Here is a 57,671-nt window from a genome sequence, read left to right as displayed (position 1 = left end):
AGCCGAGGAGAGCATCATGCAGGACCATCACGACGAACCCCGTGCCCAGTTCAAGCACATGGAGCAAGGCACCGCGGAAGACTGGAAAATCATCGGCCAGGCGTTTGGCGGTTTCGCCAAGGGGCTGCCGGATCGGGTGATCGAGCACCTTCGCCTGCTGGAAGGCGACTGCGGCGGGTTCCCGGTGGATCGCCTGACCCATTGCCTGCAGACCGCCACCCTGGCGCACCGCGACGGCCGCGACGAAGAGTACGTGGTGTGCGCGCTGCTGCACGATATCGGTGACACCCTGGGGCCATACAACCACGCCGACGTGGGCGCCAGCCTGGTGGAACCGTTCGTCAGCGAAGAGAACCACTGGATGGTCAAGCACCACGCCATCTTCCAGGGCTACTACTTCTTCGAACACCTGGGGCTGGATAAGGACCTGCGCGAGCAGTACAAGGACCACCCCTGCTACCAGCAGACCGTGGAATTCTGCGCCAAGTACGACGCCGCCGCCTTTGATCCCGAGCAGGAAACCCTGCCGCTGTCGTTCTTCGAGCCGATGCTGCGCCGGGTGATGGCCAAGCCGAAGCGCTCTTTGTACAAGAAAAGCACCATCGTGGACGGCGCTGAAGAACAACGCCAAACCGCCTGAGTGCTTTGCACAGGGCCCGGCCGGGCCCTGTTGCGTTACACGCCCAACCGTTTCGCCAGGGTGTTCATCACCTTGAACCAGGCGTCGGTGCCTTCCGGGCCGACGCTTTGGAACGCTTCTTCCATCAGATCATGCTGAATGCCGGTCAGGCCGTTTTCCAGCTTCTGGCCTTCGTCGGTAAGCGACAGCCGTTTGATGCGCTTATCGGACGGGTCGCGGCGCACCGACACCAGCTCCCGTTCCACCAGGGTCTTGAGCGGCTTATGGATTGCCTGCTTGGTGAGCCGCATGGTTTCCACCAGCTCATTAACGCTCAGTTCGTCATAGGTGCTGATAAAAAACAGCAGCCGGTGGTGAATGCGGGAGAGCCCGTTATCGCGGAGTATGGTGTCCGGTTCAGCCACCAGACCGCGGAACGCGAAGTGCAAAGTTTCCAGACTCTTGTTCAGCCTCTCCGGAGCAACGTCTTCAACCATCTTGACTCACCACCCTGTTTCAATCTTATCTTAGGTCAGAATCATTGACCCTGTGAGAACGACATGCAAGCGACAAACCCGGACCCCGGGACATTCGCCCACGAATGGGTGGATGCCTGGAACAGGCATCACCTGGAGGACATCCTGTCCCATTATCGTGAGGATGTGGTGTTCCACTCCCCCATGATTATGCGCTTCACCGATAATGGTGAAGGTATTCTACGAGGCAAAGAAGCGCTGCGGGTCTATTGGGGCCGGGCCTTGGCAAGCCTGCCGGAACTGCATTTCGAGCTTATCGAAGTGCTGGCCGGCTGGCGGAGCCTGACCCTGTATTACCAGGGGCATGCCAGCCGTGTAACGGAAACCTTCCGCTTCGACCAGGACGGAAAAGTCAGCGAATCCACGGCCTGCTACGCCATCGCGCCCTAGCGACGGCAGTGAACGCCACGCTGACACAAAACGCCCCGTCCCGGCCGCGCCTCGGGTTTTGAGTACGCCCGTGCGGGATCGTTCCTGGGACAGGGTGAAGGGAAACATTTGGAAACGCTTTTCGGTTATGCCTGATACAGGATACAGGATACAGCGCGGGCGAGGCCGTGGTGTGATGGAAGCCGTGCCCGCGTTGTGGCGTTCTCTGCTGAACACGCAACACGCTCGATCAAAACCCCGGCCCGCCGCATGGGCGGGCACTGTTTAGGCGTGACGGCGTGCAAGCGTAGGTTTATTGCTCCTCGAACAGACTCTCCACTTCATACACCGCGGTGGTGCCGCTGACTTCATGGCCGACCAGCAGCAGCGCTTTGCCGTTGGGGGAGTCGCTGGCGGCGATGAAGGTCAGGCCTTCGGGGCCCAGGTCACCGGCACTGGCGAGCACGCTTTCGGTGTCTTCGGTGGCCCAGTCGTCGCGGCTGTTGAAGTAGTCTTCGAGGGCCGGGGCGGTGGGGTTGGTGATGTCGTAGACCAGCACGCCGCCCATGCGCTCAAGACCGAGGAACAGGAAGGTTTTGTCGCCGATCTGACCGATGGTCAGGCCTTCCGGTTCCGGGCCCTTGGCGTCGCTGCGGCTGTCGAAGGCGCTGCCCTCGTCGTGGCCGGAATTGAAGTATTCAGCGCAGGCGAAGGTGCGTTGGCTGCCGGCCATGCATTCATCGCTGGCGAGAAAGGTTTCGATGGCGTCGCCGGAATCCCACACCAATTCGCCGCCCTCGCTCCAGATCGAAAAGGAGCGGGCGCCGAACGAGTACAGATTATCGTACATCAGACGGTCACCGGCCGGGTCCTGCACGCCGTTGGCGTCGAACATCACCGGCGCGCCGCTGTCGTCGGTGCGGTAGCCCAGCGTCCAGGTCACGTTCAGGCGACCCAGCGTCTCGTCATCGCGGCATTCGCCCGGGTCGCCGGCGCTGGCGCCGCAGTAGCCGAACGTTTCCGGGTTGAGCAGGGCGCCGGCGGCCAGCTCGCGCAATTGCGCCGGCAGGTCGTCGCCGCAGCGGCGGTCGAAGCCGTCCTTGTGCACCAGGTGCTTAACGCGGAATTCCTCGACGAAGCCGAGGCGGGTGTCGCCCGCGCACCCGTCGCCTTCGCTGCCGAAGTAGGCGTCGTTGTCTTCGCCCCAGGCACGCGCGTCGCCTTCGTTGGCGGTGACCAGCCAGGTCTGGCCGTCGGCGCTGTAGGCGTGAATGGAGTCGGGCAGGTACAGGCCCAACACGCCCGGCCAGGTGCGGATATTGATCTCGCCGTCCTCGTCGGAGGCGTCCAGGCCGTTGCCGTCTTCGCCGTGATTTTTGCTGCCCAGGGGCAGAATATCAGTGACGGTGGCGTTGCCGATGTCCACTTTGGCGAGGGCGTTGTTCTCTTGCAGGGTGACCCAGGCGGTGCGGCTGTCCGCGGAGATCGCCACGTATTCCGGTTCCAGATCGCGGGCGGCATTGGCACCGGGGCCATAAATGCGCACGCCACTTTGCCGCAGCGACGCTTCCTGGCCGTTGTAGGCGCTGAAATCAGCGGTGCGCGGTTGCGGGTTGGTCGGGTCGGTGATGTCGATGACGCTGATCGAACCTTCCGGATCGACGCTGTAGTCGTCGTTCGGCTCGCCTTCGTTGGCGGTGAGCACGCTGTTGCCATCCGGGGTGAAGGTGACCATGTCCGGTTGCGCGCCCACTTGCACCATGCCGAGGCGTTCCAGGGTGGTGGCGTCGTAGATCGCCATGTAGCCCGGGTCGGTCTTTGCCGGTGCTTCGATCGCCAGTGCCACCAGGCCGCCCTGCACGGCCACGCTGTTGACCTCGGTGCCCACCGCGATGTCCGAGGTGGTCAGGGTCTGTTCCAGGGTCGGATTGGCCGGGTCGCTCATGTCGAGCACGTCCAGCGCGCCTTTCTCGGCGTTGACCACGAACGCGCGGCCGCTGACCGGATCGAAGGCGGTGATCTCCGCCGCGCTGCCGTCAAAGATGCCGGTGCCGTGGCGGCCCAGGAAACTCAGGCGGATGTGATCCGGAGTGCTGGTGTCCGGCGTCGGCGCCGGATCATTGTCGCTGTCACTGCCGCAACCGGCGAGCAGACCGGCGAGCAACGCGCCGGTGCCCAGAGCAAGCCAAGGTTTCATCGTTCTCTCCTGTCATTATTAAATCGCACCCGGGTGGTTTACCGGGTGACGATGACAGGGGGATGACGGTTTTAAGAACGCTGGGCGCCAGACGCCAGACGCCAGACGCCAGACGCCAGACGCCGGACGCCGGACGCCGGACGCTAAACCCGGTGCGGATATCGTTGCGGTGTTTCCTGCGAGGCATAGCAGAAAACACTCCGAGCCTTTCAGTGCCAGGGTTTAGCGTCAAGCGTCAAGCGTCCGGCGTCCGGCATGAAGCGTCAAGCGTCCTTCAACATCCTACGCAGCACTTTGCCGGCGCCGGTGGCGGGGAGGCTGTCGATAAAGGCCAGTTCGCGGGGGTATTTGTAGGCGGCCATGTGTTCCTTGGCCCAGTCGATCAGTTCCTGCTCGCTGACTTTGCCTTTGTATTCCGGCTTGAGCACCACGAACAGTTTCACCGATTCGCCGCGCTTGTCGTCGGGGATGCCGACGGCGGCGCTTTGCGCGATGGCGGGGTGGTCCTGCATCAGGGCTTCCACGTCTTCGGGGAACACGCTGTAGCCGGAAGATTTGATCATCTCCTTGATGCGGCCGGTGAAAAACAGGTAGCCGTCTTCATCGAAGTAACCCACGTCGCCAGTATGCACGGCGCCGTGGCGCAGGGTCTCGGCGGTGGCTTCATCGCGCTTCCAGTAACCCTTGAACACCGCCGGGTTGCTGACCACGATCTCGCCGCTTTCGTTGGCGCCGCACAATTTGCCGGTCTCGATATTGATGATGCGAATTTCATTCTGCGCCACCGGCACCCCACAACTGCCCCATTTGATGCGCGTCTTCGGCATGAAGGTGTCGGAGGTGTGGGTTTCGCTGAGGCCATAGGCGGCTTCGTGCATCTGGCAGCCGGTGAGTTTCTTCCATTCGCCGGCCAGCTTTTCGGTCACCGGCATGCCGAAGCTGGTGGTCGGATTGTGTTTCAGTGAACGCAGGTCGCGCTGGTCGACACCGGGAAAATCGAGAATCGCCCGGTTCATCGGCGCGATGCTGTACCACATGTCGACTTTGTATTTTTCGATCGCCTGGATCGCGGTTTCCGGATCAAAACGGGCCAGGATCACCGAGCAGCGGCGGGTATAAACCGGCATGTAGACGCCGTTGTTCATGCCCGCGATATGGCACAGCGGCGCGATCGCCAGGCTGACACCGTCGATGTCCAGGCGATTGGCTTGGAACGAGGCGGCCATCTTGAACAGGCTGCTGCCATAGCTGAGCAGCGCGCCCTTGGGGCGGCCGGTGGTGCCGGAAGTGAAGGTCATCAGGCCGATGCCGTTCCACAGGTCCACCGGTTCGAACTGCTCCAGCGGCGGCTGGTCGGCAAGAATACCGCTCAGCTCGAAACTGTCGCCGCCGGGCGATGCCGGGTCGTTGAGCAGTTCCTTGGGAATCGGCAGGGTCGGGGTATCCGGCAGGTAATCGCCGTAGGCGGTGGTCACCACCGTGCTCAGGGTCGGCACCTGATCGCGGACTTCCGCCACCAGCGGGTACAGATCCCGGGCCACCACCACCGCGTTTACTTCGGCGTTGCTGAGCTGGTAGGCGACCTCCGCCGCTTTGTATTGCGGGTTCACCGGCGTCACCATGGCGCCCAGGCTCTGCACCGCGTAATGGGCCATAACGTATTGCGGGCAGTTTTGCATGAACAGCGCCACTCGCGCGCCCTGGCCAACGCCCCGTTGTTGCAGGAAGCCGGCCAGGCGCCGCACGCCGTCGGCCATTTCCGCCCAACTGATCTCGGTGCCATAAAACACATAGGCGCGGTTGTCGGGCACGATACGGGCGTGATCGAACAGATACTCATGCAGCGGCTTCTCGCCACGCAGATAAGCGACTTTTTCGTCGGCCCAGGCGGAGCCCGGCACCGGCACCGGCGAAAAATTCGGTGCGGAATGGGTGGACATGAAGCTCTCCTCGAGTGAAAACGATCAAACGGATAAGCGCCGCGCCGCCATCGACGGCGCGATCGAAAAAAAGTCAGCCGTGGCCCTTCATGGTCGGGTCGAGAGCCGAGCGCAGGGATTCGCCGAGGGCGTTGAACGCCACCGCGGTGACCATGATGATCAGCCCCGGCGCGTACATCTGCTCGGGCACGATCGACATATACAGATAACCGCGGGCGATCATCGAGCCCCAGCTGACGTCCGGCGGTTGCACGCCCAGGCCGAGAAAACTCAGGCTGGCCTCGGCGAGCAGCGCCACCGCCAGCAGCAGGGTGCTCTGCACGATCACCGGCTGGATCGCGTTGGGCAGCACGTGGCGAATCAGCAAGCGCGCCTTGGAGGCGCCGAAGCAACGCGCCGCGTCCACGTACAGTTCCTGGCGCACCACCAGCGTGCGGGCGCGGATCAGCCGCGCGATCTGCGGCGCGAACACCAGCCCCACCGAGAACATGGCGTTGGTCAGACCAATGCCCATGGCGCCGGTCACCGCCACCGCCAGAATGATCGCCGGGAACGACAAAAAGGTGTCGATCACGCGGCTGATCACCTGGTCCACCCAGCCGCCGGCGAAACCGGCGATCAGGCCCAGCGGCATGCCGATCACCAGTGCCACGATCACCGCTAACAGTGCCGCGTACAGCGAGTTGGCGCCGCCGTACATAAGCCGACTGAACACATCCCGGCCGAGGTCGTCGGTACCGAGAAGATGGGCGGCGTCCGGTGGCGCCAGAATCAGATCCAGGTTCTGCTCGCTGGGGGAATGGGGCGCCAGCCACGGCGACAGCAGCGCGGCGCCGAGAATCAATACCAGTACCAACAGGCTGATGCTGGCGCGCGGGTCGCGTTTCAGCCACAGCAGAAAACGCATCGGCAGTGCCGGCTCATGCCATTGATCGGCGTCCGGCGTGCCGCTGGCACGGCTGGGGGAGAGAGTTTCGCTGCTCATAGTTCGTTGATCCTCGGGTCGAGAACGGTGCACAGCAGGTCGGTGGCCAGATTGACCACAATCACGGTGATCACCATGGCCAGCACCGCGCCTTGCACCACCGGGAAGTCCCCTTGTAGCACCGCGTTGACGATTGAGCTGCCAATGCCGGGAATCGCGAACACCGCTTCCACCACCACGGTGGCGGCGAGAATCTTGCTGAACAGCAGGCCGACCACGGTGAGCAGGTTAACGCTCACGTTTTTTAACCCGTGCAGCCAGAGAATGCGCGCCGGGCTCAGGCCCTTGGCGTGCAGTGTGCGCACATGCTGAGAGGATTGGATTTCCACCAGCGAGCTGCGCAATTGCCGGGCTACCTCGGCGATGCCGTTGGTGCACAGCGCCAGCGCCGGCAGGGTGGCGAACCAGATCGCTTGCGAGAAATCCTCGAACGGTGAAACGAAGCCGGTGGCGGGAAACCACTTCAGGGTCAGGCCCAGGTAGAGCACCAGGATCATGCCGAACCAGAAGTTTGGCACCGCCACGCCCAGCGACGCGGCGCCCATGATGCCGCTGTCCAGCGGTGAGCCGGAGCGGGTCGCGGAGATAATCCCCAGCGGCACGCCGATCAGCACTGACAGAATCACCGCGTACAACGCCACCATCAGAGTGTTGGGGAAGGTGCGCGCGATGGTGTCGCCGACCGGCTCGCCGGAGAGCAGCGACACGCCCAGATCACCGTGCGCGGCGTTCCACAACCACTGGCCATACTGCGCCAGGAACGGCTGGTTGAGCCCGTAGGCCTCGCGGATCTGCGCGATCCGTTCCACGGAAGCGTTCTCCCCGGCCAGCGTTACCGCCACATCGCCGGGGATCAGTTGCATCAGGCTGAACACGATAAAGGTGGCCAGCACCAGAATCGGTAACGCCTGCAGCAACCGGGTCGCCACCATGCGCTGTTTTACACGTGTCACCATGCTTGCTACTCCGGCCGGCTCAACCCTTCAGGCTGACCTCGTCGAACTTCGGTTTACCCAACAGGTTGTTCTGGTAGTTCTGCACCTTGGCGGAGGTGGCGACAATACTCTGGCGGAACGCCAGTGGCGCCGACAGGGCGTGCTCCATCACCAACTGCTGCACCTTGGCCAGGGCTTCACGGCGCTCGTCCAGATCGTCGCTGCTGCGTGATGCCAGCACCGCCTCTTCGAAGCCTTCCGGGGGCGCTGCATGACCGGCGTTGAAATAGGAGTCTTCGCTGAACAGCAGCGCATAGGTCAGGCTCGGATCGGGGCGGCCGGTCCAGGCCGAGAGCAGCATGTCACCGGTTTTTTCCTGGCCGAAGTAAGCCGCCGACATGTCGGCGATGGTGCCGGTGCGGAAGCGGCCACGGATGTTCGCCTTGCCGAATTGCGAGAGCAGCACTTCCTGCATCTGCACCGAGGACTGATCGTTATAACCGCGCAAATCCAGCTCAATGCCATCGGCGTAGCCGGCCTCTTTAAGCAGCGCCTTGGCTTTGTCCGGATCATGGGGATAGAGCTTGGCGGTCTCGGCGTCATAGGCCCAGTGCGATTTCGGCAGGAACATATAGGCGGCCTCGCCAGCGCCGGCCATGGTGGCGCGAATAAAGGATTCGCGGTCAATGGCGTGGTTGATGGCCTGGCGCACGCGCACGTCGGTGAGCGGTTTGCGCGACATATTCATGTACAGCTGATAACAGTAAACGGTGGAATCCACCGCGCTTTTCAAGGTGGGCACCCGTTCCACCAGCGGCTTCTGGCGGCCATCCAAATGGTAGGCGAAATCGGATTGGCCGCTCATTACCGCGCGCAGGCGGGTGGCGCTGTCGGTGATGATCTTGAAGGTGATGCCGGCGAGCATCGGATGGCCCTTGCGCCAGTAGTCGGGGAACGCGGTCATCGCCACTTCACTGCCGTCGTTCCATTTCTCGAAGCGCATAAAGCCGGCGCCCACCGGTGTGCGATCCACCCGGTTGTTGTTTTTCTTCAGTGCCGCCGGCGACACCATCATGCCGGCCCGGTCGGAGAGAATCAGGGGCAGGGCGGTATCTGGATTTTTCAGGTGCAGAGTGACGGTGCGGCTGTCGTTGACCTTCACTTCCGCCACCGATTCCAGGTCGGAGCGAATGTTGGAAAATTCCGCCGAGCGGCTGCGGTCCAGGTTGGTTTTGACCGCTTGCGCATCGAGCACCGTGCCGTCGTGGAATTTGACCCCTTCGCGCAGTGTCAGCACCAGGGTTTTCGGGTCGCTGAACGTCCAGCTTTCCGCCAGGCCCGGCTCCGCCTTGAGGCTGGTGTAGTCCCAGGTGATCAGAGTGTCGTAGAGCGGAAACAGGATTACATGGTCGGAGCCGGAGCCGCCGGTGGCGGGGTCCAGGCTGGAGGGGTTGGCCGGTGCGCTGACGCGCAGCAGGCCGCCCTTGCCGCCGGCCATCTGCGCCAGCGCGCCGACCGGGCTGACCAGGGTGCCGGCCGCCATGGCGCCCCCCAGAAGACCGATAAAAGCCCGGCGGCTAACGCGGGCGCCGTTGATGATCAGATCGTCATTGTCGTCGTGCATATCGTGCTCCCGAGTGTTCTTGTTGTGCGGAAAGTAGGTTTTGAACGGATAAACGAAGAATCAGCGAACCGGGCCGGGCGGCCCGTCCGCGTCGGCGAAGTGGCAAGCCACCCAGTGGCCGGGCCGTGCTTCGCGCCATTCCGGGATCTGCTCGGCGCAGCGCGTTTGCGCCGCCGGGCAACGGGTGCGGCACCGGCAGCCCGAGGGCGGCGCCAGTGGGCTGGGGATCTCGCCCTCCAGGCGGATGCGCCGGCGCTGGTCACGCTGATCGCCGGGCAGCGGCAGTGGCTCGGCGGACAGCAGCGCCTGGGTGTAAGGGTGCAGGGGCGCGTCGGTGACGGCGCCGGTGGGGCCCATTTCCATCAGACGGCCCAGATACAACACGCCGATCCGGTCACTGACGTGGGACACCACCGAAATGTCGTGGGTAATAAAGGCGTAGGTGATGCCGAACTCCTCTTGGAGCTCGGCGAACAGATTGAGCACCGCGCCGCGAATCGACACGTCCAGGGCCGCCACCACCTCGTCGCAAACGATGAACTTCGGCCGTACCGTCAGGGTGCGGGCAATATTGACCCGCTGTTTCTGTCCGCCGGAGAGTTCGTGGGGATAACGCCGGCCGATTTCCGGCGCCAGCCCGACCCGCTCGAGCGCTTCCCGGGCGGCGCGCTGACGACTGCTCTTATCGCCTTCCTTGAGAATCTCCAGGGGCTCCATCACCGATTGCAGAATCGTCATGCGCGGATTGAGCGCGGCGTGCGGGTCCTGAAAAATAATCTGATAGTCCCGGCGCAACCGCTGGCGTTCGGCGCGGGGCAGCTTGCCCAGGGTGTGCTCGCCGTAATGAATGTCGCCGCCGCTGGCCTTGAGTAGCCCGGCCAGGGCGCGCCCCAGGGTGGTCTTGCCGGAGCCGGATTCACCAATAATGCCAAAGGTTTCACCAGGCTCGATCTCAAAGCTGACCCCGTCCACCGCTTTTACGGTGCCGGCCTTGGTGGCGAAGTGGATGGTCAGATCCTCGGCGCGCACCCCGGCGTTGGCGCCGCGTGGACCCGTGGCGTTGTCGGTGGGGCTGTGGGAAGAAACGCGAGCATTCATTCGTTCACCGCTCCGGGAAGCTGCAGTTGGTCGGTGCGCCAGCAGCGCGCCAGCCGCGCGCCGTGAATTTCAAGCAGCGGCTGCGGCTGCTCGCAGCCGTCGATGGCGTGTGGGCAACGGGCCTGGAAGCGGCAGCCGGCGGGCATCCGGTCCGGCGCGGGCACGCGCCCGGGAATCGACGGCAGCCGTGAGCCCCGTTCGCTGAGCCCGGGCAGCGAGCGCAGCAGACCCGAGGAATAGGGGTGGCGCGGGCGGCGCAGCACGTCGTCCACCGGCGCGCTCTCCACCACCTGGCCGGCGTACATGGTCAACAGCCGCGAGCAGGTTTCCGCCACCACGCCCAGGTCGTGAGTGATAAACAGCAGCGCGGTGCCGGTGGTCTCACTGATCTCGCACAGCAGGTCGGTGATCTGCGCTTGCACGGTGACGTCCAATGCCGTGGTCGGCTCATCGGCGATCACCAGTTTCGGTCGGCAGATCAGCGCCATGGCGATCATCACCCGCTGGCGCATGCCGCCGGAAAACTGATAGGGGTATTCGTCGATGCGGGTGTGCGGCGAGGGGATGCCCACCTCTTCCAGTGCGGCGATGGCGCGCTGGCGCGCCTCCTTGCGGCTGATCTTTTCGTGCGCTCGCAGGGTTTCGGTGAGCTGCTCGCCGACCGTGAACACGGGATCAAGGGCGCTCATCGGCTCCTGGAAAATCATGCTGATTTCGCGGCCGCGCAGGCGGCGCATTTCCCGCGCCGGCAGGCTCGCCAGGTCGCGATCCTGAAAGCGGATCTGGCCGCGCACCCGGGCGGTACGTTTCGGCAACAGACCCATCAGGGCCAGCCCGGTGACGCTTTTCCCGCAGCCGCTCTCGCCGACCACGCCGACCCGCTCGCCGGGGGCCACGGTGAAGGACACATCCCGGGTAATCGCTGTTTCGCCACCGGGATGGGTGAACGAAATATTCAGATTTTCCACCGCCAGAAGCGGGGCGGGTTGACCGCCGTTGTGCTGCGCCATGGGCACCTCTCTGGCACATCCACGCTCGGCCACCACGGGCCGAGGGGAATGTTGTTTTTAGTGTGGGTGGCGGGCCGGCAAAACCCTGTTGCCGCCAGCCCGTCAGGCCGCCTGATCGGGCACCCCTTTGGGGCCTCTATCCGGCGATCCATCCGGCTCCGGAGCGCCGGTGCCGTAGGCGGCGGCGACGATGTCGCGCACCGCCCAATAATGATCGAGCAGTTTCTTCAGGCCACTGTGCTGGGTCAGCAGCGAGCCGAAGTACCACAGCGGCGTAATCAGCATCACCACGTGGCGCACCGGCGTATCCGGGCGCAGTTCGCCGTTGCCGATGGCCAGTTTCACCGCATGGGCGACGTAGTCTTCGAAATGCCGCGACATTTCCGAAATGCCTTCCTGGGTGCGCTCGGAGATCAGGTGTTTCTCGAAGCGCACCCGCGCTGACAAGCTCCAGGGGTTGCGGCCCCGGTCGGTGTCGTTGAACTCACGGAAGCGCCGTTCACAATCCCGGGCCACCAGAGCAATGCGCTCGGCCAGCGTCAGCCCCGGCCGCGCCCAGACTTCCTGGAACTGTGCTTCCAGGTCGTCGAAGGTTTCCTGGAACACCTCCTCGATCAGCGCCGACTTATTGCCGAAGTGGTAATGCAGATTGGCCCGAGTGGTGTTCACCACCTCGGCAATGTCGCCATAGCTGACATCGCTGATGCCACGCTGAATGAACAGATCGCGGGCCGCTTTCTTGATCTGCGCTTTCATGGGCGGCTGGCCGATCTGTGTCTTTTTCTCCGGTCTGGCCAAGGTTCGGCTCCAGTGAAAAGGGGTCCGGGGCCGACCCCGCGGTAACGGCCGGCCCGTGAATACTGACTAATCTGAAAGTAAATAAACAGCGTGTCAATACTAATTGACGTGTAAGTCAGTATTTCGCTATCTTGCCATCACGCCCAGGAGCATCGTGCCTCCGCCATTGGGCCCCAGACAGCCGGCCCGGGCCTTTCGGATCGCCCTCGGAGCGAACCGCCCGGCGCCCCAGGACAGGACGGACCAGGTTTCATGACTATCTCCAAACTGCTGATCGCCAACCGTGGCGAAATCGCCGTGCGCATCGCCCGCGCCGCCGCCGAACTGGACATCGCCACGCTGGCGGTCTACCCGGACGACGATGCCCTTGCCCTGCACACCCGGGGCGCCGATCAGGCGGTGGCTTTGACCGGGCGGGGCGTGGCCGCCTACCTGGATGGCGAGCAGTTGATTCGCGTTGCTCGCGAAAACGGGTGCGATGCGGTGCACCCCGGTTACGGTTTTCTCAGCGAAAGCCAGGCGTTCGCCGAGCAGTGCCAGGCCGCCGGTCTGGTGTTCGTGGGGCCTTCCGCGGAAGTGCTCGGGCTGCTGGGTGACAAGGCCCGCGCCCGGGAACTGGCGATCAGTTGCCAGGTGCCGGTGGTGCCCGGCACCAACGGCGCCACCAGCCTGGAACAGGCGCGGGCCTTTCGCGACAGCCTGGGCGCCGACGTCACCGTGATCGTCAAGGCGATCGCCGGTGGCGGTGGGCGCGGCATGCGCATCGTCGGCCCTGGCGATGATCTGGCCGAGGCGTTCAAACGCTGCCAGGCCGAGGCCGCCGCGGCGTTCGGCAACGATACTCTTTACGTAGAGCGCTTCATGGCCCGCGCCCGGCACATCGAAGTGCAGGTGCTGGGCGACGGCGGCGACCAGCCGATCCACCTGTGGGAGCGCGAATGCAGCCTGCAGCGGCGCAACCAGAAACTGGTGGAAGTAGCGCCCAGCCCGACGCTCTCTTCCGGCATGCGCCAGCAATTGCTGGACGCCGCGCTGAACCTGGCCGAGCGGGTGCAATACCGCAGCCTGGGCACCTTCGAATTCCTGGTTGACGCCGACGAAGCCCGTTTCGCCTTTATCGAAGCGAACCCCCGCCTTCAGGTCGAACACACCGTCACCGAGGAGATCACCGGCGTTGATCTGGTGCAGGCGCAGTTGAAGGTGGCCGGCGGCGCCCGCCTTGAGGACCTGGGCCTGAGCCGCAACGCCATTCCCGCGCCGCAGGGCTACGCCATGCAGTTGCGCGTCAACATGGAAACCATGGACGCCAGCGGCGAGGCGCGTCCCGCCGGCGGCACCCTGGCCACCTTCGAGCCGCCCACCGGCCCCGGCCTGCGGGTGGACACCTTCGGGTATCGCGGCTACCGCACCAGCCCCCATTACGACTCCCTGCTCGCCAAGCTGATCGTGCACGGCCGTGGCGACTACGCCGCCACCGTACGCCGTGGCTACCGCGCCCTGTGCCAGTTCCGCGTTGCCGGCGTGGACACCAACATCGGCTTTCTGCAAAACCTGTTGCGTCGCGACGAAGTGCGCGACAACGATATTTACACCCGCTTCGTCGACGATCACATGGCGCAATTGGTGGGCGTAGGCGAGCATCGGGCGCTGCACTTCGGTGACCAGGATGACGGCGCCGGGCAAGCGCAAAGCGCCACGCGCAAAGCGCCCGCCGGCACCGAGCCGGTGACCACGCCGATGCAGGGCGTGGTGGTGGAACTGCTGGTGGGTGAGGGCGACAGCGTGCGCGCCGGCCAGCCGGTGGCGTTCGTGGAAGCGATGAAAATGCAGCATCAGGTCAACGCCTCGGTGAGCGGCACCGTGCGTCAGGTGGTGTTCGCCCTGGGCGAGGCCATCGCCGGTGGCGACCCGCTGTTGTTTGTCGAACCGGGCGACGTTGCCGACGACGACAGCGACGAAGAGGAAGAGATCGATCTGGATTATATCCGCCCGGATCTGGCCAAAATGCGCGCCCGCGACGCGCTGCTGCGCGACGAAAACCGCCCCGAGGCGGTGGCCAAGCGCCGCAAGACCGCCCAGCGCACCGCCCGCGAGAACGTGGCGGCGGTGGTCGACGAAGACAGCTTTATCGAATACGGCGGCTTCACCATCGCCGCCCAGCGGGCCCGCCGCGAAGTCGACGATCTGATCAAAAACACACCCGCGGACGGCCTGATCGTCGGCATCGGCTCGGTCAATGGCGACCTGTTTGACGACAGCACAAGCCGCTGCGCCGTGCTCGCTTACGATTACACCGTGCTGGCCGGCACCCAGGGCACCATGAACCACAAGAAGACCGACCGCATTCTGGAAACCGCCGAACACCAGAAACTGCCGGTGATCTTCTTCGCCGAGGGCGGCGGTGGTCGCCCCGGCGACACCGACAACGCCACCAAGGTGGCCGGCCTGGACGGCCCCAGCTTTCTTCAATACGCCCGCCTCAGCGGCCTGGTGCCGCGCATCGCCGTGGTATCCGGCCGTTGTTTCGCCGGCAACGCGGTGTTCGCCGGCTGCAGCGATCTGATGATCGCCACCGAGAACGCCTGCATCGGCATGGCCGGCCCGGCGATGATCGAAGGCGGCGGACTGGGCGTGTTCAAGCCCGAACAGGTGGGCCCGGTGTCCGTGCAGCGTGCCAACGGCGTGATCGATTGCGTGGTCAAGGACGAGCAGGAAGGCGCCGCCCTGGCGCGCAAACTGATGGGTTATTTCCAGGGCACCGTCACCGATTGGCGCTGCGAGGATCAGCGCTGGTTGCGCCGCGCGGTGCCGGAAAACCGCCTGCACGCCTACGACATGCGCCATCTGATCAAGGTGTTCGCCGATCACGACTCGGTGGTGGAGCTGCGCCCGGATTTCGCGCCGGGCATGATCACCGCCTTTATCCGTGTCGAGGGTCGGCCCCTGGGGCTGATCGCCAACGACCCGAAAGTGCTGGGCGGCGCCATCGACGCCCCCGGCGCCGACAAAGCCTCGCGCTTCATGCAGCTCTGTGATGCTTTCAACGTGCCGATGGTGAGCTTCTGCGACACCCCCGGTTTCATGGTCGGTCCCAGCGAGGAAGAGACCGCCATGGTGCGCCACACCTGCCGCATGTTCGTCACCGCCGCCAGCCTCACCGTGCCGCTGTTTTCCCTGGTCACCCGCAAGGGCTACGGCCTCGGGGCCCAGGGCATGGCCGGCGGCTCCTTCCACGCGCCGTTCTTCTGCGCGTCCTGGCCGAGCGGTGAATTCGGCGGCATGGGCCTGGAAGGCGCGGTCAACCTGGCCTACCGCAAGGAGTTGGAGGCCCAGGAAACGCCGGAGCAAAAAGAGGCACTGTTCCAGCAACTGGTGGGCAAGCTCTACGAGCGCGGCGAGGCATTGAGCATGGCCGCCGCCCTGGAGATCGACGCGGTGATCGACCCGGCGGATTCCCGCGCTTGGGTAATGCGCGGCTTGCGCGCCGCGCCACAGGGCGGCAAGGAGCCCATCGGTGGCAAGCGACGGCCGATGATCGATACCTGGTAAAACGCGGCGTACCGCGAGCCGGCCAGACCGATGAACAACAAACACAACGGACAGGACGGAATCGATGCAGACAACAACAACGGCGAACGGCGCTAACGCGGCGCCGCCACCAGGGCCGCGCGTGCTGGTGGCCAACCGGGGCGAGATCGCCCTGCGGGTGATCCGCGCGGTGCATGAAACCGGCGGCCAGGCGGTGGCGGTGTACCCCGAGGACGACCGCGATTCCTTGCACGTGCGCCGCGCTGACCGGGCGCAAACCTTGCCCGGCGAAGGCGTGGCCGCCTACCTGGACGTGGCGGCGATCATCGACGCGGCCATCGTCTCTGGCTGCACGGCGGTGCATCCCGGCTATGGTTTTCTCAGTGAAAACGCGGAACTGGCGCGCGGCTGTGAGCGGGCCGGGCTGGTGTTCATCGGGCCGGCCCCGGAAACCCTGGAAATGCTGGGCGACAAAGCGCGCGCCCGCGCCTTCGCGGTGGCGCGGGGGGTGCCGGTGCTGCCCGGCACCGACGGCCCCACCACCCTGGCACAGGCGCGGACGTTCGCCGACGAACACGGCGCGGTGATGCTCACGGCCCTGGCCGGCGGCGGTGGGCGTGGCATGCGCGCGGTCACCGATCCGCACGATCTTGCCGAGGCGTTCGAGCGCTGTGGTTCGGAAGCGCGCGCGGCGTTCGGCAACGACGCCCTGTACGTGGAGCGGCTGGCGCGCCGGCCCCGCCACATCGAGATCCAGGTGGTCGGCGATGGCCACGCCGTGCAGCACCTGGGCGAACGGGACTGCAGCATTCAGCGCCGCCATCAGAAGCTGATTGAAGTGGCGCCCAGCCCGACCCTGGATGACGCCCTGCGCGCGCGCATTGTCGACGCCGCGATGCGGCTGGCGGCGGCGCTCGCCTACCGGGGCCTGGGCACCTTCGAATTCCTGGTCGATGGCGACGACTTCTTCTTTATGGAAGCCAACCCACGGCTGCAGGTGGAGCACACCGTCACCGAGCAGGTCACCGGCGTTGATCTGGTGGCCACCCAGTTGCGCATCGCCGCCGGCGCCAGCCTGGCGGGAGTGGGGCTGGCCGAGCCTCCGGTATTGCGCGGTTTCGCCATCCAGGCGCGCATCAATCTGGAATCGCTGGACGCCGACGGCGCGCCGCGCCCGAGCAGCGGCGTGATGGAATCGTTCGCCCCGCCCTCCGGGCCTGGCGTGCGCGTGGACACTTATGGCTACGCCGGTTACCGGGTCAGCCCTCGCTACGATTCGCTGATCGCCAAGGTGATCGGCCACGCCGGCGATTTCGTCAGCGCCGCGCGGCGTACCGCCTCGGCGCTGGCCGAGTTTGATGTCGGCGGCGTCGCCACCAACCTGGATCTTGCCCACGCCATCGTCACCGACACGGATTTTGTCGGCGGGCATTTTGATACCGACTTCATCAATGCGCATTTGCCAGATCTGCTCGCTCACCAACGGCCGGGCAACGGTACGGCGGCGCGGACCAACGACACCACCGATGAGCGCCATGAACAGACCATTCCGGAGGGCGCCAGCGCTGTATTGGTGGCGATGAGCGGTGTGGTGGTGCAGATCGAGGTCGCCCCCGGCGATGTCGTTGCCGCCGGCGCCACCATCGCCGTGGTGGAATCCATGAAGATGGAACACCCGGTGCGCGCCTCGCAATCAATGCGTGTTGATGCGGTGATCGCCGTGGTCGGCGACACCGTCGACGAAGGCGCCGTGTTTGCCTATGGCGTCCCCGCGCAGCACATTGAAACAGCCGATGGCGCAGTGAAGGCGCCAGACGACCAGGACTGGACAGCGGAAGTGGCGGAAATTGCCCGACGCCGCGAACGGGCGGCGGAGATGGGCGAGCCGGCGAAAGTCGAGCGGCAACGCGCGGCGGGAAAACTCACCGCCCGCGAGCGGGTGGAGGCCCTCTCGGACCCGGGCAGTTTCGGTGAAATCGGCGCGTTGACCGGCTTCGCCCGCTATGACGAAAGCGGCCAGGTGGTGGACATCTTGCCCGCCAATTTTATCGCGGGCACCGCGCGCATCGACGGGCGCCGGGTGGTGCTCGGCGTGGATGACTTTACCATTCGCGGCGGCTCCGGCGACGCCGCCATCCACAACAAACAGATCTTCGCCGAACGTTATGCCCGCGAGATGCGCTTGCCGATGGTGCGTTTGCTGGACGGCGCCAGCGGCGGCGGCAGCGTGAAAATGGTGCGCGAATCCGGCTTCACTTATGTGCCCGTCAACCCGGGCTGGGACGCGGTGGTCGACAACCTTTCCCTGGTGCCGGTGGTCGCGGCGGGGCTCGGGCCGACCGTGGGGCTCGGCGCGGCGCGGTTGGTCATGTCGCACTTCGCGGTGCTGGTGGAAGGCCTTGGCCAGCTGTTCACGGCGGGGCCTCCGGTGGTGCGCGGTGGCACTGGCGAAGACCTGAGCAAAGAGCAGCTCGGCGGCGCCGCCGTGCATCGTAACAATGGCTCCATAGAGCGGATCGTGCCCGACGAAAGAGCGGCGTTCGCCGCCATCCGCGGCTTCTTCAGCTACCTGCCCGGCAGCGTATTCGAGACCCCACCGGTGAGCGCCTGTGAAGACCCGGTGGATCGCCGGGAAGAAACGCTCTTGAACGCGGTGCCGCGAAATCAACGTCGACCTTACGCCATCGCCCCGATCCTGGAGGCGATCTTCGACACCGGTTCGGTGTTCCCCTACGCGGAGTACGGTGACAGCACCGTCACCGCGCTGGCCCGTCTTGATGGCCACCCGGTGGGCGTGATCACCACCGACCCCATGAAAGGCGCGGCCATGTCGGTGGAGGGCGCCCAGGCGGTAGGTCGCCTGGTGGATCTGTGCGAGACCTTTCATCTGCCGATCGTCAGTCTCACCGACCAGGCCGGGGTGAACATCGGCTCGGTGGCGGAAAGCCGGGCCACGATTCGCGCCGGCGCCAGGGCGATCGCCGCCGTCTACCAATCGCGCGTGCCGCAAGCCGAGATCATTCTGCGCCGGGTCTACGGCGTGGGCGGCGCCGGCATCATCAACCGGCACCGCGCCAGCCGCAGTTGGTCCTGGCCCTCCGGAGACTGGGGGTCGCTGCCCGCCCGGGGTGGCATTGAGGCCGCTTTCCGCGCCGAGATCGAGGCCAGCGACGATCCGCAGGCCAAGGTATCGCAGATCGCCGCCGAGCTTCAGGCGTTGTCGTCGCCGTTCCGCACCGCCGAGCATTTTGGCGTTCAGGATCTGATCGACCCGCGCGACAGCCGCGCCTTGCTGTGCGAATGGGTTCGCGACGCCTACCGGCGGCTGCCGGAACTGGTCGGTCCGCCGGCCTTTGGTGGCCGGCCATGAACGCCAGTGAGGAGGCAACACGGATGACTGAAGCGGAACTGACGCAGCGGCTGCGCGCCGAGGGCGAACTGGCCGTCGAGCGGCTCGATCACTGGGCGGCGCAAGCCGGCGAGCGGGTATTTTTCTATTACGGTGAAGACGACGTGGCGCTCACTTACGCCGACTTCGCCGCGCGCACCGATCACATCGCCGGCAATCTGGCCGCCCACGGCATTGGCCAGGGTGATCGGGTCAGCGTGTTCACCTTCAACCCGATGGTCAGCGCCCTGGCCATGTTCGCCATCTGGAAGGCCGGCGCGGTCTACTGCCCGATCAACTTCAGCTACCAGGGCCGGCTGCTCTCTTACCAGCTCAACGACACCGGGCCGAACCTGGTCATCACCGACCCGGCCCTGCTCGGCGCGCTCAACGCGGTGGCCGGCGATCTGCAACGGCTACCGGCGGTGTGCGTCTACCAGGCGCCCGAAGGGGCCCACGATCACACGCCGCGATGCGACCCGGTGGACCCGCGCTTCGCGGCCCTGGGCTGGGCCGCGCTTACCGCGCCGGCCCGGCGGCCGGCGGTGACGGTGGCCTACCACGACCCGGCCAACGTGATCTATACCTCGGGCACCACCGGCCCGGCCAAGGGCGTGGTGCAGCCGCACCGCTGGATGGCCCAATACACCTACAACCTGCGCCTGGCGCTGACCGGCGACGACGTGATCTACAACGACCTGCCCATGTACCACGTGGGCGGCGCCATCGCCAACGTGGTGCGCGCCGCCTGGGTGGGCTGCGAAGTGGCGGTGTGGAATCGCTTCAGCCCGTCGGCGTTCTGGGAGCGCATCGCCCGCCGTGGCGCCACCCGGGCGATCCTGCTGGACGTGATGATCCCCTGGCTGACCAAAGCTCCGGAAACCCCCGAGGACCGACACAACACCCTCAACAAGGTGCACATGCAGCCTTTGCCGGAGCACCACGCGGCGGTGGCCAAACGTTTCGGCTTCGACTTCGTCACCGCCGGTTTCGGGCAAACCGAATCCGGCGCGCCGCTGGCCATCGTCATCGAACAGACCCGGCAGGGAGAGGGCACGCCGCCGGAGCTGTACCGGGGCCGTTCCCACGCCGAGATCATCGCGCTGGCCCAGAATTCCGGCACGCCGGTGGTGAGCGGTGAACAGGCCAGCGTTAAGCGCTTGATGGGCCAGCCCTCGCCGTTCTTCGAAGTGGCCGTGCTCGACGAGCACGACAGCCGCTGCGCGGCCGGACAGCCCGGCCACCTGGCGGTGCGCCCCAAGCTGCCGGCGCTGATCATGCAGGAATATCTGGGCAAACCGGAGGCCACGGTCAAGGCCTGGAAGAACCTGTGGTTTCACACCGGCGACGCGGCGGTGCAGCACCAAGACGGCCAGTTCGCCTTCATCGACCGGCTCGGCGACCGCATCCGCGTGCGCGGCGAGAATCTGTCGTCGTTCCAGGTCGAGGACCTGCTGCACCAACACCCCTCGGTGGCGCTGGCGGCGGCCTTCGCGATCCCCGGCGAAGAGGGCGACGAGGACGACATCGTGGTCTGCGTGACCGCCGAAGAGGGCGCCAGCCTGAGCGAACAGGCCCTACACGATTACGCCGCGCAAACCATGCCCAAATACATGCGCCCACGCCACTTCCGCATCGTCGACGACATTCCCCGCACCCCCACCAACAAGATCGAAAAGTACAAACTGCGCGCGGCGATTGTTGCCGAGCTGGGGAAGTAAGAAGGGTGGAAAGTTAAAAGTTAAAAGTTAAAAGTTGAAAGTTGAAAGTTGAAAGTTGAAAGTTGAAAGTTGAAAGTTGAAAGCGGCTCCGCCGATAGGGCGAGTGCTTTCTGGTGGCAAGGAGTGTTTTGTCAGGGTCGCGGGCAGGGCCTTTTTCGTTCGGCGAATAGCCCTGACGCGCTTTTAACTTTTAACTTTTAACTTTCAACTTACACACTTTTAACCTTCAACTTCCTTTGCCCCCATAAACCAGATTCTGCAATTCCTCGCCGTTGGCGATGCGCCGCACCTGTTCGCGGAGAAAGCGCGCCAGGCGCGGTTTGAGGGCGTCGGAGCGGCCGCCCACGTGGGGGGTGATGAACACGCCCGGGGCGTCCCACAGCGGGTGGTCCTCGGGCAGGGGTTCCGGGTCGACCACGTCCAGGGCGGCGCGCAGGCGGCCGCTTTGCGTCTCGGCGAGCAGGGCGTCGGTGTCCACCACCGGGCCCCGGGCCACGTTGACGATCAGGGCGCCGTCCGGCAGCCGGGCGAGGAAATCCTGGTTGACCAGATGGTGGGTGCCGGCGTTGAGCGGCGTGATCAGCACCACGATGTCCGCGTTTGGCAGCAGCACCGGCAATTCGTCCACGCCGTGCACGTGGCCACGCTGGTCGTCGCGGGCGCGGCTGCCGACGCGGGTCAGTTCCACACCGAACGGCTGCAGCCGTTTGGCGATGGCTTCGCCGATGCCGCCGGCGCCGATCATCAGGACCTTGCGGTCCACCAGCCCGGGCGAGCCCAGCGGTTGCCAGCGGTGGGCGCTCTGGTCACGGGCGAAGCGGTCGAGTTGCCGTTGCGCGGTGAGCATCAGGCCCAGCGCCATTTCCGCGGTGCCGTCGGCGTGCAGCCCATAGGCGCTGGCCACCGCCGCGCCATGGCCGGCCTCGGCGAAACCGTCGTAACCGGTCGATTGGGTCTGGATCAGTTTCAGATTGGGCAGCGCCGCCAGCCGCTTGAGGCCGGCGCGGCCGGAGGGGTGATGGTAGACCACCGCGTCGATCTCTTGCGGACTCAGGCCCGCCGGCGCGTCCTTCAGATCCCAGACCGCCAGCTTCAGTGTGCCGGCCTGGTCCTTGACGGTATCCAGGTGCCATTGGGTTGGCAGCGTCAGGGTACGGATATTGAGGGTGGTCACGGGCAGCTCCGGGCATCGGGGTGAGGTTTCATTGTAGGGAGCGTCGGCACCGATGGAACAGGGAGGATCGCGTCGATGATTTGGCCACTCGCGCCGCCCCGGTGAGGTTTCAAGGCGGGCTGTTATACTCTATAACGGTGTTCCAAATTTCATACAGCGACCAATAAAAGCGGGAGAGTGTTTGTGTCTACCCTGGTGCCCGAAATCGATCCGGATGGCCTGCTGGAGTATTCCGTGGTGTTCACGGACCGCTCCCTGAACCATATGTCCCAGAGCTTCCAGCAGGTGATGCGGGATATTTCCACCACCTTGAAGCAGGCGTACAACGCCGCCGCCGTGGTGGTGGTGCCCGGCGGCGGCACCTACGGCATGGAAGCGGTGGCGCGCCAATTCGCCACCGGCAAACAGTGCCTGGTGATCCGCAACGGCTGGTTCAGCTACCGCTGGAGCCAGATTTTCGAAATGGGCTCGATCCCCGCTGCGGAAACCGTGCTCAAGGCGCGGCCGCTGTCCGATCAGCCGCAGTCGCCGTTCGCGCCGGCGCCGATTGAAGAGGTGGTCGCGGCGATTCACGAGCACAAGCCGGATCTGGTGTTCGCGCCCCATGTGGAAACCGCCTCCGGGCTGCTGCTGCCGGACGACTATCTGAACGCGGTGGCCGACGCCGTGCATGAGCATGGCGGTCTGTTCGTGCTCGACTGCATTGCCTCCGGTGCCCTGTGGGTGGATATGAAGGCGCGCGGCGTGGACATTCTGATCAGCGCCCCGCAGAAAGGCTGGAGCGCCTCGCCGTGCAGCGCTCTGGTGATGCTGGGCGAACAGGCCCTGGCGCGCATCGAGCAAACGCAGAGCACCAGCTTCGCCATCGACCTGCGCAAATGGCTGGGCATCATGCAGGCCTACGAGAACGGTGGCCACGCCTACCATGCCACCCTGCCCACCGACGCCCTGGCGCGCTTCCGCGACGCCATGGAAGAAACCCGCGCCGGCGGCTTCGAGGTGGCCCGCGCCAACCAGATCGAACTGGGTGGCCGGGTGCGCGCGCTGCTGGCCCGGCACGGCTACCCCAGTGTCGCCGCCGAAGGCTTCGAAGCGCCCGGCGTGGTGGTCAGCTACACCGCCGACGACGGCGTCCACAACGGCAGCAAGTTCGTTCAGCAGGGTCTGCAAACCGCCGCCGGCGTGCCGCTGATGTGCGACGAACCGGACGGTTTCAAGACCTTCCGTGTGGGCCTGTTCGGCCTCGACAAGCTTGGCAATATCGAGCGCACCGTGGCGGAACTGGAAGCGGCGTTGGGTAAGTTATAGGGCTGGACGCCGGACGCCGGACGCCGGACGCTAAGATCAAAACCCGCCGCTGAGGGCATTGCGGCTGCGCAAGTGTGCTTACAGTGCCCCGTGCCGTCGAGATACCGGGTTAAGCGTCTGGCGTCCAGCGTCCAGCGTCCGGCGTCTAGCGTCTAGCGTCTAGCGACAACCAGCCGCCATTTGTTTACCCTTTACCCTCTCGCAGATACGCAGTCACGAGAGGGAAAAACCATGATTCGACTTTTCACCGGCGCCGCCTTGCTGGCGCTGAGCCTGGGTGCCAGCGCGGCGGACGGCAACGACATCAACGGCGTCTGGCGGACCAAGGACGGCGGTTACGTGCAGATCTACCCGCAAGACGGCCACTGGGTCGGTACCGTGGTGGGGTCCCGCAGCGGCGAAGCCCGCTTTGACAAAAACAATCCGGATGAAAGTCTGCGCGGCCGCCGCCTGCTCGGCGTCACCGTGCTTACCGGCCTGGATTACGCCGGCGATGGCGAGTGGAGTAACGGCGAGATCTATTCGCCGGACAACGGTAAAACCTACAGCGCCAAAGCCACCCTGGACGGCGATGACCGCCTCGATGTGCGCGGCTACATCGGCATCAGCCTGATCGGCCGCAGCCAGAGCTGGCAGCGCGTTTCCGAGGACGCCCCGCACCTCGAAAAAAAGCTGCTGCACTGACCCGCCGGCGGTGCCCGGCCTTTCCTACGGCGGCGCTGTAGAAAGGTTTGTCTTTTGGTAGGAGAGGCCCGGCACCGACCTGACTGTTCCCTTCATCCTGCTCCCTGTTCCTTCCGCAATTCCCCTTCCACGAAATGCGCCACCATATCGCCCAGGCCTGAAACAAGGTCGTCGAAGCTGACGGTGGGGTTGGGGTCGGTGAGGTAGCGGATCACCGTGAATACGCCGCCGTTGATCATGATAAAACCCATCGCCGGTAAATTGCCCAGGCGCACCAGTTGCGGGTGGTGCATCACGTACTGCATGAGCAAATTCATCAGCAGACGGTTGATCGGTTCCATGTAATCCCGGGGCGCGAAATACGCCGCGTAGCTGAGATAGCGCAGATAACGGCCCTGGTCGCGTTCCAGCAACTCACGAAACCGCTGCAGCAGCTCGGCGATCATCGGCCGGATTTCCAAACGCACCAGTTGCGGTGTGAGCGGGCGCACCATATCGATCACTTCCGCCACCACATGCCGGTGCATGGCGTCGAACACCGCTTCCTTGTTGGCGAAATATTCGTACAGGGAGCCCACGCTGACGCCGGCCAGATCGGCGATGTGGCGGGTGGTGGTGCCCTCGATGCCGTTCTCCGCCAGGGAAATAAAACCCGCTTCGACGATTGCGCTGACCGTGGCTTTGGCGCGCGGTTGCTGCGGTTTACGGGGCATTGCCGTGGCTCTCCCGGGGCAACGGTGCGGCGCCAGGGCGCCGGGAATCCGAGTTGAATCCGAACAATCAGTCGGACTAACTTGCCATTAACGAATGTCACGGTCAACGGGTCATTGTCAGTCCCGTGCCGTGTTGGTGAGGTAGTGTCCTATGTCCAGCAGCAAGCTTTCCCAGGCCAGCCAGGCCGTGATCACCGGCGCCGGCAGCGGCATTGGCCGCGCCTTTGCCCTGGAGCTGGCGCGGCGTGGCGGCCGCGTGGTGTGCGCCGATCTCAACCCGGCCACCGCCGAGCAAACCGCCGCGCAAATTCGCGAACACGGCGCCGAGGCCCTGGCGGTGGCCTGCGATGTCTCGAAGTTGGAGCAGGTCGAGGCATTGGCCGAGGCCGCCGACGCGTTTTTCGGCGAGGCGCCGGATCTGGTTATCAACAACGCCGGCGTGGGTGCCGGCGGCAAGCGGGTCGGCGAAACGCCGATGGAAGACTGGCACTGGGTCATGGGCGTCAATATGTGGGGCGTGATCCACGGTTGCCACGTGTTCGCGCCGCGCCTGCAAGCCCGAGGCCGGGGCGGCATCATCAATGTCTGCTCCACCGCCAGCTTCGCGGCGGCGCCCAGCATGGGCCCCTACAACGCCAGCAAGGCGGCGGTATTGGCGCTCTCCGAAACCCTCGCCGCCGAATGCGCCGGCCGCGGCGTGACCGTCACCGCCCTGTGCCCAACGGTGGTCAAGACCAACATCTTTGCAAACGGCCGCATCGACGAGTCAGTCACGCCGCTGATGAACCGCTGGGTCGCCCTCACCGGCGTGTCCGCCGAGGGCGTCGCCAAAACCACCCTGAAAGCCCTGGATAAAGGTCAGCTCTATGTTCTGCCGCAGATCGACGCCCGTCTGATCTGGCGCGCCAAACGCTATCTGCCCGCCGCCTACGCGCGCGGAGCCGGCTTGCTGAGCCGGTTCACCGTAGCGTCCTGAATCACGCAAGGGAGAAACAACATGGCCTCCATCGATCTCGACAAAATGCTCGCCAAAATCAAGAGCAGCCAATGGGCGCTCGCCGACATTGACTGGGACGCCCCCGGCGCGGAGAAAATCACCGCCGAGCAATGGCCCAAACTGAAAGCCTTCATGGCCGATCTGATGTGGATCGAACACGTTGGCGCGCGCGGTTTCGCCGCCATGGCCAAAAAAGCCCCCAACGACACCCTCAAGCAGATCTACACCTACTTCCACGCCGAAGAGCAACGTCACGCCAACGCCGAAATGGCGCTGATGAAACGCTGGGGCATGCTCGACGGCGACCGGCTCCCCAAGCCCAATAAAAACCTGCGGCTGGTGATCGAATGGCTCGACCGCTACAGCGACGACATGCCCCTGGAAGTGCTCGGCTCAGTGATCCCGATGCTGGAGATCGCCCTGGACGGCGCCCTCTGTACCTTCCTTCTGGAAACCGTCGACGACCCGGTCTGCCACCAGGCGTTCGCCCGCATCAACGACGACGAATCCCGGCATCTCGGCGTCGGCTTCCACGTGCTCGAAATGCAAGGCCACGGCGACACCTACATCAAGGTCCTGAAAGCCATCGGCACCCTGATGGACCCGCGCCTGATTCTCGGCATCGCCTCCTACGTGCCGCTGCTCAACCGCATGCGCGACAACATCATCGACATGGGCCTCGGCGAAGAACGCCTGTACGCCGCGATGAAGAAATTCGAACGCATCGGCGGCCGCACCGCCGACGGTCGCCGCAATCCCTGGTACCAGATCATCAGCCGCCACGGCCGCCTGGTGGTCAACCGCGACCACCGTCTCTACCACGCGCCGGTGGACGCCATGGTCCGGCTTACCAATCGGATTCCTGACCGCGTGATGCCTTCGCGGGTGCCGACGTGGGTTAAGGGCATCACTTATAAGCCAGTGGTTTGACGGCGCCGTGGTGTCGGCGCCGTGGTGGGCCGCAATGCGGCGTTGCCGTGTTCGCTTGTGTAGTGGTACTACACGGCGCTCACGGCGCCTTGCCTTGCGACCCACCACGGCACCTTGTCGGGGCTCGCGGCTTTGCCGCTTTGCGGGGCGGCACCTCGGCGCTGGGGTGGGCTCGCGGCTTCGCCGCTTTGCGGGCGGATGTGATTTCGGGTTTGAGATGATGAATTGGATAGGACGTTGATGATGAGTGAGCAGGATAAGAGCCAGCTAACGGAGGAGGCGGTGGCTAACAAACCAACCGCTAAGAAGGCGACGGTGAAGAAGGCCGCGACGCGCCGCAAGACCGTGGCGAAGAAAGCCGTCGTTAAAAAGCCGGCGCGGAAAAAGTCCGTGGCGAGGCGCGTTGATAAGCCGGCGTCGGTGTTGATCGTGGGGGCCGGTTTCGCCGGGTTGGGCATGGCGATTCGGTTGAAGCAGGCGGGCATCGAGGATTTTGTGATTCTGGAGCGCGCCAATCAGGTGGGCGGCACCTGGCGGGACAATACCTACCCGGGGGCGGCGTGTGATATTCCGTCCAATTTGTATTCGTATTCTTTCGCGCCGAATCCGGGCTGGTCGCGCAGTTTTTCCGGCAGCGATGAAATTCTGGGTTACATCCACCATCTGGTCAGCGCCTTCGGTCTGAGCAGGCACATCCGCTTCAACCAGAATGTCAGCGCTCTGACCTTCGACGAACAGGCCGGCCTGTGGCTGGCGGCCGTGGAAGGGGGCAGGACGGTTCAGGCGCGCGCGGCGGTGATGGCTCAGGGGCCGTTGTCCAACGCCGCCTTTCCCGACATCGACGGCCTGGATACGTTTCAAGGTAAAAAGATTCACAGCGCTCGCTGGGATCACGACTACGATTTCAGCGGCCAGCGCGTGGCGGTGATTGGCACCGGCGCCAGCGCCGTGCAGATCGTGCCCGAGCTGGCCGGGCGGGTGAAATCCCTGAAGGTGTTCCAACGTACGCCCGCCTGGGTGATCCCACGTCCGGATTTTAAAACGCCGCGCTGGAATCAGCGCTTGTTCGCGAAGGTGCCGGCCAGCCAGAAGGCGGTGCGCAAGGCCCTGTTCTGGACTCATGAAACCATGGCTCTGGCGGTGATTTGGAATTCGCCGCTGACACGCCTGGCCGAGCGCCTGGCGCTGGGGCATTTGCGCAATCAGGTGAAAGATGACTGGATGCGCCGCCAACTGACGCCGGATTTCCGCATTGGCTGTAAGCGGGTGTTGGTGTCCAACGATTATTACCCGGCCCTGCAACGGGACAACGCGCAACTGATCACCTGGCCAATCGCGCGGCTGGCGCCCAATGGCATCCGCACCTCCGATGGCGTGGAGCATCAATGCGACTGCATTGTGTTCGCCACTGGTTTCGATGTTCCCAAGGCGGGCACGCCGTTTCCGATTCGCGGCTTGCAGGGCCGTGAGCTGGGTGAAGAATGGGCCACCGGCGCCCAGGCTTATAAGAGCATCAATGTGGCCGGCTACCCGAACCTGTTCTTCACTTTCGGCCCCAACTCCGGACCGGGCCACAATTCGGCGCTGGTGTATATGGAATCGCAGCTCGATTACGCGGTGCGCGCGATTGGCCGGATTCTCGGCGACAACCTGAAAATGCTCGACGTTAAAGAGGACGTACAGGCGCGCTACAACAGGCACATCCAGAAGCGGCTCGCCAAAACCAACTGGAACTCCGGGTGCAAAAGCTGGTACCTCACCGAAGACGGTTTCAACGCCACCATGTACCCGGGCTTCGCCAGCCAATACCAGCGGCAGATGGCGGACGTGAACTGGGCGGACTACCAGCAGATTCCGGCGTCGGGGTGATCGCCGGCGGTTCGTGCTCCGCGGCTGTCACTTACATGTCACGGTGATTGCGCTGGCGAACTTGCATAATCGGGCCCTGATTATTTGGCCGCCCGGAGATTTCCCCGATGAGCAAGAGCCCGGTTATCGAATCCCAGCGTTTGCCCCGTTTGCTGGACGCCGCCCGTGCCTGTAACGAGACCGCGCTGGCGCAACTGCGGGTGAGCGGACGGCTCAGTCCCGGTCAGGTTCACGACACCCGGGTGGCGAGCAAGAAACTGCGCGCCTTGTGGCGTTTGATGGCGACGTTGGGGCACGACAAGAACGCCGCCCGCCGTGATAAAGCGCTTAAGCGCGCGGCGGCGGCGCTGTCGCCATCCCGGGACGCGCAAGTGGCCGGCGACACCCTGGAGCGGCTGGCGGCGGCCAGCCATCGGCAGTTCGAACAGCAGGCATTGCGGCAAATAGCGCAACAGCTGCGCGAGAACGGCCCGGCCAGCACCATGCCGGACAAGCCGGCGGATCTCGAGGGCGTGTTCGAAACCGGGTTGACGCTGTGGAGTGAGCTGAACGTGGATGCCACCGGGGCAGAGGTGGGCGAGGCGCTTGCCCGGCAGTACGCCCTCGGCCGCCGCCTTCTGGAGCAGGCCCGCGAACGCGACGATGAACAGAGCTGGCACCGTTTCCGCAAAGGGACGAAGTTCTTGCTTTACCAGCTTGAGGCATTGGATGAGCCGGAACTGGATACGTTGCCGTTAAGAGGCCTGCGCAAGCTCGGCAAACGCCTGGGGGACATGCACGATCTGCACATGGTCAATGGGCTGCTACGCCGGCATGCCAGGCAAGCCGAGGAGCGCGAGCCCTTTGTGATCGCCCGTCAGGTGGTGAGCCGCCATGAGGCGCGCCTGCGCGAAGACGTGGAGCAACGCGCGCGTCGGTTGTTCGCGCTCAAGCCCAAGATTTTTCTGCGCCATCTGAACGCCTGAACTGGCGCCGGCCCGTCTTGTCTGGCCGCTTGCGCCAGCGGATTGGCCCTGGCGCCACGCGAACGTCCCGTTTTGACCTTCCTGCCGGCGCTCCGTCGCTGCATCATGGCCCTTAATGAATGTTGCCATTGGGCGATGTAATGCTTTCCCTTCTAACGGAAGGGGACCAGGCGGCCAGCGAGCCGGAGGTAGCAATGTCCGAGAACCATTTTGATGTCCTGATTATCGGCGCCGGCCTGAGTGGCATTGGCGCCGCCTGCCATCTGAGCCGTCACTGCCCGGATCGAAGCTTCGCGATTCTGGAGCGCCGCCAGCGCATGGGCGGCACCTGGGACCTGTTCCGTTACCCGGGTATCCGTTCCGATTCCGACATGTACACCCTGGGTTACAACTTCCGCCCCTGGACCGAGCCCAAGGTGCTGGCCGACGGCCCCTCGATTCGCCAGTACATCGTCGACACCGCCCGCGATTACCGGGTCGAGGACAAGGTACGTTACGGCTTGAAGATGACCAGCGCCGAATGGTCCTCGCAGGACAACCGGTGGACCGTCACGGTGGAAGAGGAAGAGAGTGGCGAAACCCGGCGCTACACTTGTGATTTCCTGTTCAGCTGCACCGGCTATTACAACTACGACGCCGGTTACACTCCGGATTTCCCCGGCGTGGACGATTTCAAGGGCCAGGTGGTGCATCCGCAGACCTGGCCGGAAGGCCTCGACTACAGCGGCAAGAAAGTGGTGGTGATCGGCAGTGGCGCCACCGCCGTTACCCTGGTGCCGGCAATGGCCGAGCAGGCCGCCCACGTCACCATGTTGCAGCGCTCGCCCACCTACATCGCCACGGTGCCCGAGAAAGATCCGATTTCCGTGAAGCTGCGTCGCTTCCTGCCGGAGATGGCGGTGTACCGCATCGCCCGTGCCCGCAACATCGCCTTGCAGCGGCTGGTGTTCAAGCTGTCCAAGCAGCGCCCCAAACTGATGCGCCGTGCTTTGTTGGGCGCCGCCCGTCGCCAGTTGGGCAAGGACTTCGACATGAAACACTTCTCGCCCAGCTACAACCCCTGGGACGAGCGGCTGTGCGCGGTGCCCAACGGGGATCTGTTCAAGGTGCTCAAACGGGGCGGCGCGTCCATCGTCACCGACCACATCGACACCTTCACCGAAAACGGCATCCGCCTGAAATCCGGCAATGAACTGGAAGCGGACATCATCATCACCGCCACCGGTCTGGATCTGCAATTGCTCGGTGGCGCCAGCCTCAGTGTGGACGGCGAAGCGATGGCGCCGCGCGATCTGCTGGTCTACAAGGGCATCATGCTGCGCGACATCCCCAACATGGCGCTGGTGTTCGGCTACACCAACGCTTCCTGGACTCTGAAAGCGGATCTTGCCGCCGAGTACGTCTGCCGCCTGCTCAATCACATGCGCAAGCGTGGCATCAGCCGGGTCACCCCGCGCGACAACGACGACTGCGCCGTTGACGATACCTTCCTGGGCCTGCAATCGGGCTACGTGCAGCGCGCCGCCGACCGCCTGCCCCGGCAGGGCAAGAAAGCCCCCTGGCAGGTGCTCAATAATTACCTGCGCGACCTGCCCGCGCTGCGCTACGGCAGCCTCAACGACGACGCCCTGGAATTCGTGGAAGCCGACAACGGTGCCCGCAAACGGCGTGGTCTTACCGCGATTCTGCGCGGTTAACGTGGGGACAGTTGCAAGCTGCAAGCTGCAAGCTGCAAGGGGCCAGGATTTTTGTAGCTTGTAGCTTGCCCCTATGATTTCCTGCCCGCATAGTCCCGCGCGAACTGCCAGGCGATGCGGCCGCTGCGGGCACCGCGGGTGCGGGCCCAGAGCAGGGCCTGGTCGGTGGCGGCGTCGATTTCGCTGTCGCTGGCGCCGAAATGTTTCATCCATTGCGCCACCGCGGCCAGGTAGTCGTTCTGGGTGAACGGGTGAAAGCTCAGCCACAGGCCGAACCGTTCCGAGAGCGACACTTTTTCCTCGGTGGTGTCGCCAGGATGAATTTCGCCGTTTTCTCCGGGGCGGGCTTCCAGGTTCTCGCTCATTTTCTCCGGCAGCAAATGGCGGCGGTTGGACGTGGCGTAGATCAGCAGGTTGGGCGCGGCGCCGGTGAGCGAGCCGTCGAGGGCGGTTTTCAGGGCCTTGTAACCGCTTTCGCCTTCCTCGAAGGAAAGGTCGTCGCAGAACAGGATAAAACGCTCCGGGCGGTGGCGGATCAGGTTCACCAGCAGGCGCAGATCCGCCAGGTCGTCCTTGTCGATTTCGATCAGGCGCAGCCCCTGGTCGTGGAAACGCTCCAGGCAGGCTTTCACCAGGGAAGATTTGCCAGTGCCACGGGCGCCGGTGAGCAGCACATTGTTGGCGGGCTTGCCGTTAACGAACTGGCGCGTATTGCGTTCGATGGCGATGCTCTGCCGGTCCACATTGCGCAGGTCTTCGAAGCGGATCAGCGCCGGCTCCGGCACCGCTTCCAGATGGCCGCCGCCGAACGGCCCACCGCCGCGTTCCCAGCGATAGGCCGGTGCGTCGCCGGGCCAGGCCACCACCGGCCCGCCCGTGGCCCGCTCCAGGGCCACCGCGATGCGGTCCAGACGCTCCAGGAGTTCGGGCAGCAGGTGGTTGGCGGTATCGGGGGTGGCGGGGGGCTGGCTCATGAGCGCTCCGGTACGGACAAAGGGGTGGATGAACCGCCTATGATCTCGTAGCCGGGCGCCGCTGTCTTGCGGGAAATCGACATTGTGTAACGCGAAGCGTGGTTGGCGGAACGATCAGTTTTTCCAGTCGTCGTCTTCGTCGGGCTGCTTGATGTCCGGCTCAAAAGCGCGCTGGCCATCGTCCAGGGTGACGCTGTCGCCGACTTTCAGATCGCCGTGGCTGTCCAGCCGTTTGCCGGTTTCCGGGTCGATGATGGCCGCCACCTTGCCGTAACTGGTGCCGTCTTTGTAGGCGTCCACGGTGACTCGTACCACCTGGCCCCGATGACGGGCGGAGAGCACGCTGCCGGCGTGTGGGTCGGCGTAATCGTTCGGGTCCTTGGCGTAGTGATCGCGAACGCTGGCGTCGCCAGGGGCATCCCAATTGACGTGTTTCATGCGGCCTCCTTGCAGGGTTGGAGAGAGAGTCGGGTGCGGACCTTGAGCGTGCGCGTGGGCGGCGTGCCGGGCAAGCGCCGGGCGCGCCGCAATTGCAAAGCTTTGTCAGACGGCGGCGTCAGCCGTCCAGCTCCGGGTAGTGGCGGAAGATCCCGTCTTCATTGAAGGGCAGCCGCCGGTCGGATTCCAGATAGGCCTGGATGCGCGGGCGCGCGGCGACCCGCTCGGCCAGGGCGTCCACCTTGGGCAGCGCCTCCTGCTGCGCCGCCATCGCCTTGGGAAAGGCGTAGCGCAAACCGCTGATCACCTGGAACAGGGACAAATCCACATAGCTGTGGGCGTCGCCCACCAGCCAGTCCGGGCCGGCCGGATTTTGTTCCAGCACCTGCTCGAAGTAGCCCAGAAAACGGGGCAGCCGTTCGTCACGCAGTATCTGGCTGCGGCGCAGGGCCTCGTCTTTCTGATCCTGATAGTAGAGCGAAGCGGCGATCGGATGGTGGCAGTCGTGAATCTCGGCGACCAGGTCGGTGATCGTCAGTTGCAGGCCGTGGGCCCAGTAGCGGCAGGCTTCATCGTCGGGCACCAGCGCCAGGCGCGGCCCCAGGTACTGCAGGATGTTGGCGACATGGGAAATCACCAGCTCGCCGGCTTTCAGAAACGGCGGCGCGAAAGGCGGCCGGGGGGTGGCATCGCCGTCCAGGTAGCTGACGATGGCGGGCACGCCCAGCTCATCGGCTTCGCTGCCGTTGCCCACGTCCAGGTAGTCGGCGCCCGCGTCTTCCAGGGCCAGGCGGACAAACTCCCCGCGTCCCTGAATGGTCGGCCAGTAGAACAGTTCGTAGCGCATGCTTGCCTCCTGTCCCCAGTCGTTAGACGGTAGGCCAACCGGAGCGCGCTGACAAATGGCAAAAATTTTTCAGCGGCTCCTTAGCGGCGCTCGGGATCGGCGATCAGGCCCGGGTAGGCGCGCAGGGTGGCGCTGAGCCACTCAATGAATACCTTGACCTTGCTGGAGAGATGGCGATTGTGCGGATACACCACCGACAGCGGCGTGGGGGCCGGGCGGTATTCCGGCAGCACCTCCACCAACTGGCCGGCGAGCAGGTGTTCGTGCACGCCATACAGCGGAATCTGGGCCAGCCCGAAACCGGCCACCGCGGCGGCGGTGTAGGCGTCGGCGTTGTCCACGGTGAGGCGTCCGCCGAGCTGTAACTGATGGGTTTCGCCGTTCTCGCGGTACTCCCACGGCAGCGGCCGGCCGGTGCGCCCGGAGTGGTAATTGATCACCTGGTGGGTGGCCAGATCCGTCGGCGTTGTCGGCGTGCCGAAGCGGGCCAGATAATCCGGCGACGCACAGCTGATCTCCACCATATAACCCAGCCGCCGCGCCACCAGCGAGGAATCCGGCAGGGGCCCGGCGCGCAGCGCGCAATCCACCCCTTCCTGAATCAGGTCCACCGGCCGGTCATTGACGCCCAGCTCCAGGTCGATCAATGGGTAGCGCGCGCAGAAGGCGGGCAGCGCCGGCAGGATCACCTTGCGGGTGGGTGGGCCGGGCAGGCTGACCTTGAGACGCCCGGCCGGTTCATGGCGGTCGGTGAGCATCGCCTCGGCGTCCGCCAGGTCTTCCAGCAGCGTCAGGCAACGCTCGTAATAGGCGCCGCCGTCCAGGGTCAGAGAGACCTGGCGGGTGGTGCGGTGCAGCAGCCGCACCCCCAGATGGGCCTCCAGTTGTTGCACCGAGGTGGTGACCGTGGCGCGGGGCATTTCCAGGGTTTCCGCGGCGCGGGTAAAGCTGCCCGCTTCCACCACCCGGGTGAACACCTGCATGGCCTTGATGCGATCCATGATGGCTCCGTCATTGTTCAGAAATATGAATGGAGTTAACCATGAAACGCGGTTTATCGCCTGTTTCTGAATGCCGATACTGGTCGCGACCTGAGTAAGGAGAAAGAGCATGAAACAACGTCAACTGGGCCGGCAGGGCCCGCTGGTTTCCGCCCTGGGGCTGGGCTGCATGGGGATGAGCGATTTCTACGGCCACCGCGACGACCGCGAATCCCTGGCCACTCTGGACGCGGCCCTGGAGCGGGGCGTGACGATGCTCGACACCGCCGACATGTACGGCCCGCACCTCAACGAGGAGCTGGTGGGCAAGGCCATCGCCGGCAAGCGCGAGCGGGTTTTTCTGGCCACCAAGTTCGGCATCGTGCGCGACCCGGCCAACCCCCAGGCGCGGGGCGTGGATGGCTCGCCGGAGTACCTGCGGCGCTCGGTGGAGGGCAGTCTCAAACGCCTGGGCGTGGAAACCATCGATCTCTACTACCAGCATCGCATCGATCCGTCGGTGCCGATCGAAGACACCGTGGGCGCCATGGGCGAACTGGTGAAAGCCGGCAAGGTGCGTTACCTGGGGCTCAGCGAAGCCTCGGCGGAGACCCTGCGGCGCGGCCATCGGGAGCACCCGATCACCGCCTTGCAGATGGAATATTCCCTATGGACCCGCGACGCCGAGCAACACATTTTGCCCGCCTGCCGTGAGCTGGGCGTGGGGTTCGTGGCCTACAGCCCTTTGGGGCGTGGCTTTCTGACCGGTGCGATCCGTTCGCCGGACGACTTCGACGCGGACGACTTCCGCCGCCACAACCCGCGTTTTCAGGGCGAGAATTTCCAGCGCAATCTGGACCTGGTGGCCAGCGTCAATGAGATGGCGCGGAGTAAGGGCGTGCTGCCTTCGCAGCTGGCGCTCGCCTGGGTGCTGGCCCGGGGCGAGGACATCGTGCCGATCTTTGGCACCAAGCGCCGCCGTTACCTGCAAGAGAATCTGGGCGCGCTGGAGGTCACACTGAGCGACAGCGAACGGCAGCGGCTCGACCGCCTGTTTCCGCTCAATGCCGCCGCCGGTGAGCGCTATGCGGAAGCCGCCATGCACACGCTGGATCGTTAACCAACAAGCCGTTCAGCGCGTTTCGTCGGGCTCGGACAAGGGCGGCAGCCCATCGCAGGGTTCCGCCCAGGCCGGGTCGGCGGTGAACACGGTGTCGGTGACCTGGTTGGGGTGCACGGCGGAAATTGCCGCGCGCAGCCGGGCGCGGATCGCGTCCAATGCGGCCAGGTTGATGAGCGGATAGTCCTCCGGCAACACCACATGGATCATCACATAGAGCTGGCGGCCCGGGCGCACCATGCGGATTTGCAATTGGCGCACCGGCAGATCCGCCAGCGCCGTCTGGATCGCCGCCTGCACCGGCTGGCGCACGGCACGCGGTGGCGCCCGGTTGAGCAATTCGCGGATCGCGCCGCGCGCCATTTTGATCGGCACGCTCAGGCACAGCAGAACCACGGCGATCACCAGCACCGAATCCACATAGGGCACGATGTCGTGCCAACCCAACCAGCGAGCCAACGGAATGGTGCAGAATGTCAGCAGCACCGCCGAGGAGATCAGCGCGTTGACCAGCCAGTTTTCCGAATCCGCGCGCATCAGCGGCGTATCGTTATGGCGACGGCTGCGAAACAGCAGCCAGGCGGTACCGGAGCAGGCGAGCGTGGCGAACAAGGCATAGACAATCGCCGGGCCGGCGACAATGGTGCGGCCACCAGAGAGCAGCGCGATCACCGCATCGCCCAGGGCGAACAGCGCCACGCCAAGAATCAGCAGCCCCTTGCCGGCGTTGATCAGGGATTCGAAATAGGCGTAACCGAATGGAAATTTGCGGTCATCGGGCTGGGTGGCCAGCGCGCTGATGCGCACCGTGATCAGCGCGACCAGAAAGTAGACCAGATTGAAAAGGCCATCGAGCAGGATCGCCTTGGATTGCGTCAGGCTGGCGGCGGTGACCGCCACCGCGCCCACCAGCAGGGACATCAACGCCGACACAATCAGCACGCCACGCTCGGTTTTCATGGTTTTTCTTCCGCTTCAACAGACCTTTCAGTCTAGCGGTCCACCGGCGGATGGCAATCGGGCGGGAAGGGAAAATACTGTTTTCAGTTTTCAGTCTGGTGAGGCTATTGCGAGGCTTTCTGGTAGGCCTCGATCACCTTGCGGGTCACCACCGGGCCGGCGGCGCGGGTCAGAAAGCGGCGGGTGCCGGGGCTGGCGGCGATCAGAACGCCCGCGGCGACGGCGCCGATCATCACCACGCCGGCATTGCGCTGGGTCCATTCCGCCGCGCGCTCGCCGATCAGTGGCGTCAGATTCTGTTCAATATGCTGCTCATTCTGCGGCGAGGAGACCGAAGTGGCGTCGGGCTTCGCGGTCAGGCCTTTCACCGCCCAACCCAGCAGCACCGCCACCACCAGCAAACCGACGCCGGTGTACAGGGCGGCCAGCGGAGCGCCCACGTGTGGGGCCATGGCCAGCCACGCCGCCGAGGCGATGCACAGCAACGCCGCCAGCCCGGTCAACATGGTCAACCAGACCAGCGCGTGCAGGCTGAACAGAGACGACAGTTTGCCGCGAAGATTCATATCAGCGGCTAATGATTTTGCCGATCAACAGGCCGACACCGAATGCGGTCAGCACGCTGGTGAACGGACGCTGCTTGATCTGGTTGCTGCAATGCTCCGCCTGCCCGGCGGCTTCCAAACGGACTTCGTCGAATTTCTCGCGGGCCGCGTCGACACCCGCCTGAGCCCGCTGCTGGCCGCTGCGCTTCATTGCTTCCGCCAGCGCGGCGATGTCGCTGCGCAGTTGCTCCATGTCTTTTTTAATGGCATCGGTTTCGCTGGACTGGCTCATGATACGCTCCTGCTCCATGCATGAATTTCCTTAGGTCCTTGAGCATAGAGAAGCGTCCGCGCGCCGGCTATTCGTGTGTTGAAAAACATTGATAAAGGAAGATGGGACGTCGGACGTCGGACGTCGGACGCCAGACGCGGGACGCTAGACAAAAAAACAAACGGCCGTTGCTAGAGCACTGCTCTCCAGCAACTCGTGGGCACGCTTTTAAGGTTGGACATCGGACGCTTAACCGCCTAGCGCAACGGTTTGATCTGACGCAAAGACTCGTTGCGTAGCCGCAATGCCTTTGGTGGAGGGCTTATGTTGGCGTCAGATGTCCGACCCACCACCGATCCACCGCTGGGTTAGCGTCCGGCGTCCGGCGTCTGGCGTCTGGCGCAAAAAAACTCGGGTTCGGAGCAACGGCGCCGCGCCATCCGGCCAAAAGGCGTCGCTGGCTGGGCCTGCTCCTACCGGAAAAAATCTCTACAGCGCCGCGTAGGAGAGGTCGGCCAGACCCACGTTGACCCGCCGGCGACCCTATAGCTGCCGAATCACCTCGTCGGTGAATTCACGGGTGCTGGCCTTGCCGCCCAGGTCGGCGGTGGTCACCTGGCCCTCGCCGACCACATGGCGCACCGCCTTGCGAAGGCGCGCGGCGGCGTCGTTGTGTTCCAGGTAGTCGAGCATCATGGCGGCGCCGAGCAGCAGGGCGGTGGGGTTGGCGATGCCCTGGCCGGCAATGTCCGGAGCGCTGCCGTGCACCGCCTCGAAAATGCCTTTGTGCTCACCCACGTTGGCGCCGGGGGCCAGGCCCAGGCCGCCGGTGAGGCCGGCGCACAGGTCGGAAAGAATGTCGCCGAACAGATTGGTGGTGACGATCACGTCGAAGCGGTGCGGGTTCATCACCAGTTGCATGGCGCAGTTGTCGACGATCATCTCCTCGTGCTCGATGTCGTCGTATTCCTTGGCGATGCTTCGCGCTACGTCGAGAAACAACCCGGAGGTGGATTTCATGATGTTGGCTTTGTGCACCACGGTGACCTTGCGGCGGCCCAGCCGGCGGGCGGCTTCGTAGGCGAAGCGGATCAGCCGTTTGGATTCCTTGCGGGTGATCACGCTGCGCAGCTCGGCGCGTTCGCCGTCGTCGCTGACCATCTGGCCTTCGCCGGAATAAATCCCTTCGATGTTCTCGCGGATCGTCAGGATGTCCACGTTGTCGTAGCGCGAGCGCACCCCGGGGATCGACAGCGCCGGACGCAGATTGGCGAACAGATCGAAGTGTTTGCGCAGGGTCACATTGACCGAACGGAAACCCTTGCCCACCGGGGTGGTTATCGGGCCTTTCAGGGCAACCGGGTTCTTTTCAATCAGATCCAGGGTTTCCTGGGGCACCAGCTCCAGGCCTTTGTCCAGCGCCGTCTGCCCGGCGATCGCGTATTCGTAGCGCAGCCCGCAGTCCAGGGCGTCCAGCACCCGCACCGTGGCGTCGACAATATCGGGGCCAATGCCGTCACCGGGAATGACCGTTACGTTCGTCTCCGCCATGGGCGTTCTCCTCTCGTCATCTTTTCACGGTTTTATGATGTCCCCACTTTTGGGGGAAAGTGGGGGTTTTTCAAGGCCCTTGGGCATGCGAGGAGTGTGCCAGGATGGTGAGAGCGCTGGCACGCAACACGCTTTATGCGACACGCGTCGTTGGCGTGCCAGCGTGTTGCGTGCCGCGTGCCAGCCATTGGCTCACTCGGCGAACAATCCCTTGACCCCATGCGGGGCACTGCGCAGGTATTGGTTGGGGGCTTTGACGCTGGCGCCGAGTTTGGCGGCGGCGTGCCAGGGCCAGCGTGGGTCGTAGAGGATGCCACGGGCGAGGGCAACGGCGTCGGCCTGGCCGGAGGCGAGCAGAGTCTCGGCCTGCTCCGGGTCGGTGATCAGGCCCACGGCAATGGTGGTCAGGCCGCTTTCCGCCTTGATGCGCGCCGCCAGGGCGGCCTGGTAGCCCGGGCCCACTGGAATTTTCTGGGCGCCGGTGAGGCCGCCGCTGGAAACGTGGATGTCGTCGCAGCCGTGGCTTTTCAGGGCCTGGGCCAGGGCCACGGTTTGCTCCAGATCCCAGCCGCCGTCGGCCCAGTCGGTGGCTGAGACGCGCACCCCCACGGCCAGTTCGGGCACCGCCTCCTTGACCGCGTCGAACACTTCCAGCAGCAGGCGCATGCGGTTTTCCAGGCTGCCGCCGTAGCGGTCGTCGCGCTGGTTGGAGAGTGGCGAAAGGAATTCGTGCAGCAGGTAGCCGTGGGCGCCGTGGATTTCGATCAGCTCCAGGCCCAGGCGGTGCGCGCGCTTGGCGGCGACGACGAACGCTTCGATCAAGGCGCTGATCTCGCTCTCATCCAGCGGTTCCGGCGCGACCTCGCCGTCGGCGAAGGCGAGCGGCGAGGGCGCCCGGGTGCGCCAGCCCTGGGGTTGATCCGGCGCAATCTGGGCACCGCCTTCCCAGGGTTTCAAGGTGGACGCCTTGCGGCCGGCGTGGGCCAATTGAATGCCGACCGGCATGTCCGAGTGGGCGCGCACCTGATCCAGCACCGTCTTCAGCGCCGCTTCGTTGTCGTCGTTCCACAGCCCCAGGTCCTGCGGGCTGATGCGGCCTTCGGCGAGCACCGCGCTGGCCTCCAGAATCAGCAGCCCGGCGCCGGAGAGCGCCAGGTGGCCCAGGTGAATGGTGTGCCAGGAGGTGGCGTTGCCCTGCTCGGCGGAATACTGGCACATCGGCGCGATCACGATGCGGTTGTTCAGGGTCAGCGGACCCAGTTCGATCGGTGTGAAAAGCTGGCTCATTGATCTCTCCATAAGGCTGGTCATCGGGACGCAAGCCGTTTGCCACGGTGGTGATGTCAGTTGAATGGTGCCGGGTGACGTGATAGTTAAACCCCTTTGGGGAGATGGTATTCCTCCCGAGCATTGCGCTCGAACCGCCGTATTCAGTATGCGGTTGATGATGCCTGTTAACGCGTCAGAAGGCGTGCCCGCGAGCGTGTCGTGCCTTCGGTTGCTTCCTGTTTGCCTGTTTTCAGGACCCGCATCATGTGGTTATCCGTAGTTTCGATTGGCGCTGGCGCCGTGCTGGGTGCGAACCTTCGCTGGCTGCTTGGGCTCTGGCTCAATGCGCTGTTTCCGGCGGTGCCGTTGGGAACCTTGCTGGCCAATTGGCTGGGGGCCTGGTTGATTGGCCTGGCTTTGGGAGGATTCGCCTGGTTGCCGCAAATTGCGCCGGAATGGCGCCTGTTCGTGATCACCGGCTTTCTCGGTGCTCTGACTACTTTCTCCACTTTTTCGGCGGAAATCGTCACCCACCTGCAGGGTGGGCGCTGGTCATTGGCACTGGGCGGCATCGCTCTGCACGTTATCGGTTCGTTGTGCATGACCGGGTTGGGCATCGCCACCGTGGCGCTGATTCGGCACCTGTGCGGCGTTTTGCGCTGAGCCGGTACGCCGCCGGCATCACATTTGCGCGACGGACTGCTCGCCACGCAGTTTGACCACGTCGGTGCGCGGCGGCGCGCCAAACATGCGGCTGTATTCACGGCTGAAGTGCGAAGGGCTTTCGTAGCCGACCCGGTAGCTGGCGGTGGCCGCCTCCAGGCCCTCGCTGAGCATCAGCCGGCGCGCTTCATGCAGCCGCAGTTTCTTCTGGAACTGCAACGGCGACATGCGCGTGACCTGTTTGAAACTGTGAAACAGGGACGACTCGCTCATGTTGACCCGCTCGGCCAGTTCGCGCACTCGCAGCGGCTCGGCGAAGCGATCCTTCAATAGCGCGATCACCTTGGATACCCGGTGCGCCTGGCTGTCGGCGGCGGCGAACTTGCGCATGCGCGCGCCCATTTCGCCGATCAGAGCCCGATAGAGAATCTCGCGGCGCGCCAGTGGCGCCAGAATGGCGGCGTCGTGGGGCGAATCCAGCAAGCTCACCAGGCGCGCGGTGGCGTCCAGCAGGCCCTGGTCGGTTTGCGACACACACAGGCCGCAGGCCGCTTCGGGGCATTTCTCTTCGCTGTTGACGCGCTCGCCCAGTTCCAGCACCAGTTCGGTGACCTCCTGGGGGTCCACGTCCACGCGAATCGACAGGAACGGCTCGCTGGGCGAGGCCATGTCCACCTGCCCGAGCACCGGCAAATGCACCGAAGAGACCAGATAACTGAGCGGTCCGTAGACGATTTCGCGATCGCCCAGCCAGATCGTTTTGCTGCCTTGCACGATCACGCACAGGCAGGGCTCATAGATGGTGGAAACGCACTGCGTGGGCGTGTTGGCGCGGCCCAGGTGCAGCCCGGCGATGGTGGATTCCTCCATGCCATCGGCGACCACGTGGCGCATCACCGTGTCCGCCAGCTTGCCGCGCAGCCGTTCAATGTCGCGGCTTTGTTCGGCGCTCGGCGACGCGGGAGTCAGGCTGGGGGCGACAGAGTTCGGGACAGAGCTCGGGACAGAGTTCGGTAGAGAAGGTGGCATCACGATAATCCCTCCGGTTGATGGCGGCAGTATACGCCCGACCGGTGACCCGGAAAGGCGCACGCCGATAATGCTGCAGGATCAGGCAAGCACTCTGGAGTAACGTGCAATTTCAGGCAAGTTTCCCCGGTCTGGCGTGGTTTGCTGCAAGTCGGTGGACTGACCCGAATGTGCGCAAAGAGAGAAGAGGGTCCGTTCTCTTCAGCGTTGAAGGGCACCGATCTGGTGCGCCTAAAGTGGCGATTATGACGGTAATTTGTCCGCTTTATGCGGCTATCGGCGCATTCTGGCCTTGTTGGGGCCGGCGACCGGCTCTTGCCGGATAGAGCGCGCCGGGCGGGCGGGGGACAAGTGGCGCACAGGTTATCAATTTTTCCTCTTATCGCAGAATCGGGCAATCAAGAGGCAGTAACCGGATACCCGGCAACGGTGCGCTCCGCTTATCTTGCTGCGGGTGGAAGGGGCAGCGTTGAACAGCCCGTTCACGCAGAGCCCGGTGAAACGCGGCCATGGCGGTCGCCATCGGACCGGCCGATCACCAGGATCGGCAAAAGCTCTGCTGAATGGGATTGACCTCAAGTTTGGTTGAGGAATTAACGTTCGCCGCCTGGGCCGGCCCGAGCCGGTTCTCTGAAAAAGATCAATACCAGGAGCGAGAAGGACATGGATTCGATCAATACCGATTACGCAAGTGGCGGCGGTGAGCTGATCATCGGGCTGGCCCTGCTGTTGATGACGGTGGTGGGGCTGGCCGGTTGCGACGCCCGCGGCGAGCAGGCGCGCAGCGCACCGCCGCCGCCAGCGGTGGAAGTGGCCGAAGTGCAGCGCCAGCCATTAACCCTGTGGGATGACTTCACCGGCCGGGTGGCGGCGCCGGAAAGCGTGGACCTGCGGCCGCGGGTGAGCGGCTACATTGATGCGGTCAGCTTCCAGGAAGGCGAGCTGGTCAAGCAGGGCGATGTGCTGTTCCAGATCGACCCGCGCCCCTACCGGGCCCGCGAGCGCGCGGCGGTGGCCGATCTGGCCCAGGCCCGCAGTCGCTATACGCTGGCGAAAAGCGAGGCGGCGCGCGCCGAGCGGCTGGTCAACAGCCGCGCCATCTCCCGGGAGGAGTACGACCAGCGCGATTCGGCGATGGCCTCCGCCCGTGCCCAGGTGGCCGCCGCCGAGGCGGCGCTGGAGAGCGCCCGTCTGGATCTGGAATACACCCGGGTGCGGGCGCCGATCTCTGGGCTGGCCGGCCGGGCCATGGTCACCCGTGGCAATCTGGCCAACGCGGATCAAACCCTGCTCACCAACCTGGTGTCGGTGGACCCGCTGTACGTGTACTTCGAAAGTGACAGCAGCACGGTGGCGAGCAGCCTCGGCCTGATGAGCGGTGATCAGCCAGCCAGGGTGCGCATCGGCGTCACCGGGGAAAGCGGCTACCCCCACGCCGGCACCGTGGATTTCGTCGACAACCGCCTGAATGGCAGCACCGGCACGCTGCAGTTCCGCGCCGTGGTCGCCAACCCGGACGGCCTGCTCAAGCCCGGCCAGTTCGCCCGCGTGGAAATGCCCACCAAACACCTGGACAACGCCCTGACGGTGGAAGGCAAAGCACTGCTGACCGATCAGGACCGGCGCTATGTGTACGTGGTCGAAGCCGACAACAAAGCGGCCCGGCGTAACGTGCAGCCCGGGCGCACCGTGGATGGCCGGGTGGTGATCCTCGATGGCCTCAAGCCCGGTGAGCGGGTGATCGTCAATGGCGTGCAAAAGGTGATGGCCTCCGGCATGCCGGTTGCCCCCAGCCTGGTGCGCGGCGACCCGCCGAAAGCCGCCGGCGAGGTCGCCGCCACGCCCTGAGTTCCCGCACTCGTTGCGCGGCAACGATGTCAGTGGTGGCCGGTGACCCCGGCCGCCGCTGATCCCGCTTTCCGCTCCGTTTACCGACTGTTGCCCGGTTCATTGGCGCGCCCTTGGGGCGGCGCCCAGAGGACGTTATTGCCATGAATTTTTCCCGTTTCTTCGTCGACCGCCCGGTGTTCGCCTCGGCGCTGTCGATCATCATCTTCGTGGTCGGCCTGATTGCCATTCCGCAATTGCCGATCAGCGAATACCCGGAAGTGGTACCGCCTTCGGTGCAGGTGCGCGCGGTGTTCCCCGGCGCCAACCCGAAAGTGATCGCCGAAACCGTGGCCTCGCCACTGGAGGAAGCGATCAACGGTGTCGAGAACATGATGTACATGAAGTCAGTGGCCGGCTCCGACGGCGTGCTGCTGACCACCGTGACGTTTCGCCCGGGCACCGACCCGGACGCCGCCCAGGTGCAGGTGCAGAATCGCGTCAGCCAGGCCGAGGCGCGCCTGCCCGAGGAAGTGCGCCGCCAGGGTGTCACCACCCGCAAGCAATCGCCGACCCTGACTCTGGTGGTGCACCTGGTGTCACCGGATGGCCGCTACGATTCGCTGTACCTGCGCAACTACGGCGTGCTGCGCGTCAAGGATGAGCTGGCGCGGCTTTCCGGCGTCGGCGACGTGCAGATTTTCGGCTCCGGCGATTACGCCATGCGCGTCTGGCTGGACCCCAACAAGCTGGCTTCTCGTGGGCTCACCGCCGGCGATGTGGTGCGCGCGATCCGCGAACAGAACGTGCAGGTTTCCGCCGGCCAGCTTGGCGGCGAGCCGATGCCCGACGGCAGCGACTTTCTGATGTCGATCAACGCCAAGGGCCGTCTTGAAACCACCGCCGAATTCGGCGACATCGTGATCAAGAGCGGTGCCGATGGCGAGATCGTGCGGCTGGACAGCGTGGCGCGCCTGGAAATGGGCGCCGGCGATTACACCCTGCGCTCCCAGCTCGACGGCAAGGACGCCGTCGGCATGGGCATCTTCCAGTCGCCGGGCGCCAACGCCATCGAGTTGTCCGACGCGGTGCGCGGGAAAATGGCCGAATTGTCGACCAGCTTCCCGGAAGGCATGACCTACAAGATTGCCTATGACCCCACCGTTTTCGTGCGCGATTCGATCACCTCGGTGGTGCATACCCTGCTCGAAGCCGTGGCGCTGGTGGTGCTGGTGGTGATCCTGTTCCTGCAAAGCTGGCGCGCGTCGTTGATTCCGTTGCTGGCGGTGCCGGTGTCGGTGGTGGGCACCTTCGCCGCCCTGTTGATGCTGGGCTTCTCGATCAACACCCTGACCTTGTTCGGCATGGTGCTGGCGATCGGCATCGTGGTGGACGACGCCATCGTGGTGGTGGAGAACGTGGAACGCAACATCGAGGAGGGGCTGGCGCCGCTGGCCGCCGCCCACCAGGCCATGCGCGAAGTGTCCGGGCCGATCATCGCCATCGCCCTGGTGCTGTGCGCGGTGTTCGTGCCGATGGCGTTTTTGTCCGGCGTTACCGGCCAGTTCTATCGCCAGTTCGCCGCCGCCATCGCCATTTCCACGGTGATCTCGGCGATCAATTCGCTGACCCTGTCACCGGCCCTGGCCGGCCGGTTGCTGCGCCCGGTGGATGCCCCCAAGGATGCCCCGGCGCGTTTGATTGATTTTCTGTTCGGCTGGATTTTCCGCCCCTTCAACCGCTTCTTCACCAGCGGCTCCAACCGTTATCAGGGTTTCGTGCGCCGTTCCCTGGGCCGGCGTGGCGCTGTGTTTCTGGTCTATCTGGTGTTGCTGGCCGGCACCGGCGTGATGTTCAAGGCGGTGCCCGGCGGGTTTATTCCCACCCAGGACAAGCTCTACCTGATTGGCGGCGTGAAAATGCCGGAAGGCGCTTCGTTGGAGCGCACCAGCGAGGTGGTGAGCCGCGTGGCGAAGATGGCGATGGAAACCGACGGCGTGCAAAACGCCATCGCCTTTCCGGGGCTGAACGCTCTGCAGTTCACCAACACGCCCAACTCCGGCACCCTGTTTTTCACGCTTAAACCGTTCGCCGAGCGTGGCCGCACGGCGGCGCAGATCAATGCGGAAATCAACGCCAAGGTGGCCGGCATCAAGGAAGGCTTCGCGTTCTCGTTCATGCCGCCACCGATTCTCGGCCTCGGCCAGGGCTCCGGCTATTCCCTGTTTATTCAGGACCGCGCCGGGCTCGGTTACGGCGCGCTTCAGGACGCGGTCAACGGCTTTTCCGGCGCGATCGTGCAGACCCCTGGCCTGAGTTATCCGATCACCACCTATCAGGCCAACGTGCCGCAGTTGGATGCCCAGGTCGACCGCACCAAAGCCAAAGCCCAGGGCGTGCCGATCACCGAGTTGTTCGACACCCTGCAAACCTATCTCGGTTCCACCTACGTGAACGACTTCAACCAGTTCGGCCGCACCTACCAGGTGATCGCCCAGGCGGACGCGCCGTTCCGCGACCAGGTCGAGGACATCGCCAACCTGCGCACCCGCAACGCCGCCGGCGAGATGGTGCCGATCGGCTCGATGGTCAGTGTGTCGCGCAGCTTCGGCCCGGACCCGGTGATCCGCTACAACGGCTACCCGGCGGCGGACCTGATCGGCGAATCCGACCCGCGCGTGTTCTCCTCCACCGAGGCGATGGCGCGCGTGCAGGCAATGGCCGACGAGGCGCTGCCGGCGGGCATGACCATCGAATGGACCGACCTCAGCTATCAGCAGGCCACCCAGGGCCACGCCGCCCTGGTGGTGTTCCCGCTGGCGTTGCTGCTGGTGTTCCTGGTGCTGGCCTCGCTCTACGAGAGCTGGGTGTTGCCGCTGGCGGTGATTCTGATCGTGCCGCTGTGTTTGCTGGCGGCCCTGTTCGGCGTGTGGCTGGCCGGTGGCGACAACAACATCTTCGTGCAGGTGGGGCTGGTGGTGCTGATGGGGCTGGCCTGCAAGAACGCCATTCTGATCGTGGAATTCGCCCGCGAAAAAGAAGCGGAAGGCATGAGCACCGTGGCCGCCGCGCTGGAAGCCTGCCGGCTGCGGTTGCGCCCGATCATCATGACCTCGGTGGCGTTCATCGCCGGCGTGGTGCCACTGGTGCTGGCCAGTGGCGCCGGCAGCGAAGTGCGCAACGCCATGGGCATCACCGTGTTCACCGGCATGCTCGGCGTCACCCTGTTCGGCCTTGCCTTAACGCCGGTGTTCTACGTCGCCCTGCGCGCCCTGGCCAAACGCCTGAAGGGGGAAACCGCGGCGCCCCGATTGACCCATACTCCGGAGCAACACGATGCGTAATGTTCTGACCCTCACGGCGGCGGCGCTGCTGGCCGCCTGCGCGGTGGGCCCCGATTACCGGGCCCCGGAGCCGCAAGCGCCGGCCGCGTTTTCCGAGGCGCGTGGTGCGCGCGCCTTCAACGCCGACGTCGAGCGCCGCTTCTGGGCCGGCTTCGGCGACCCCTTGCTGGCCGGTCTGATCCGCCAGACGCTGGACGCCAACAACGACCTGCAAGTGGCGCTGGCCCGTTACGATCGCGCCCGGGCGTTGCTCAGCGGCGCCCGCCGCGAGCAACTGCCCAGCGTCACCGCGTCGGCGTCCGCCGCCGAGCAGCACCTGGCGGAAGTGGAACGCACGCCGCCGGGCGGCGGTGATGAGCGGGTCGAACTGTACCAGGCCGGCGCCGGCCTGAGCTGGGAGCTGGATCTGTTCGGCCGCCTGCGCCGCGCCACGGAAGCGCGCCGCGCCGAGCTGGGCGCCGCTGGCGCCGATCTGCAGGGTGTGCGGGTGGCGCTGGTCGGCCAACTGGCCAGCAGCTATTTCGAACTGCGCGGCTTGCAGCAGCAACTGGCGGTGGCCCGCCACAACGTGCAACTGCAGAGCGAATCCCTGGAGATCGTCGACGCGCGCCTGCAAGCGGGCCGAGGCACCGAGTTCGACACCGTGCGCGCCCGCGCTCGCCTGGACGCCACCCGCGCCGCGGTACCGGAACTGGAAGCGAGCATCCGCGCCAACATGCACCGCATCGCCGTGCTCAGCGGCCAGGCGCCCACCGCTCTGGTGGACACCCTGGCGGTGGCCGAGCCGCTGCCGCCGGTGATGCCGGAGATTCCCCTGGGCACTCCCGGTGAAGTGCTGCGCCGCCGCCCGGACATCCGCGCCGCCGAACGGCGCCTGGCCGCCGCTACCGCCAGCATTGGCATTGTCACCGCCGATCTTTATCCGCGCTTCACCCTGGGCGGGCTGATCGGATCGGTGGCGGCGGACGGCGACGACCTGTTTACCGGCGGCGCCGAATCCCGGCGCATCGCCCTGGGCGTGGACTGGACCTTCCTCGACTTCGGCAAGGTGCGCGCGCGCATCGACGCCGCCGACGCCGACAGCCGCGCGGCCCTGGCCAACTACCAGCAGACCGTGCTCAACGCCCTGGAAGAAACCGAGACCCTGCTGGTGCGCTACCACCGCGATCAGACCCGCACCGGTTACCTGGCCAGCGCCGCCGCCGGCGCCGACCGCGCCGCGCAACTGGCGCGGGAGCGCTACCGGGAGGGCATCATCGGTTACTTCGAAGTGCTGGCCGCCGAGCAGGAGCGCATCGACACCCGCGACGCCCTGATTCAGAGCCGCACCCGCGTCACCCTCGGCATGGTCAATCTGTACCGCGCGCTCGCCGGCGCCCCCGACCAGCAGGTGGAGCCACAGCAAAACGGTGCCTGACCGGGCCCGCCCACGGTCCGGCGCCGCGCCGGTTCCGGTTTCCGGCAAGGATCGCCGAGAAACCGGGTACCGGTGTCGGCGGCCCGACGCTTAAAGTAAACGCCATCGCCGGCCCCGCCACCGGCACGAATCTCGCGCTGATTCGATCTTTATCGTTTTGATCTTACCCCGAGGCCATGGATGGCCTTTTTTTTCCCGCCACGCAGTAACGCTGCTCCGCTCCCACAAAAGAGAGTTCGCTGACAGGCGGCACGCCATGCGGAGTGGCTGCAAGCTTCAAGCTTCAAGCTGCAAGGGCGGCTTGGTAGCTACCCTTAGCGGCCTGCGGCTTTTTTAGCTTGCAGCTTGCAGCTTGCAGCGCGCAAGCGTGCCGTGCCATGGACCCCCACCGCGCGATGCTTATAATGGGCGCCGCTTCGCCGTGATACGGCCTTGCCCTCTGGTGGCCGCTTTGATTCGGCGCTACCGTTGCAGGGTCCGGCCGCGCACTGGCTGGCTCCGTTTCCCGTGTTGACGAAGGCTATGGATCGCATAAAGGACAACCGAACCCGATTGCTGCGCGCCGCCGCGGATCTGTTTGCCCGCAAGGGATTTCACGCCACCGGCATGAGCGATCTGGAAAAAGCCACCGGGCTGGGGCGCAGCTCGCTGTATCACTATTTCTCCAATAAAGAGGAGATGCTGTTCGAGATCACCACCCGCTATTTGCGTGAGCTGATTGCCATCGGCGAGGCATTGTTGGCGGAGGATCAGGCCTCTGAACAGCGGCTGCGCAGTTTCTCCCGCGCGGTGATGCGCAGCGTCGCCGAGGATCTTTCCGAGCTGACCGTGTGTTTCCGTGAAATGCACTCGGTGACCGGCGAGAACCGTCAGGCATCGCTGGATTTGCACCGCGCCTACGAGCGCGTCTGGGCGCGCATGCTGCGCGCCGGTTCCGACCACGGCGATTTTCAGGACACCGATGCGATCACCGTGAAGGCGGTGATCGGCATGCATCACTACAGCTACCTGTGGCTGCGCCCGGACGGCAATCGCAGCCCCGAGGCGATTGCCGATTCGTTCTGCGATCTGATCCTTTCCGGCCTGAAGCGCGGTTCCGTTTAGATTTATTTGCTTCCCTTCTGGCCGCCTTTATTCCTAAAAAATGTATCGACCGGTACAGTTCAAGCTGCCACAAGCCCCGCTGTTGCTGGCGCTCCGGGCGGCGATACGGATTTTGGATCGCCGCTCCCGCAATCATTTCCTTTTCTTATAGTTCAGTTAATTCAACACTTTAAGTGATTTCCGGACTTTGTTCCCATTGCGGGCCGAGTATGGATGACGCTTTACAGCGACTCACTGGTCACCGTACTGTATGGACCAGTCGGTACAGTTTTCCGGGCCGGCAAACAAACATAGCACTCAATAATAAAACCCGACACGAAAGGTGGAGGAAACAACATGCTGCAGGCCGCAGGTGCGCTTTGCGCGCGCGTCTCCCGACAACTTATTCCCAACCCGTTTATCTTCGCCATCCTGCTCTCGGCGGTGGTCTACCTGATGGGCATCGTGATCACCCACCAAAGCCCGGCGCAGATGGTCGGCCACTGGTACGCCGGCTTCTGGGATCTGCTCAAGTTTTCCATGCAGATGGTGGTGATTCTGCTGTTCGGCTATGTGCTGGCCAGTTCGCCGCCGGTGCGCGCCGCGGTACGCCGCGCCGCCGCCCTGCCGCGCAGCGCCGGGCAGGGCATTATTCTGGTCACCGTGCTGGCGGTGGTGTTCGGCTTTCTGAGCTGGGGCCTGGGCCTGATCGTCGGCGCCATCGCCGCCCGCGAAGTGTGCGGGCAGGCCAAGAAACGCGGCATCCGCATTCATTATCCGCTGGCCGCCGCCGCCGGCTTTTCCGGGCTGATCATTTTCAACTGCGGTTTGTCCGCGTCGGCGCCGCTGCTGGTCAACACCCAGGGGCACTTTCTGGCCGACAAGATCGGTTTGATCCCGGTGTCCCAGACCATTTTCTCACCGTTCAATCTGATTGCCTTTCTGGCCTACCTGATTCTGATTCCGCTGGTGTATCGCGCCATGCATCCCAAGGATGAGGACATCGCCGAGATCGCCGACGACGAAGCCGACGCCGCCGATGCCGTGGCCGACGCCAAACGGGAAAAAGCCGAAGCCACCACGCTGGCCGAGAAACTGGAAAACGCCGCCCTGCTGAGCTGGATGCTGATCGTGCCCGGCCTGGGTTATCTGGGGTATCACTTTTACAGCAAGGGCTTCGATCTCAACCTGGACATCGTCAACTTCGCGCTGCTGATTTTCGGCCTGATCGCCTACCGCACGCCGATGGCCTATGTGAACGCCATCGATGAGGGCATCCGCGCCTGTGGCCAGATCGTGCTGCAGTTTCCGCTCTACGCGGGAATCATGGGCATGATGGCGGGCTCTGGCCTGGTGGCGGTGTTCGCCGAATGGCTGGTGTCGATTTCCAACGTGCACACCTTCCCGCTGCTGGCGATGATCGCCGCCGGTTTCGTCAACCTGATGGTGCCCTCCGCCGGCGGCCAATGGGCGGTGCAGGGGCCGCTGTTGATTCAGGCCGGGCAGAGCCTGGGCGTGGACAACGCGGTCACGGTGATGGCGTTTTCCTACGGCGACCAGCTCACCAATGCGATTCAACCCATGTGGATGCTGCCGCTGCTCGGCGTGACCGCGCTCAAGGCCCGCGACATCGTTGGCTACACGGCGGTGATGATGCTGTTCGCCCTGGTCATTTTCGGCGTTGGCGTCACCGTGCTGCCGGTGCTGTTTGGCGGCTGAGCGAGCCGCGATCTTATAAAAAGGAGTGCTTCAATGAGCTACACGCACAACCTGGCGCCACTGTGCTGGACACCCGGGCCGGAACGGATCGCCAGTGCCGCGATCACCCGGTTCGCCCGGCAGGTCGGTCTGGAGGGCGCCAGCTACGCCGATCTGCACCGCTACGCGGTGACCTGCCTGGAGGATTTCTGGGCCGAGTTCTGGCGCTTCGCCAACCCGGTCGCCAGCGACTACCAGCAGGTGCTCAGCAGCGATGGCCAGGCGCGCATGGTCGGCGCCCGTTTCTTTATCGGTGCCACCATGAACTTCGCCGAGAATCTGCTGGCCGGCGACGCCGACCAGGTGGCGGTGATCGAAACCGGAGAAGACGGGGTCGGCGCGGCGCTGACCCTGGCACAGCTGCGCCAGCGCGTGGCCGGCGCCCAGCAGGCGCTGCGTGAGCTGGGGGTGGGCGAGGGCGACCGCGTCGCCGGGCTGATGCCGAACACCGTGGACACCCTGGTGATGGTGCTGGCCACCGCCTCGATCGGCGCGATCTGGTCCGCCTGCGCGCCGGAGTTTGGCGTTAACGGCGTGCTCGACCGCTTCGGCCAGATCGAACCCAGGGTGCTGGTGGCGGTGCCGCGCTATCGCTACAACGGTCGTCTGCACGACATCGGCGAGCGCGTCGCGGAGATTGCCAATGGCCTGAAAGTCCGTCATTTGCTGCTGTGCGGCGAGGGTGAGGTGGAACGCACCTACGCTGCCGTGGCGCGGCTGGAAACGCTGGCGGCGGGCGCGCCGTCACAACCGGACTATGTGGCGCTGCCGTTCAATCATCCGCTCTACGTGATCTACACCTCCGGCACCACCGGGCTGCCCAAGTGCATCGTGCACAGCGCCGGCGGCACCCTGATCAACCATCGCAAGGAGCACATGCTGCATTGCGACATTGGCCCCGGCGACCGGGTCATGTATTACACCTCCACCGCCTGGATGATGTACCACTGGATGATCACCGCCCGCGCCAGCGGCGCCACCCTGGTGCTTTATGACGGCGCGGCTATTCCCAAACGCGACGGCGAGCTGGATCACGACGCTCTGTGGCGCATCGCCGCCGAAACCGGTGCCACCCATTTCGGCACCAGCCCCAAATATCTGTCGTTGCTGGAGCAGGCCGGCCGCCGGCCCGCTGATCACTACGACTTGTCCGCGCTGCGCATGGTGATGAGCGCCGGCGCGCCGCTCACCGAGGAAAACTTCCGCTGGGTGTACGGCGCGGTGAAAGCGGATCTGTGCCTGGCGTCGATTTCCGGGGGCACCGAAATTCTCGGCTGTTTCGTGATGGGCAACCCGGCCGGGCCGGTGTACGCCGGTGAAATCCAGGTGCCGGCCCTGGGCATGGCGATGGCCATGCTCGATGAACGGGACATTCCGGTACTCGGCCGCCACGGCGATCTGGTGTGCACCGAACCGTTCCCGTCCATGCCGCTGGGCTTCTGGGGCGACGGCGGCTGGCAGCGTTATCTGGACACCTACTTCGGTGAACGCGCGGATGTCTGGACCCACGGCGACGTCGCGTACTTTACCGCCAGCGGTGGCGTGGTGATCACCGGCCGCAGTGACACCCTGCTCAAACCCGGTGGCGTGCGCATGGGCCCCTCGGAAATTTACCGCGTGGTGGAAACCATCGACGGCATCGAGGATTCCCTGGTGGTGGGTTACCCCATCGAGGGCGGCGACATGGACCTGTGGCTGTTCGTGGTCACCGAAGCGGGCCGTGAGCTGGATGAGCCGCTGAGCCAGCGCATTCGCGATGCGCTGCTGCGCGAAGCGTCGCCGCGCCATGTGCCGAAGCGGCTGTTCCAGGTCAACGAAATTCCCTACACCCTGAACGGCAAGAAAGTGGAAAAAGCGGTGCTGCAAATGCTCACCGGCAAGCCGGTCAAGAACAAGGGCTCGCTGCTCAACCCGGATTGTCTGGAGCAGTTCGTGGCGGTGGCGGAGGTGCAGGCATGAGCCACTGGAACTGCGCCATCGCCGGCATCGGCGAGCTGACGCCAACGCGCCGCACCGAGGGCGAAACCACCCTGGGCATGATCGCCCGGGTGTGCATCGAAGCGGTGGCGGACGCCGGCCTGGAGCCGGCCGCCATCGACGGCCTGCTGGTCGGCCCGCAGGTCGGCGAAACGCCGCAGCACGTGCCCGCCACGGTGTGCGAATACCTGGGTCTCAAACCGACCATGAGCAATGTGGTGGACCTGGGCGGCGCCTCCGGCGCCGGCATGGCCTGGCGGGCGGCGGCGGCGATCAACGCCGGCATGTGCGAAGCGGTGCTGTGCGTGCTCGCCAACAGCCGCGAGCCGACGCCGCCGCGTTCACCCAATCGCAACCCGATCCGCGAGTTCGATGTGCCGTTCGGCGCCTCCGGCGCCAACGCCGCCTACGCCATGATCGCCCAGGCGCACAGGCATCACTACGGCACCACCAGCGAGCAACTGGCCCAGGCGGTGGTGGCGCAGCGGCGCAACGCGGCCCGCCACCCGCAGGCGATTTTCCGCGACACGCCGATCACCGTGGACGATGTGCTCAACTCGCCGCTGGTGGCGGCGCCGCTGCGGTTGCTGGAAATCGTCATGCCCTGTGCCGGCGGTTCCGCCTTCGTGGTCACCACCAGCCAGCGCGCGCGCACCTTGCGCCATCCACCGGTGGAGATCGCCGGCGCCGGCGAGAAAGTCACCCACCGGGCCATTTCCGGCGCGCCGGATCTGCTCTCCGGCCCGCTCAAACCGGCCATGGCGCGGGCGTTTCAACAGGCCGGCGTGAGCGCCACCGACATGAACCTGCTGTCGCTGTACGACTGCTACAGCATCATGCTGGCGGTGACCGTGGAAGACGCCGGCCTGTGCCCGCCGGGCGCCGGCGGCCGCTGGCTGGCCGAGCACGACCTCAGCCCAGAGGGCGATTTTCCGCTCAACACCCACGGCGGCCAGCTCGCCTTTGGTCAGGCGGATCTGGCCGGCGGCATGTCGCACATCATCGAGGCGGTGCGGCAACTGCGGCATCAGGCGCACGGGCGCCAGATCGCCAACGCCCGCCACGCCCTGGTGACCGGCAACGGCGCCACCATGAGTGAAGCCACCGCTCTCATTTTGCGCCGGGAGGAGTAGCCAATGACACATTCTGGAAACCAACCGATGCGCAAACCCGGCCCTCAGGCCAGCCCGTTGTCACAACCGTTCTGGGAAGGCTGCCGTGAGCGTCGTTTGCTGATTCAGTACTGCCCGGATTCCGAGAAATGGGTGTTTTACCCGCGCGCCCTGGACCCGCACAGTTGGTCGACCAACCTGCAGTGGCGTGAAGCCAGCGGGCGCGGCACGGTGGCGTCGTTCATCGTGGTGCACAAGCCCGGCCATCCGGCGTTCGTGGAAGACAGCCCCTACGTGGTGGCGCTGATCGATCTGCAAGAGGGGCCGCGCATGCTTTCCAACGTGGTGGAATGCGCCCCGGACGCGGTGCGCATTGGCATGCCGGTACAGGTGCATTGGGTTGAGCAGGGTGGCGAAGTGCTGCCCAAGTTCCGGCCCGCCGACCCCCGTGACAACAACGGAGAATGACCATGGATTCGCAACACCAGGCGGTACTGCTGGACGGCATCCGCACCCCTTTCGGCCGTTACCTGGGCGGGCTGGCCAGCGTGCCGGCGCGCACCCTCATCGCCACCGCCATCGCCGAGCTGATCCGCCGCTATCCGGCCTTCGCCCAGGCCGACGGCGTGCTGCTCGGGCAGGTACTGCAAGCGGGCCAGGGCCAGAACCCGGCCCGGCTGGCCGCCGCCGACGGCGGTGTCGATTGGCGGGTGCCGGCGCTGACGCTCAATAACGTTTGCCTGGCCGGGCTGGCCAGCGTCGCCGATGCGGCGCGGCGCATTCAACTGGGCGAAGGTTCGCGCTATATCGTGGGTGGCGGCGACTCCATGAGCCGCGCGCCCCACGCGCGGCTGATGCGCCAGGCGGAGCGCCGCCCCGGCGAACTCGGTTTCACCGACATCATGATCAACGACGGCCTTTGGTGCTCGTTGGGCAACGAGGGCATGGGCCCACTTTCCGAGCGCGCCAACCGGGAACTGAACATCGCCCGGCCAGAGCAGGATGCCTACGCCGCCGCCTCCCATCAGCGCGCCGCCGCCGCCGTTAAAGACGGATTTTTTGACGGCGAGATCGTGCCGGTGGCGGTGCCCGGGGGCGAGGTCAGCGGTGATGAAGGCATCCGCGCCGACACCACCGTGGAGAAGCTGGCCGGCTTGCGCGCCGCCTTTGAAGAGGGCGGCTCGATCACCGCCGGCAGCAGCTCGCAAATGACCGACGGCGCCTCCGCCGGGCTGGTGTGCTCTCAGGCGGAAGCGGATGCCCTGGGGGTGACGCCGCTGGGCCGCATTATCGGCTGGGCGGAAGTGGCCGGGCCGGACAACACCCTGCATCTGAAACCCGCCAACGCCATTGAACGGGCGGTGGCGCGCGCCGGCATTGGCCTGAACGATGTCGACGTTTTTGAAATCAACGAAGCCTTCGCGGCGGTGGTGATCGCCACCTGCCGGCATCTGAATCTGCCCGCCGAGCGCGTCAACGTGAACGGCGGCGCCATCGCTCTGGGCCACCCACTGGGCGGCACCGGCTTCCGGCTTCTGCTCACCGTGGCGCGGGAGCTCAAGCGCCGCCAGGGCCGCTACGCGGTGGCCTCGCTGTGCGGCGGCGGCGGCCAGGGTTACGCCGTGGTGATTGAACGAACTTCATAGGAAAGGAGAGCAGTAATGAGCAACAGCAATCCGGTCAACGGCTGGAGCGACACCCGCCATGGCATGCCTGAACAGGGCGCCGTCGCCGAAAGGAAAAAGGACGTCACCGAAAAAGACATCGAACTGTTCAGTGAAATGAGTGGCGACTACAACCCGCTGCACACTGACAAAGCGGCGGCGGAAGCCTCACGCTTTGGCGGCCTGATCGTTCAAGGTGGCGTCACCACCGGCATTCTCAACGCGGTGGTCGCCGAGGACCTGCCCGGCCCGGGCAGCGTGTTCCTCAGCGTGGAATGGAAATTTTCCAAACCGGTGTACGTGGGCGACACCATCACCGGCCGCGTCGAGGTGCTGACGGTACGAGAAGACAAGCCTTTCTGCACCATCCGCACCACCGTGGAAAACCAGAAAGGCGAGGTCTGCATCAGCGGCGAAGCGGTGACCTACACGGCCGCGCTGCCGAAATGAGCGACGCCACCGTCGCCGCCCCCCGCCGGGACCCGCAAGGGTGCTGGCGGGGGCTGGCCACCCTGGCGGCCGCCATGCTGCTGGGCATGACCACCTGGTTTTCCGCCACCGCCGTGGTGCCCCAGCTGCGTGAGCTGTGGGCGCTGACGCCGGGGCAATCCGCCTGGATGACCATCAGTGTGCACTTGGGTTTCGTGGTCGGCGCACTGGCCTCGGCGCTGTTCAACATCGCCGACCTGATCGCGCCGCGCCGCTTGATGCTGTGCGGCGCCGCCGGCGCCGCTCTGGCCAATCTTTTATTGCTCACCGAACCGGGCGTCGGCGCCGCCATGCTGCTGCGTGGCCTGACCGGCCTGTTCCTGGCTGGCGTCTATCCGCCGGCGATGAAAGCCATGGCCACCTGGTTCAAGGTCAAACGGGGCACCGCCCTGGGCATCATGGTGGGCGCGCTGACGTTGGGCTCCGCCACCCCGCACCTGGTCAACGGCCTGGGCGGGCTGGACTGGCGGCTGGTGATCATCGCCACCTCGCTGCTGACCCTGGCCGGCGGCCTGATCGCCGAATACCTGGGCAAGGACGGCCCCTTCGATTTTCCGCGCGCGCCGTTTAACCCGGGTCAGGCGTTCCGCGCCTTCTCCGACCGCCCGGTGCTGCTCGCCTCGGTGGGGTATTTCGGGCACATGTGGGAGCTGTACGCCATGTGGGCCTGGTTTTCCGTGTTCATCACCCAGGTGCTGCAAGCGGACGGCAACCCCACCGCCGGTGGCCTCGGCGCCCTGCTCACCTTCGCGGTGATCGGTGTCGGCGCGCTCGGCTGTTGGGCCGGCGGCGAGCTCGGCGACCGCTGGGGGCGGGGCAATACCACCTCCCTGGCGATGCTGGTCTCCGGCGGTTGCGCCGTGCTGATCGGCTTTATGCAAAGCGCGCCGCTGCCGCTGGTGCTGCTGATCGGCCTGGTGTGGGGCTTCGCCGTGGTCGCCGATTCCGCCCAGTTCTCCACCGTGATCACCGAGCTGGGCGATCAGAGCTATGTGGGCACCGCCCTCACCCTGCAACTGGCGATTGGCTTTGTTCTCACCGTGCCCACCCTGTGGCTGATCCCCATCGTGCAACACAGCTACGGCTGGCCGGCGGCGTTCTCGCTGCTCGCCATCGGCCCGGTGATCGGCACCGTGGCGATGCAGAAACTGAAAAAATACGAACGACGCTAGGCGTTTTCTGAGTATGGTTCGGCGCGGCTTCGGTCGCGCTTTTTTTTGGTTCATCGCGGAATAGCGGGAATTGACTCAATGCCGATCCATTTCCCA

Annotated in this window: 46 protein-coding genes and 1 riboswitch; of the genes, 25 read left to right on the top strand and 21 right to left on the bottom strand. The window is 65.0% G+C overall.

The features are described from left to right. Positions 1-16 precede the first annotated feature (16 nt). Positions 17-640, top strand: coding sequence for an HD domain-containing protein (locus CGS25_RS09550; RefSeq protein ID WP_101675318.1), 624 nt, complete (start codon positions 17-19; stop codon positions 638-640). Between the two features lie 35 nt (positions 641-675). On the opposite strand, the gene CGS25_RS09545 is transcribed toward CGS25_RS09550, so the two are convergent. Next, positions 676-1,116 carry a MarR family winged helix-turn-helix transcriptional regulator gene (locus CGS25_RS09545; RefSeq protein WP_101675317.1) on the bottom strand — a complete coding sequence of 147 codons (441 nt, stop codon included), beginning with the start codon at positions 1,114-1,116 and terminating at the stop codon, positions 676-678. 63 nt (positions 1,117-1,179) lie between these two features. Here CGS25_RS09545 and CGS25_RS09540 point away from each other — a divergent pair, with 63 nt between their 5' ends. Continuing rightward, positions 1,180-1,545, top strand: coding sequence for a nuclear transport factor 2 family protein (locus tag CGS25_RS09540; protein WP_101675316.1), 366 nt, complete (start codon positions 1,180-1,182; stop codon positions 1,543-1,545). Positions 1,546-1,837: 292 nt separating this feature from the next. On the opposite strand, the gene CGS25_RS09535 is transcribed toward CGS25_RS09540, so the two are convergent. From CGS25_RS09535 to CGS25_RS09495, 8 genes are all read right to left on the bottom strand, one after another. Continuing rightward, the gene (locus tag CGS25_RS09535) at positions 1,838-3,721 is read right to left on the bottom strand and encodes a choice-of-anchor I family protein (RefSeq protein WP_101675315.1); all 1,884 of its coding nucleotides are present in this window, start codon (positions 3,719-3,721) and stop codon (positions 1,838-1,840) included. A gap of 263 nt (positions 3,722-3,984) precedes the next feature. Beyond that, entirely contained in the window at positions 3,985-5,661 is a 1,677-nt protein-coding gene (locus CGS25_RS09525; protein ID WP_101675314.1) for an AMP-binding protein, read from the bottom strand. Between the two features lie 73 nt (positions 5,662-5,734). Further along, positions 5,735-6,646: an ABC transporter permease gene (locus CGS25_RS09520; protein ID WP_089034327.1), complete on the bottom strand. Its 912-nt coding sequence runs from the start codon at positions 6,644-6,646 to the stop codon at positions 5,735-5,737. Continuing rightward, positions 6,643-7,602, bottom strand: a complete 960-nt coding sequence (locus CGS25_RS09515) for an ABC transporter permease (protein ID WP_089034328.1) — start codon at positions 7,600-7,602, stop codon at positions 6,643-6,645. Before CGS25_RS09515 ends, CGS25_RS09520 begins: the two co-directional genes overlap by 4 nt. A 19-nt stretch (positions 7,603-7,621) precedes the next feature. Next, entirely contained in the window at positions 7,622-9,205 is a 1,584-nt protein-coding gene (locus tag CGS25_RS09510) for an ABC transporter substrate-binding protein (RefSeq protein WP_089034329.1), read from the bottom strand. Positions 9,206-9,265: 60 nt separating this feature from the next. After that, the gene (locus CGS25_RS09505) at positions 9,266-10,303 is read right to left on the bottom strand and encodes an ABC transporter ATP-binding protein (protein WP_101675313.1); all 1,038 of its coding nucleotides are present in this window, start codon (positions 10,301-10,303) and stop codon (positions 9,266-9,268) included. Beyond that, complete coding sequence (locus CGS25_RS09500; protein WP_089034331.1) at positions 10,300-11,313, bottom strand: ABC transporter ATP-binding protein; 1,014 nt, start codon at positions 11,311-11,313, stop codon at positions 10,300-10,302. The genes CGS25_RS09505 and CGS25_RS09500 overlap by 4 nt, the downstream gene beginning before the upstream one ends. A 102-nt stretch (positions 11,314-11,415) precedes the next feature. Then, entirely contained in the window at positions 11,416-12,111 is a 696-nt protein-coding gene (locus CGS25_RS09495) for a TetR/AcrR family transcriptional regulator (RefSeq protein WP_101675312.1), read from the bottom strand. 252 nt (positions 12,112-12,363) lie between these two features. Between CGS25_RS09495 and CGS25_RS09490 the strand changes: the two genes are divergently transcribed. From CGS25_RS09490 to CGS25_RS09480, 3 genes are all read left to right on the top strand, one after another. Next, positions 12,364-15,660: a carboxyl transferase domain-containing protein gene (locus CGS25_RS09490; RefSeq protein ID WP_101675311.1), complete on the top strand. Its 3,297-nt coding sequence runs from the start codon at positions 12,364-12,366 to the stop codon at positions 15,658-15,660. Between the two features lie 64 nt (positions 15,661-15,724). Beyond that, positions 15,725-19,009, top strand: a complete 3,285-nt coding sequence (locus tag CGS25_RS09485) for a carboxyl transferase domain-containing protein (RefSeq protein WP_101675310.1) — start codon at positions 15,725-15,727, stop codon at positions 19,007-19,009. Between the two features lie 23 nt (positions 19,010-19,032). Next, positions 19,033-20,748, top strand: a complete 1,716-nt coding sequence (locus CGS25_RS09480) for an AMP-binding protein (protein WP_101675309.1) — start codon at positions 19,033-19,035, stop codon at positions 20,746-20,748. Positions 20,749-20,974: 226 nt separating this feature from the next. Here CGS25_RS09480 and CGS25_RS09475 read toward each other — a convergent pair whose 3' ends face one another. Continuing rightward, positions 20,975-21,922: a 2-hydroxyacid dehydrogenase gene (locus CGS25_RS09475; protein WP_232802341.1), complete on the bottom strand. Its 948-nt coding sequence runs from the start codon at positions 21,920-21,922 to the stop codon at positions 20,975-20,977. 183 nt (positions 21,923-22,105) lie between these two features. On the opposite strand from CGS25_RS09475, the gene CGS25_RS09470 reads away from it, so the two are divergent. After that, entirely contained in the window at positions 22,106-23,230 is a 1,125-nt protein-coding gene (locus CGS25_RS09470) for an aminotransferase class V-fold PLP-dependent enzyme (RefSeq protein WP_089034336.1), read from the top strand. A gap of 231 nt (positions 23,231-23,461) precedes the next feature. Continuing rightward, a complete protein-coding gene (locus tag CGS25_RS09465) occupies positions 23,462-23,914 on the top strand; it encodes a DUF2147 domain-containing protein (RefSeq protein WP_089034337.1) in 453 nt (150 codons plus the stop codon). 92 nt (positions 23,915-24,006) lie between these two features. Here CGS25_RS09465 and CGS25_RS09460 read toward each other — a convergent pair whose 3' ends face one another. Continuing rightward, positions 24,007-24,627: a TetR/AcrR family transcriptional regulator gene (locus CGS25_RS09460; RefSeq protein ID WP_089034338.1), complete on the bottom strand. Its 621-nt coding sequence runs from the start codon at positions 24,625-24,627 to the stop codon at positions 24,007-24,009. Positions 24,628-24,778: 151 nt separating this feature from the next. Here CGS25_RS09460 and CGS25_RS09455 point away from each other — a divergent pair, with 151 nt between their 5' ends. The 5 genes from CGS25_RS09455 to CGS25_RS09435 all read left to right on the top strand — a co-directional run bounded on the left by CGS25_RS09455 (position 24,779) and on the right by CGS25_RS09435 (position 31,085). Then, the gene (locus CGS25_RS09455) at positions 24,779-25,603 is read left to right on the top strand and encodes an SDR family NAD(P)-dependent oxidoreductase (protein ID WP_089034339.1); all 825 of its coding nucleotides are present in this window, start codon (positions 24,779-24,781) and stop codon (positions 25,601-25,603) included. A gap of 21 nt (positions 25,604-25,624) precedes the next feature. Further along, complete coding sequence (locus tag CGS25_RS09450; protein ID WP_089034340.1) at positions 25,625-26,554, top strand: ferritin family protein; 930 nt, start codon at positions 25,625-25,627, stop codon at positions 26,552-26,554. Between the two features lie 390 nt (positions 26,555-26,944). Beyond that, positions 26,945-28,423, top strand: a complete 1,479-nt coding sequence (locus CGS25_RS09445; RefSeq protein WP_232802340.1) for a flavin-containing monooxygenase — start codon at positions 26,945-26,947, stop codon at positions 28,421-28,423. Between the two features lie 107 nt (positions 28,424-28,530). Beyond that, positions 28,531-29,388 (top strand): CHAD domain-containing protein, encoded by an 858-nt coding sequence (locus CGS25_RS09440; protein WP_089034342.1) that lies wholly within the window; start codon positions 28,531-28,533, stop codon positions 29,386-29,388. Positions 29,389-29,582: 194 nt separating this feature from the next. After that, on the top strand, positions 29,583-31,085 hold the full coding sequence (locus CGS25_RS09435) for a flavin-containing monooxygenase (RefSeq protein ID WP_089034343.1): 1,503 nt from the start codon (positions 29,583-29,585) through the stop codon (positions 31,083-31,085). A gap of 71 nt (positions 31,086-31,156) precedes the next feature. On the opposite strand, the gene CGS25_RS09430 is transcribed toward CGS25_RS09435, so the two are convergent. The 4 genes from CGS25_RS09430 to CGS25_RS09415 all read right to left on the bottom strand — a co-directional run bounded on the left by CGS25_RS09430 (position 31,157) and on the right by CGS25_RS09415 (position 34,345). Then, entirely contained in the window at positions 31,157-32,059 is a 903-nt protein-coding gene (locus tag CGS25_RS09430) for an ATP-binding protein (RefSeq protein ID WP_089034344.1), read from the bottom strand. 114 nt (positions 32,060-32,173) lie between these two features. Then, positions 32,174-32,497, bottom strand: a complete 324-nt coding sequence (locus CGS25_RS09425; protein WP_101675307.1) for a hypothetical protein — start codon at positions 32,495-32,497, stop codon at positions 32,174-32,176. A gap of 118 nt (positions 32,498-32,615) precedes the next feature. Next, positions 32,616-33,344 (bottom strand): glutathione S-transferase, encoded by a 729-nt coding sequence (locus tag CGS25_RS09420; protein WP_089034346.1) that lies wholly within the window; start codon positions 33,342-33,344, stop codon positions 32,616-32,618. An 80-nt stretch (positions 33,345-33,424) separates the two neighbouring features. Beyond that, a complete protein-coding gene (locus tag CGS25_RS09415; protein ID WP_101675306.1) occupies positions 33,425-34,345 on the bottom strand; it encodes a LysR family transcriptional regulator in 921 nt (306 codons plus the stop codon). A 109-nt stretch (positions 34,346-34,454) separates the two neighbouring features. Between CGS25_RS09415 and CGS25_RS09410 the strand changes: the two genes are divergently transcribed. Then, entirely contained in the window at positions 34,455-35,444 is a 990-nt protein-coding gene (locus CGS25_RS09410; RefSeq protein WP_089034348.1) for an aldo/keto reductase, read from the top strand. Between the two features lie 12 nt (positions 35,445-35,456). Here the strand turns inward: CGS25_RS09410 and CGS25_RS09405 are convergent, their stop codons facing one another. The 5 genes from CGS25_RS09405 to CGS25_RS09385 all read right to left on the bottom strand — a co-directional run bounded on the left by CGS25_RS09405 (position 35,457) and on the right by CGS25_RS09385 (position 40,058). Continuing rightward, positions 35,457-36,404 carry a cation diffusion facilitator family transporter gene (locus tag CGS25_RS09405; RefSeq protein WP_101675305.1) on the bottom strand — a complete coding sequence of 316 codons (948 nt, stop codon included), beginning with the start codon at positions 36,402-36,404 and terminating at the stop codon, positions 35,457-35,459. A 104-nt stretch (positions 36,405-36,508) separates the two neighbouring features. Next, positions 36,509-36,970, bottom strand: coding sequence for a hypothetical protein (locus CGS25_RS09400; RefSeq protein ID WP_101675304.1), 462 nt, complete (start codon positions 36,968-36,970; stop codon positions 36,509-36,511). Position 36,971: 1 nt separating this feature from the next. After that, positions 36,972-37,241: a DUF883 family protein gene (locus CGS25_RS09395; RefSeq protein ID WP_089034671.1), complete on the bottom strand. Its 270-nt coding sequence runs from the start codon at positions 37,239-37,241 to the stop codon at positions 36,972-36,974. A gap of 522 nt (positions 37,242-37,763) precedes the next feature. Next, positions 37,764-38,771: an isocitrate dehydrogenase gene (locus CGS25_RS09390; RefSeq protein ID WP_089034351.1), complete on the bottom strand. Its 1,008-nt coding sequence runs from the start codon at positions 38,769-38,771 to the stop codon at positions 37,764-37,766. 192 nt (positions 38,772-38,963) lie between these two features. Beyond that, positions 38,964-40,058 carry an NADH:flavin oxidoreductase/NADH oxidase gene (locus tag CGS25_RS09385; protein ID WP_101675303.1) on the bottom strand — a complete coding sequence of 365 codons (1,095 nt, stop codon included), beginning with the start codon at positions 40,056-40,058 and terminating at the stop codon, positions 38,964-38,966. A 91-nt stretch (positions 40,059-40,149) separates the two neighbouring features. Then, a riboswitch (Fluoride riboswitch) is annotated at positions 40,150-40,232 on the top strand. 72 nt (positions 40,233-40,304) lie between these two features. Here CGS25_RS09385 and crcB point away from each other — a divergent pair. Continuing rightward, a complete protein-coding gene (gene crcB, locus CGS25_RS09380) occupies positions 40,305-40,703 on the top strand; it encodes a fluoride efflux transporter CrcB (RefSeq protein ID WP_089034353.1) in 399 nt (132 codons plus the stop codon). A gap of 18 nt (positions 40,704-40,721) precedes the next feature. Here crcB and CGS25_RS09375 read toward each other — a convergent pair whose 3' ends face one another. Then, the gene (locus CGS25_RS09375; RefSeq protein WP_232802339.1) at positions 40,722-41,597 is read right to left on the bottom strand and encodes an AraC family transcriptional regulator; all 876 of its coding nucleotides are present in this window, start codon (positions 41,595-41,597) and stop codon (positions 40,722-40,724) included. Positions 41,598-42,395: 798 nt separating this feature from the next. Here CGS25_RS09375 and CGS25_RS09370 point away from each other — a divergent pair. From CGS25_RS09370 to CGS25_RS09320, 11 genes are all read left to right on the top strand, one after another. Next, positions 42,396-43,580 carry an efflux RND transporter periplasmic adaptor subunit gene (locus tag CGS25_RS09370; RefSeq protein WP_101675302.1) on the top strand — a complete coding sequence of 395 codons (1,185 nt, stop codon included), beginning with the start codon at positions 42,396-42,398 and terminating at the stop codon, positions 43,578-43,580. A 143-nt stretch (positions 43,581-43,723) separates the two neighbouring features. Beyond that, positions 43,724-46,903 (top strand): efflux RND transporter permease subunit, encoded by a 3,180-nt coding sequence (locus tag CGS25_RS09365; RefSeq protein WP_101675301.1) that lies wholly within the window; start codon positions 43,724-43,726, stop codon positions 46,901-46,903. Then, the gene (locus tag CGS25_RS09360) at positions 46,896-48,320 is read left to right on the top strand and encodes an efflux transporter outer membrane subunit (protein WP_101675300.1); all 1,425 of its coding nucleotides are present in this window, start codon (positions 46,896-46,898) and stop codon (positions 48,318-48,320) included. The genes CGS25_RS09365 and CGS25_RS09360 overlap by 8 nt, the downstream gene beginning before the upstream one ends. Positions 48,321-48,842: 522 nt before the next feature. Beyond that, the gene (locus CGS25_RS09355; RefSeq protein ID WP_089034358.1) at positions 48,843-49,424 is read left to right on the top strand and encodes a TetR/AcrR family transcriptional regulator; all 582 of its coding nucleotides are present in this window, start codon (positions 48,843-48,845) and stop codon (positions 49,422-49,424) included. 336 nt (positions 49,425-49,760) lie between these two features. After that, entirely contained in the window at positions 49,761-51,122 is a 1,362-nt protein-coding gene (locus CGS25_RS09350) for a short-chain fatty acid transporter (RefSeq protein WP_101675299.1), read from the top strand. Between the two features lie 33 nt (positions 51,123-51,155). Beyond that, positions 51,156-53,120 (top strand): acetoacetate--CoA ligase, encoded by a 1,965-nt coding sequence (locus CGS25_RS09345; RefSeq protein ID WP_101675298.1) that lies wholly within the window; start codon positions 51,156-51,158, stop codon positions 53,118-53,120. Continuing rightward, positions 53,117-54,271 carry a thiolase family protein gene (locus tag CGS25_RS09340; protein ID WP_101675297.1) on the top strand — a complete coding sequence of 385 codons (1,155 nt, stop codon included), beginning with the start codon at positions 53,117-53,119 and terminating at the stop codon, positions 54,269-54,271. Before CGS25_RS09345 ends, CGS25_RS09340 begins: the two co-directional genes overlap by 4 nt. A gap of 3 nt (positions 54,272-54,274) precedes the next feature. Further along, positions 54,275-54,718 (top strand): Zn-ribbon domain-containing OB-fold protein, encoded by a 444-nt coding sequence (locus CGS25_RS09335; RefSeq protein WP_101675296.1) that lies wholly within the window; start codon positions 54,275-54,277, stop codon positions 54,716-54,718. A 2-nt stretch (positions 54,719-54,720) separates the two neighbouring features. Then, entirely contained in the window at positions 54,721-55,896 is a 1,176-nt protein-coding gene (locus CGS25_RS09330; protein WP_089034363.1) for an acetyl-CoA C-acyltransferase, read from the top strand. Positions 55,897-55,911: 15 nt separating this feature from the next. Further along, positions 55,912-56,364 carry a MaoC family dehydratase gene (locus tag CGS25_RS09325; RefSeq protein WP_089034364.1) on the top strand — a complete coding sequence of 151 codons (453 nt, stop codon included), beginning with the start codon at positions 55,912-55,914 and terminating at the stop codon, positions 56,362-56,364. Beyond that, positions 56,361-57,575: an MFS transporter gene (locus CGS25_RS09320; protein WP_101675295.1), complete on the top strand. Its 1,215-nt coding sequence runs from the start codon at positions 56,361-56,363 to the stop codon at positions 57,573-57,575. The genes CGS25_RS09325 and CGS25_RS09320 overlap by 4 nt, the downstream gene beginning before the upstream one ends. The last annotated feature ends 96 nt before the right edge of the window (positions 57,576-57,671 follow it).

This window comes from Alloalcanivorax mobilis (genome assembly GCF_002864685.1).
In the GTDB taxonomy this organism is placed as follows: domain Bacteria; phylum Pseudomonadota; class Gammaproteobacteria; order Pseudomonadales; family Alcanivoracaceae; genus Alloalcanivorax; species Alloalcanivorax mobilis.
Note: the sequence above shows the minus strand (reverse complement) of the source record. Positions and strands in the feature narration are given on the sequence as shown.

Excerpts from the sequence above, each read along its gene's own strand:
- CGS25_RS09550 (WP_101675318.1), top strand. The coding sequence starts at position 17 with ATGCAGGACCATCACGACGAACCCCGTGCCCAGTTCAAGCACATGGAG.
- CGS25_RS09545 (WP_101675317.1), bottom strand. The coding sequence starts at position 1,116 with ATGGTTGAAGACGTTGCTCCGGAGAGGCTGAACAAGAGTCTGGAAACT.
- CGS25_RS09540 (WP_101675316.1), top strand. The coding sequence starts at position 1,180 with ATGCAAGCGACAAACCCGGACCCCGGGACATTCGCCCACGAATGGGTG.
- CGS25_RS09535 (WP_101675315.1), bottom strand. The coding sequence starts at position 3,721 with ATGAAACCTTGGCTTGCTCTGGGCACCGGCGCGTTGCTCGCCGGTCTG.
- CGS25_RS09525 (WP_101675314.1), bottom strand. The coding sequence starts at position 5,661 with ATGTCCACCCATTCCGCACCGAATTTTTCGCCGGTGCCGGTGCCGGGC.
- CGS25_RS09520 (WP_089034327.1), bottom strand. The coding sequence starts at position 6,646 with ATGAGCAGCGAAACTCTCTCCCCCAGCCGTGCCAGCGGCACGCCGGAC.
- CGS25_RS09515 (WP_089034328.1), bottom strand. The coding sequence starts at position 7,602 with ATGGTGACACGTGTAAAACAGCGCATGGTGGCGACCCGGTTGCTGCAG.
- CGS25_RS09510 (WP_089034329.1), bottom strand. The coding sequence starts at position 9,205 with ATGCACGACGACAATGACGATCTGATCATCAACGGCGCCCGCGTTAGC.
- CGS25_RS09505 (WP_101675313.1), bottom strand. The coding sequence starts at position 10,303 with ATGAATGCTCGCGTTTCTTCCCACAGCCCCACCGACAACGCCACGGGT.
- CGS25_RS09500 (WP_089034331.1), bottom strand. The coding sequence starts at position 11,313 with ATGGCGCAGCACAACGGCGGTCAACCCGCCCCGCTTCTGGCGGTGGAA.
- CGS25_RS09490 (WP_101675311.1), top strand. The coding sequence starts at position 12,364 with ATGACTATCTCCAAACTGCTGATCGCCAACCGTGGCGAAATCGCCGTG.
- CGS25_RS09485 (WP_101675310.1), top strand. The coding sequence starts at position 15,725 with ATGCAGACAACAACAACGGCGAACGGCGCTAACGCGGCGCCGCCACCA.
- CGS25_RS09480 (WP_101675309.1), top strand. The coding sequence starts at position 19,033 with ATGACTGAAGCGGAACTGACGCAGCGGCTGCGCGCCGAGGGCGAACTG.
- CGS25_RS09465 (WP_089034337.1), top strand. The coding sequence starts at position 23,462 with ATGATTCGACTTTTCACCGGCGCCGCCTTGCTGGCGCTGAGCCTGGGT.
- CGS25_RS09460 (WP_089034338.1), bottom strand. The coding sequence starts at position 24,627 with ATGCCCCGTAAACCGCAGCAACCGCGCGCCAAAGCCACGGTCAGCGCA.
- CGS25_RS09455 (WP_089034339.1), top strand. The coding sequence starts at position 24,779 with ATGTCCAGCAGCAAGCTTTCCCAGGCCAGCCAGGCCGTGATCACCGGC.
- CGS25_RS09450 (WP_089034340.1), top strand. The coding sequence starts at position 25,625 with ATGGCCTCCATCGATCTCGACAAAATGCTCGCCAAAATCAAGAGCAGC.
- CGS25_RS09440 (WP_089034342.1), top strand. The coding sequence starts at position 28,531 with ATGAGCAAGAGCCCGGTTATCGAATCCCAGCGTTTGCCCCGTTTGCTG.
- CGS25_RS09435 (WP_089034343.1), top strand. The coding sequence starts at position 29,583 with ATGTCCGAGAACCATTTTGATGTCCTGATTATCGGCGCCGGCCTGAGT.
- CGS25_RS09430 (WP_089034344.1), bottom strand. The coding sequence starts at position 32,059 with ATGAGCCAGCCCCCCGCCACCCCCGATACCGCCAACCACCTGCTGCCC.
- CGS25_RS09425 (WP_101675307.1), bottom strand. The coding sequence starts at position 32,497 with ATGAAACACGTCAATTGGGATGCCCCTGGCGACGCCAGCGTTCGCGAT.
- CGS25_RS09420 (WP_089034346.1), bottom strand. The coding sequence starts at position 33,344 with ATGCGCTACGAACTGTTCTACTGGCCGACCATTCAGGGACGCGGGGAG.
- CGS25_RS09415 (WP_101675306.1), bottom strand. The coding sequence starts at position 34,345 with ATGGATCGCATCAAGGCCATGCAGGTGTTCACCCGGGTGGTGGAAGCG.
- CGS25_RS09410 (WP_089034348.1), top strand. The coding sequence starts at position 34,455 with ATGAAACAACGTCAACTGGGCCGGCAGGGCCCGCTGGTTTCCGCCCTG.
- CGS25_RS09405 (WP_101675305.1), bottom strand. The coding sequence starts at position 36,404 with ATGAAAACCGAGCGTGGCGTGCTGATTGTGTCGGCGTTGATGTCCCTG.
- CGS25_RS09400 (WP_101675304.1), bottom strand. The coding sequence starts at position 36,970 with ATGAATCTTCGCGGCAAACTGTCGTCTCTGTTCAGCCTGCACGCGCTG.
- CGS25_RS09395 (WP_089034671.1), bottom strand. The coding sequence starts at position 37,241 with ATGAGCCAGTCCAGCGAAACCGATGCCATTAAAAAAGACATGGAGCAA.
- CGS25_RS09390 (WP_089034351.1), bottom strand. The coding sequence starts at position 38,771 with ATGGCGGAGACGAACGTAACGGTCATTCCCGGTGACGGCATTGGCCCC.
- CGS25_RS09385 (WP_101675303.1), bottom strand. The coding sequence starts at position 40,058 with ATGAGCCAGCTTTTCACACCGATCGAACTGGGTCCGCTGACCCTGAAC.
- crcB (WP_089034353.1), top strand. The coding sequence starts at position 40,305 with ATGTGGTTATCCGTAGTTTCGATTGGCGCTGGCGCCGTGCTGGGTGCG.
- CGS25_RS09375 (WP_232802339.1), bottom strand. The coding sequence starts at position 41,597 with ATGCGCCACGTGGTCGCCGATGGCATGGAGGAATCCACCATCGCCGGG.
- CGS25_RS09370 (WP_101675302.1), top strand. The coding sequence starts at position 42,396 with ATGGATTCGATCAATACCGATTACGCAAGTGGCGGCGGTGAGCTGATC.
- CGS25_RS09365 (WP_101675301.1), top strand. The coding sequence starts at position 43,724 with ATGAATTTTTCCCGTTTCTTCGTCGACCGCCCGGTGTTCGCCTCGGCG.
- CGS25_RS09360 (WP_101675300.1), top strand. The coding sequence starts at position 46,896 with ATGCGTAATGTTCTGACCCTCACGGCGGCGGCGCTGCTGGCCGCCTGC.
- CGS25_RS09355 (WP_089034358.1), top strand. The coding sequence starts at position 48,843 with ATGGATCGCATAAAGGACAACCGAACCCGATTGCTGCGCGCCGCCGCG.
- CGS25_RS09350 (WP_101675299.1), top strand. The coding sequence starts at position 49,761 with ATGCTGCAGGCCGCAGGTGCGCTTTGCGCGCGCGTCTCCCGACAACTT.
- CGS25_RS09345 (WP_101675298.1), top strand. The coding sequence starts at position 51,156 with ATGAGCTACACGCACAACCTGGCGCCACTGTGCTGGACACCCGGGCCG.
- CGS25_RS09340 (WP_101675297.1), top strand. The coding sequence starts at position 53,117 with ATGAGCCACTGGAACTGCGCCATCGCCGGCATCGGCGAGCTGACGCCA.
- CGS25_RS09335 (WP_101675296.1), top strand. The coding sequence starts at position 54,275 with ATGACACATTCTGGAAACCAACCGATGCGCAAACCCGGCCCTCAGGCC.
- CGS25_RS09330 (WP_089034363.1), top strand. The coding sequence starts at position 54,721 with ATGGATTCGCAACACCAGGCGGTACTGCTGGACGGCATCCGCACCCCT.
- CGS25_RS09325 (WP_089034364.1), top strand. The coding sequence starts at position 55,912 with ATGAGCAACAGCAATCCGGTCAACGGCTGGAGCGACACCCGCCATGGC.
- CGS25_RS09320 (WP_101675295.1), top strand. The coding sequence starts at position 56,361 with ATGAGCGACGCCACCGTCGCCGCCCCCCGCCGGGACCCGCAAGGGTGC.